This is a genomic window from Staphylococcus sp. URHA0057 (genome assembly GCF_000620265.1).
Classification (GTDB): Bacteria; Bacillota; Bacilli; order Staphylococcales; family Staphylococcaceae; genus Staphylococcus; species Staphylococcus pasteuri.
The window spans coordinates 57,672-115,342 of record NZ_JHVS01000009.1 but is presented as its reverse complement, the minus strand read 5'-3'; the positions used below and the strand labels follow the sequence as shown (position 1 = coordinate 115,342).

At 29.5% G+C, this 57,671-nt stretch carries 66 protein-coding genes and 1 pseudogene (1 of these 67 only partly in view); 49 read left to right on the top strand and 18 right to left on the bottom strand.

Going from position 1 to position 57,671, the window contains the following annotated elements; genetic code table 11:
- Nucleotides 1-139, top strand: partial view of a ribosomal protein S18-alanine N-acetyltransferase gene (gene rimI, locus N524_RS0106950; protein ID WP_029056074.1) — the end only. It extends 326 nt beyond the left edge of the window; only the last 139 of its 465 coding nucleotides appear in the window; the start codon falls outside the window, past its left edge; its stop codon occupies nucleotides 137-139.
- Entirely contained in the window at nucleotides 132-1,169 is a 1,038-nt protein-coding gene (gene tsaD / locus N524_RS0106945; RefSeq protein WP_017638110.1) for a tRNA (adenosine(37)-N6)-threonylcarbamoyltransferase complex transferase subunit TsaD, read from the top strand. Before rimI ends, tsaD begins: the two co-directional genes overlap by 8 nt.
- A gap of 50 nt (nucleotides 1,170-1,219) precedes the next feature.
- Here tsaD and N524_RS0106940 read toward each other — a convergent pair whose 3' ends face one another.
- Both N524_RS0106940 and N524_RS0106935 read right to left on the bottom strand, forming a co-directional pair.
- Complete coding sequence (locus N524_RS0106940; RefSeq protein WP_029056073.1) at nucleotides 1,220-2,842, bottom strand: MutS-related protein; 1,623 nt, start codon at nucleotides 2,840-2,842, stop codon at nucleotides 1,220-1,222.
- Nucleotides 2,843-3,191: 349 nt separating this feature from the next.
- Complete coding sequence (locus tag N524_RS0106935; RefSeq protein WP_029056072.1) at nucleotides 3,192-5,126, bottom strand: ABC-F family ATP-binding cassette domain-containing protein; 1,935 nt, start codon at nucleotides 5,124-5,126, stop codon at nucleotides 3,192-3,194.
- A 264-nt stretch (nucleotides 5,127-5,390) separates the two neighbouring features.
- Here N524_RS0106935 and N524_RS0106930 point away from each other — a divergent pair, with 264 nt between their 5' ends.
- The 8 genes from N524_RS0106930 (at nucleotide 5,391) to N524_RS0106895 (ending at nucleotide 12,954) form a co-directional block, all read left to right on the top strand.
- The gene (locus N524_RS0106930; RefSeq protein WP_017638106.1) at nucleotides 5,391-6,023 is read left to right on the top strand and encodes a redox-sensing transcriptional repressor Rex; all 633 of its coding nucleotides are present in this window, start codon (nucleotides 5,391-5,393) and stop codon (nucleotides 6,021-6,023) included.
- A gap of 27 nt (nucleotides 6,024-6,050) precedes the next feature.
- Nucleotides 6,051-6,353 carry a hypothetical protein gene (locus tag N524_RS0106925; protein ID WP_029056071.1) on the top strand — a complete coding sequence of 101 codons (303 nt, stop codon included), beginning with the start codon at nucleotides 6,051-6,053 and terminating at the stop codon, nucleotides 6,351-6,353.
- A 156-nt stretch (nucleotides 6,354-6,509) separates the two neighbouring features.
- Nucleotides 6,510-7,601, top strand: a complete 1,092-nt coding sequence (locus tag N524_RS0106920; protein WP_029056070.1) for a YeeE/YedE family protein — start codon at nucleotides 6,510-6,512, stop codon at nucleotides 7,599-7,601.
- Between the two features lie 12 nt (nucleotides 7,602-7,613).
- Nucleotides 7,614-7,838 carry a sulfurtransferase TusA family protein gene (locus N524_RS0106915; protein ID WP_002452012.1) on the top strand — a complete coding sequence of 75 codons (225 nt, stop codon included), beginning with the start codon at nucleotides 7,614-7,616 and terminating at the stop codon, nucleotides 7,836-7,838.
- Between the two features lie 177 nt (nucleotides 7,839-8,015).
- Nucleotides 8,016-9,266, top strand: a complete 1,251-nt coding sequence (locus N524_RS0106910) for an ammonium transporter (protein WP_029056069.1) — start codon at nucleotides 8,016-8,018, stop codon at nucleotides 9,264-9,266.
- Nucleotides 9,267-9,443: 177 nt separating this feature from the next.
- Complete coding sequence (locus N524_RS0106905) at nucleotides 9,444-10,394, top strand: LacI family DNA-binding transcriptional regulator (protein ID WP_029056068.1); 951 nt, start codon at nucleotides 9,444-9,446, stop codon at nucleotides 10,392-10,394.
- Nucleotides 10,395-10,513: 119 nt separating this feature from the next.
- Nucleotides 10,514-11,998 (top strand): sucrose-6-phosphate hydrolase, encoded by a 1,485-nt coding sequence (locus N524_RS0106900; protein WP_029056067.1) that lies wholly within the window; start codon nucleotides 10,514-10,516, stop codon nucleotides 11,996-11,998.
- Nucleotides 11,995-12,954, top strand: a complete 960-nt coding sequence (locus N524_RS0106895) for a carbohydrate kinase family protein (RefSeq protein WP_029056066.1) — start codon at nucleotides 11,995-11,997, stop codon at nucleotides 12,952-12,954. Before N524_RS0106900 ends, N524_RS0106895 begins: the two co-directional genes overlap by 4 nt.
- A gap of 71 nt (nucleotides 12,955-13,025) precedes the next feature.
- Here the strand turns inward: N524_RS0106895 and agrA are convergent, their stop codons facing one another.
- The 4 genes from agrA to N524_RS0106875 are packed head-to-tail and all read right to left on the bottom strand — an operon-like array spanning nucleotide 13,026 to nucleotide 15,777.
- On the bottom strand, nucleotides 13,026-13,742 hold the full coding sequence (agrA, locus tag N524_RS0106890; RefSeq protein WP_029056065.1) for a quorum-sensing response regulator AgrA: 717 nt from the start codon (nucleotides 13,740-13,742) through the stop codon (nucleotides 13,026-13,028).
- A 12-nt stretch (nucleotides 13,743-13,754) separates the two neighbouring features.
- Complete coding sequence (gene agrC / locus N524_RS0106885; RefSeq protein ID WP_029056064.1) at nucleotides 13,755-15,044, bottom strand: quorum-sensing sensor histidine kinase AgrC; 1,290 nt, start codon at nucleotides 15,042-15,044, stop codon at nucleotides 13,755-13,757.
- 24 nt (nucleotides 15,045-15,068) lie between these two features.
- Nucleotides 15,069-15,209 carry a cyclic lactone autoinducer peptide AgrD gene (agrD, locus tag N524_RS0106880; RefSeq protein WP_029056063.1) on the bottom strand — a complete coding sequence of 47 codons (141 nt, stop codon included), beginning with the start codon at nucleotides 15,207-15,209 and terminating at the stop codon, nucleotides 15,069-15,071.
- Nucleotides 15,193-15,777, bottom strand: a complete 585-nt coding sequence (locus N524_RS0106875) for an accessory gene regulator AgrB (RefSeq protein WP_029056062.1) — start codon at nucleotides 15,775-15,777, stop codon at nucleotides 15,193-15,195. The genes agrD and N524_RS0106875 overlap by 17 nt, the downstream gene beginning before the upstream one ends.
- Nucleotides 15,778-16,094: 317 nt before the next feature.
- Between N524_RS0106875 and N524_RS13400 the strand changes: the two genes are divergently transcribed.
- Both N524_RS13400 and N524_RS13195 read left to right on the top strand, forming a co-directional pair.
- Nucleotides 16,095-16,172 carry a delta-lysin family phenol-soluble modulin gene (locus N524_RS13400; RefSeq protein WP_123186446.1) on the top strand — a complete coding sequence of 26 codons (78 nt, stop codon included), beginning with the start codon at nucleotides 16,095-16,097 and terminating at the stop codon, nucleotides 16,170-16,172.
- A gap of 64 nt (nucleotides 16,173-16,236) precedes the next feature.
- Nucleotides 16,237-16,314, top strand: a complete 78-nt coding sequence (locus N524_RS13195) for a delta-lysin family phenol-soluble modulin (RefSeq protein ID WP_072291871.1) — start codon at nucleotides 16,237-16,239, stop codon at nucleotides 16,312-16,314.
- 395 nt (nucleotides 16,315-16,709) lie between these two features.
- On the opposite strand, the gene N524_RS0106870 is transcribed toward N524_RS13195, so the two are convergent.
- On the bottom strand, nucleotides 16,710-17,495 hold the full coding sequence (locus N524_RS0106870; protein ID WP_029056061.1) for a carbon-nitrogen family hydrolase: 786 nt from the start codon (nucleotides 17,493-17,495) through the stop codon (nucleotides 16,710-16,712).
- Nucleotides 17,496-17,609: 114 nt separating this feature from the next.
- Nucleotides 17,610-18,236: a nitroreductase family protein gene (locus N524_RS0106865; RefSeq protein ID WP_029056060.1), complete on the bottom strand. Its 627-nt coding sequence runs from the start codon at nucleotides 18,234-18,236 to the stop codon at nucleotides 17,610-17,612.
- 196 nt (nucleotides 18,237-18,432) lie between these two features.
- On the opposite strand from N524_RS0106865, the gene N524_RS0106860 reads away from it, so the two are divergent.
- Entirely contained in the window at nucleotides 18,433-20,184 is a 1,752-nt protein-coding gene (locus tag N524_RS0106860; protein ID WP_029056059.1) for an SdrH family protein, read from the top strand.
- A 74-nt stretch (nucleotides 20,185-20,258) separates the two neighbouring features.
- Here the strand turns inward: N524_RS0106860 and mroQ are convergent, their stop codons facing one another.
- Entirely contained in the window at nucleotides 20,259-21,002 is a 744-nt protein-coding gene (gene mroQ, locus N524_RS0106855; RefSeq protein WP_017638092.1) for an intramembrane glutamic endopeptidase MroQ, read from the bottom strand.
- Between the two features lie 174 nt (nucleotides 21,003-21,176).
- Here mroQ and groES point away from each other — a divergent pair, with 174 nt between their 5' ends.
- Nucleotides 21,177-21,464 carry a co-chaperone GroES gene (gene groES / locus N524_RS0106850; protein ID WP_029056058.1) on the top strand — a complete coding sequence of 96 codons (288 nt, stop codon included), beginning with the start codon at nucleotides 21,177-21,179 and terminating at the stop codon, nucleotides 21,462-21,464.
- Nucleotides 21,465-21,519: 55 nt separating this feature from the next.
- Nucleotides 21,520-23,142, top strand: a complete 1,623-nt coding sequence (gene groL, locus N524_RS0106845; protein ID WP_029056057.1) for a chaperonin GroEL — start codon at nucleotides 21,520-21,522, stop codon at nucleotides 23,140-23,142.
- Nucleotides 23,143-23,210: 68 nt separating this feature from the next.
- Here groL and N524_RS12800 read toward each other — a convergent pair.
- Together N524_RS12800 and N524_RS0106835 are read right to left on the bottom strand one after the other, a co-directional pair.
- A pseudogene (locus N524_RS12800) lies at nucleotides 23,211-24,381 on the bottom strand (tyrosine-type recombinase/integrase).
- Complete coding sequence (locus N524_RS0106835; RefSeq protein WP_029056056.1) at nucleotides 24,368-25,021, bottom strand: helix-turn-helix domain-containing protein; 654 nt, start codon at nucleotides 25,019-25,021, stop codon at nucleotides 24,368-24,370. Before N524_RS0106835 ends, N524_RS12800 begins: the two are co-directional and overlap by 14 nt.
- A 149-nt stretch (nucleotides 25,022-25,170) precedes the next feature.
- Between N524_RS0106835 and N524_RS0106830 the strand changes: the two genes are divergently transcribed.
- The 16 genes from N524_RS0106830 to N524_RS0106755 all read left to right on the top strand — a co-directional run bounded on the left by N524_RS0106830 (nucleotide 25,171) and on the right by N524_RS0106755 (nucleotide 33,739).
- A complete protein-coding gene (locus N524_RS0106830) occupies nucleotides 25,171-25,389 on the top strand; it encodes a helix-turn-helix domain-containing protein (RefSeq protein ID WP_009384235.1) in 219 nt (72 codons plus the stop codon).
- A 3-nt stretch (nucleotides 25,390-25,392) separates the two neighbouring features.
- Nucleotides 25,393-26,016 (top strand): BRO-N domain-containing protein, encoded by a 624-nt coding sequence (locus N524_RS0106825; RefSeq protein ID WP_029056055.1) that lies wholly within the window; start codon nucleotides 25,393-25,395, stop codon nucleotides 26,014-26,016.
- A 13-nt stretch (nucleotides 26,017-26,029) separates the two neighbouring features.
- Nucleotides 26,030-26,347 (top strand): helix-turn-helix domain-containing protein, encoded by a 318-nt coding sequence (locus N524_RS0106820; protein WP_029056054.1) that lies wholly within the window; start codon nucleotides 26,030-26,032, stop codon nucleotides 26,345-26,347.
- Nucleotides 26,344-26,481: a hypothetical protein gene (locus tag N524_RS13565; protein WP_185285743.1), complete on the top strand. Its 138-nt coding sequence runs from the start codon at nucleotides 26,344-26,346 to the stop codon at nucleotides 26,479-26,481. Before N524_RS0106820 ends, N524_RS13565 begins: the two co-directional genes overlap by 4 nt.
- A gap of 2 nt (nucleotides 26,482-26,483) precedes the next feature.
- Nucleotides 26,484-26,690: a type II toxin-antitoxin system antitoxin TscA gene (gene tscA / locus N524_RS0106810; protein ID WP_029056053.1), complete on the top strand. Its 207-nt coding sequence runs from the start codon at nucleotides 26,484-26,486 to the stop codon at nucleotides 26,688-26,690.
- Nucleotide 26,691: 1 nt separating this feature from the next.
- A complete protein-coding gene (locus N524_RS0106805) occupies nucleotides 26,692-27,042 on the top strand; it encodes a hypothetical protein (protein WP_029056052.1) in 351 nt (116 codons plus the stop codon).
- Nucleotides 27,042-27,332 carry a type II toxin-antitoxin system toxin TscT gene (gene tscT / locus N524_RS0106800; RefSeq protein ID WP_029056051.1) on the top strand — a complete coding sequence of 97 codons (291 nt, stop codon included), beginning with the start codon at nucleotides 27,042-27,044 and terminating at the stop codon, nucleotides 27,330-27,332. Before N524_RS0106805 ends, tscT begins: the two co-directional genes overlap by 1 nt.
- Before the next feature lie 61 nt (nucleotides 27,333-27,393).
- Complete coding sequence (locus N524_RS0106795) at nucleotides 27,394-28,998, top strand: hypothetical protein (RefSeq protein WP_029056050.1); 1,605 nt, start codon at nucleotides 27,394-27,396, stop codon at nucleotides 28,996-28,998.
- A gap of 178 nt (nucleotides 28,999-29,176) precedes the next feature.
- Complete coding sequence (locus N524_RS0106790; protein ID WP_029056049.1) at nucleotides 29,177-29,980, top strand: bifunctional DNA primase/polymerase; 804 nt, start codon at nucleotides 29,177-29,179, stop codon at nucleotides 29,978-29,980.
- Nucleotides 29,967-30,164 carry a hypothetical protein gene (locus tag N524_RS12795; protein WP_413487035.1) on the top strand — a complete coding sequence of 66 codons (198 nt, stop codon included), beginning with the start codon at nucleotides 29,967-29,969 and terminating at the stop codon, nucleotides 30,162-30,164. Before N524_RS0106790 ends, N524_RS12795 begins: the two co-directional genes overlap by 14 nt.
- 81 nt (nucleotides 30,165-30,245) lie before the next feature.
- On the top strand, nucleotides 30,246-30,569 hold the full coding sequence (locus tag N524_RS0106780; RefSeq protein ID WP_029056048.1) for a hypothetical protein: 324 nt from the start codon (nucleotides 30,246-30,248) through the stop codon (nucleotides 30,567-30,569).
- Between the two features lie 109 nt (nucleotides 30,570-30,678).
- The gene (locus N524_RS0106775) at nucleotides 30,679-31,290 is read left to right on the top strand and encodes a hypothetical protein (RefSeq protein ID WP_029056047.1); all 612 of its coding nucleotides are present in this window, start codon (nucleotides 30,679-30,681) and stop codon (nucleotides 31,288-31,290) included.
- Nucleotides 31,291-31,301: 11 nt separating this feature from the next.
- Complete coding sequence (locus N524_RS0106770; RefSeq protein WP_029056046.1) at nucleotides 31,302-31,775, top strand: hypothetical protein; 474 nt, start codon at nucleotides 31,302-31,304, stop codon at nucleotides 31,773-31,775.
- A 650-nt stretch (nucleotides 31,776-32,425) separates the two neighbouring features.
- A complete protein-coding gene (locus N524_RS12790; protein WP_051522838.1) occupies nucleotides 32,426-32,845 on the top strand; it encodes a phage terminase small subunit P27 family in 420 nt (139 codons plus the stop codon).
- An 11-nt stretch (nucleotides 32,846-32,856) separates the two neighbouring features.
- On the top strand, nucleotides 32,857-33,387 hold the full coding sequence (locus N524_RS0106760; RefSeq protein WP_029056045.1) for a hypothetical protein: 531 nt from the start codon (nucleotides 32,857-32,859) through the stop codon (nucleotides 33,385-33,387).
- 19 nt (nucleotides 33,388-33,406) lie between these two features.
- On the top strand, nucleotides 33,407-33,739 hold the full coding sequence (locus N524_RS0106755; RefSeq protein WP_029056044.1) for a hypothetical protein: 333 nt from the start codon (nucleotides 33,407-33,409) through the stop codon (nucleotides 33,737-33,739).
- 15 nt (nucleotides 33,740-33,754) lie between these two features.
- Here N524_RS0106755 and N524_RS0106750 read toward each other — a convergent pair whose 3' ends face one another.
- Both N524_RS0106750 and N524_RS0106745 read right to left on the bottom strand, forming a co-directional pair.
- A complete protein-coding gene (locus tag N524_RS0106750) occupies nucleotides 33,755-34,135 on the bottom strand; it encodes a hypothetical protein (RefSeq protein ID WP_029056043.1) in 381 nt (126 codons plus the stop codon).
- Between the two features lie 1,051 nt (nucleotides 34,136-35,186).
- The gene (locus N524_RS0106745; RefSeq protein ID WP_029056042.1) at nucleotides 35,187-35,978 is read right to left on the bottom strand and encodes a hypothetical protein; all 792 of its coding nucleotides are present in this window, start codon (nucleotides 35,976-35,978) and stop codon (nucleotides 35,187-35,189) included.
- Nucleotides 35,979-36,077: 99 nt separating this feature from the next.
- Here N524_RS0106745 and N524_RS0106740 point away from each other — a divergent pair, with 99 nt between their 5' ends.
- The 6 genes from N524_RS0106740 (at nucleotide 36,078) to N524_RS0106720 (ending at nucleotide 43,926) form a co-directional block, all read left to right on the top strand.
- Nucleotides 36,078-36,470, top strand: a complete 393-nt coding sequence (locus tag N524_RS0106740) for a hypothetical protein (protein ID WP_029056041.1) — start codon at nucleotides 36,078-36,080, stop codon at nucleotides 36,468-36,470.
- A gap of 132 nt (nucleotides 36,471-36,602) precedes the next feature.
- Nucleotides 36,603-36,788, top strand: a complete 186-nt coding sequence (locus tag N524_RS0106735; RefSeq protein ID WP_029056040.1) for a hypothetical protein — start codon at nucleotides 36,603-36,605, stop codon at nucleotides 36,786-36,788.
- On the top strand, nucleotides 36,779-37,408 hold the full coding sequence (locus N524_RS13660; protein WP_037555617.1) for a hypothetical protein: 630 nt from the start codon (nucleotides 36,779-36,781) through the stop codon (nucleotides 37,406-37,408). The genes N524_RS0106735 and N524_RS13660 overlap by 10 nt, the downstream gene beginning before the upstream one ends.
- A 171-nt stretch (nucleotides 37,409-37,579) precedes the next feature.
- Nucleotides 37,580-37,858: a DUF3102 domain-containing protein gene (locus N524_RS0106725; RefSeq protein WP_081772611.1), complete on the top strand. Its 279-nt coding sequence runs from the start codon at nucleotides 37,580-37,582 to the stop codon at nucleotides 37,856-37,858.
- 79 nt (nucleotides 37,859-37,937) lie between these two features.
- On the top strand, nucleotides 37,938-38,072 hold the full coding sequence (locus N524_RS13785; RefSeq protein ID WP_081772613.1) for a phage head completion protein: 135 nt from the start codon (nucleotides 37,938-37,940) through the stop codon (nucleotides 38,070-38,072).
- Between the two features lie 1,090 nt (nucleotides 38,073-39,162).
- Complete coding sequence (locus N524_RS0106720) at nucleotides 39,163-43,926, top strand: SasC/FmtB family protein (protein WP_029056037.1); 4,764 nt, start codon at nucleotides 39,163-39,165, stop codon at nucleotides 43,924-43,926.
- Between the two features lie 275 nt (nucleotides 43,927-44,201).
- On the opposite strand, the gene N524_RS0106715 is transcribed toward N524_RS0106720, so the two are convergent.
- A complete protein-coding gene (locus N524_RS0106715) occupies nucleotides 44,202-45,488 on the bottom strand; it encodes an aminotransferase class I/II-fold pyridoxal phosphate-dependent enzyme (RefSeq protein ID WP_029056036.1) in 1,287 nt (428 codons plus the stop codon).
- A gap of 190 nt (nucleotides 45,489-45,678) precedes the next feature.
- Here N524_RS0106715 and N524_RS13655 point away from each other — a divergent pair, with 190 nt between their 5' ends.
- The 7 genes from N524_RS13655 (at nucleotide 45,679) to pmtD (ending at nucleotide 49,887) form a co-directional block, all read left to right on the top strand.
- On the top strand, nucleotides 45,679-45,774 hold the full coding sequence (locus tag N524_RS13655; RefSeq protein WP_017638086.1) for a Trp-rich small protein: 96 nt from the start codon (nucleotides 45,679-45,681) through the stop codon (nucleotides 45,772-45,774).
- Nucleotides 45,775-45,955: 181 nt separating this feature from the next.
- Nucleotides 45,956-46,129: an SE1626 family protein gene (locus N524_RS13395; protein WP_029056035.1), complete on the top strand. Its 174-nt coding sequence runs from the start codon at nucleotides 45,956-45,958 to the stop codon at nucleotides 46,127-46,129.
- A gap of 194 nt (nucleotides 46,130-46,323) precedes the next feature.
- Complete coding sequence (gene pmtR / locus N524_RS0106700) at nucleotides 46,324-46,698, top strand: PSM export ABC transporter transcriptional regulator PmtR (RefSeq protein WP_017638084.1); 375 nt, start codon at nucleotides 46,324-46,326, stop codon at nucleotides 46,696-46,698.
- A 2-nt stretch (nucleotides 46,699-46,700) separates the two neighbouring features.
- Nucleotides 46,701-47,600 (top strand): phenol-soluble modulin export ABC transporter ATP-binding protein PmtA, encoded by a 900-nt coding sequence (gene pmtA, locus N524_RS12780; RefSeq protein WP_051522837.1) that lies wholly within the window; start codon nucleotides 46,701-46,703, stop codon nucleotides 47,598-47,600.
- Nucleotides 47,597-48,268 carry a phenol-soluble modulin export ABC transporter permease subunit PmtB gene (pmtB, locus tag N524_RS0106690; RefSeq protein WP_029056034.1) on the top strand — a complete coding sequence of 224 codons (672 nt, stop codon included), beginning with the start codon at nucleotides 47,597-47,599 and terminating at the stop codon, nucleotides 48,266-48,268. The genes pmtA and pmtB overlap by 4 nt, the downstream gene beginning before the upstream one ends.
- A gap of 12 nt (nucleotides 48,269-48,280) precedes the next feature.
- The gene (pmtC, locus tag N524_RS0106685) at nucleotides 48,281-49,153 is read left to right on the top strand and encodes a phenol-soluble modulin export ABC transporter ATP-binding protein PmtC (protein WP_029056033.1); all 873 of its coding nucleotides are present in this window, start codon (nucleotides 48,281-48,283) and stop codon (nucleotides 49,151-49,153) included.
- A complete protein-coding gene (gene pmtD / locus N524_RS0106680; RefSeq protein ID WP_029056032.1) occupies nucleotides 49,153-49,887 on the top strand; it encodes a phenol-soluble modulin export ABC transporter permease subunit PmtD in 735 nt (244 codons plus the stop codon). Before pmtC ends, pmtD begins: the two co-directional genes overlap by 1 nt.
- A 128-nt stretch (nucleotides 49,888-50,015) precedes the next feature.
- Here the strand turns inward: pmtD and N524_RS0106675 are convergent, their stop codons facing one another.
- Nucleotides 50,016-50,579, bottom strand: coding sequence for a thioredoxin family protein (locus N524_RS0106675; RefSeq protein WP_029056031.1), 564 nt, complete (start codon nucleotides 50,577-50,579; stop codon nucleotides 50,016-50,018).
- A gap of 166 nt (nucleotides 50,580-50,745) precedes the next feature.
- On the opposite strand from N524_RS0106675, the gene N524_RS0106670 reads away from it, so the two are divergent.
- The 3 genes from N524_RS0106670 to N524_RS0106660 all read left to right on the top strand — a co-directional run bounded on the left by N524_RS0106670 (nucleotide 50,746) and on the right by N524_RS0106660 (nucleotide 52,691).
- Complete coding sequence (locus tag N524_RS0106670; protein ID WP_029056030.1) at nucleotides 50,746-51,231, top strand: hypothetical protein; 486 nt, start codon at nucleotides 50,746-50,748, stop codon at nucleotides 51,229-51,231.
- Nucleotides 51,232-51,294: 63 nt separating this feature from the next.
- Nucleotides 51,295-51,852, top strand: coding sequence for an HAAS signaling domain-containing protein (locus N524_RS0106665; RefSeq protein ID WP_029056029.1), 558 nt, complete (start codon nucleotides 51,295-51,297; stop codon nucleotides 51,850-51,852).
- 8 nt (nucleotides 51,853-51,860) lie between these two features.
- Nucleotides 51,861-52,691, top strand: a complete 831-nt coding sequence (locus N524_RS0106660; protein ID WP_231460192.1) for a DUF4097 family beta strand repeat-containing protein — start codon at nucleotides 51,861-51,863, stop codon at nucleotides 52,689-52,691.
- Nucleotides 52,692-52,748: 57 nt separating this feature from the next.
- Here N524_RS0106660 and N524_RS0106655 read toward each other — a convergent pair whose 3' ends face one another.
- Nucleotides 52,749-53,789 (bottom strand): C45 family autoproteolytic acyltransferase/hydolase, encoded by a 1,041-nt coding sequence (locus N524_RS0106655; RefSeq protein ID WP_029056027.1) that lies wholly within the window; start codon nucleotides 53,787-53,789, stop codon nucleotides 52,749-52,751.
- 387 nt (nucleotides 53,790-54,176) lie between these two features.
- Between N524_RS0106655 and N524_RS13390 the strand changes: the two genes are divergently transcribed.
- Nucleotides 54,177-54,347 (top strand): hypothetical protein, encoded by a 171-nt coding sequence (locus N524_RS13390; RefSeq protein ID WP_123186442.1) that lies wholly within the window; start codon nucleotides 54,177-54,179, stop codon nucleotides 54,345-54,347.
- Nucleotides 54,348-54,422: 75 nt separating this feature from the next.
- Here the strand turns inward: N524_RS13390 and N524_RS0106645 are convergent, their stop codons facing one another.
- The gene (locus N524_RS0106645) at nucleotides 54,423-54,827 is read right to left on the bottom strand and encodes a YolD-like family protein (RefSeq protein ID WP_037555615.1); all 405 of its coding nucleotides are present in this window, start codon (nucleotides 54,825-54,827) and stop codon (nucleotides 54,423-54,425) included.
- A 217-nt stretch (nucleotides 54,828-55,044) separates the two neighbouring features.
- Here N524_RS0106645 and pglS point away from each other — a divergent pair, with 217 nt between their 5' ends.
- Nucleotides 55,045-56,073, top strand: coding sequence for a 6-phosphogluconolactonase (gene pglS, locus N524_RS0106640; RefSeq protein WP_029056025.1), 1,029 nt, complete (start codon nucleotides 55,045-55,047; stop codon nucleotides 56,071-56,073).
- A gap of 57 nt (nucleotides 56,074-56,130) precedes the next feature.
- On the opposite strand, the gene N524_RS0106635 is transcribed toward pglS, so the two are convergent.
- Complete coding sequence (locus N524_RS0106635; RefSeq protein WP_029056024.1) at nucleotides 56,131-57,510, bottom strand: aldehyde dehydrogenase; 1,380 nt, start codon at nucleotides 57,508-57,510, stop codon at nucleotides 56,131-56,133.
- Nucleotides 57,511-57,671: the final 161 nt, after the last annotated feature.

The window sequence follows — 57,671 nt, the reverse complement described above, 5'->3', positions numbered from 1 at the left end:
GAGTTTAGAAGTAAGAATAGATAATATAGTAGCGCAACATGTTTATCAAAATCTAGGATTTCAATATGGTGGTAAACGAAAAAATTATTATGGAGAAGGGCAGGATGCATTAGTGATGTGGGTGAATTTAAGTGAATAATAATCAAACTTTGATATTAGCAATAGAGACAAGTTGTGATGAGACAAGTGTAAGTATTATAAAAAATGGAACAGAGATATTATCGAATACGGTTTTAAGTCAAATAGAGAGTCATAAACGTTTCGGTGGAGTTGTGCCTGAAATTGCAAGTAGACATCATGTTGAAGGGATTACAACAACGATTGATGAATCTTTACAAACGGCTAATGTATCTATGAAAGATATCGATGCTATAGCTGTAACTCAAGGACCAGGTCTTATTGGAGCATTACTTATTGGCATTAATGCTGCAAAAGCTTTAGCGTTTGCATATGATATCCCATTAATACCTGTTCACCATATTGCTGGACATATATATGCTAATCATTTAGAAACACCGCTCACATTTCCACTCATAGCCTTAATTGTTTCAGGTGGCCATACAGAATTAGTTTATATGAAAGATCATTTAAATTTTAAAGTAATAGGTGAAACAAGAGATGATGCAGTAGGTGAAGCATATGATAAAGTAGCTCGCACAATTGATTTACCTTATCCTGGTGGACCTCAAGTTGATCAATTAGCAGCTAAAGGCCAAGACACTTATCAATTTCCTAGAGTATGGTTAGAAAAAGATAGCTATGATTTTAGTTTTAGTGGATTGAAAAGTGCAGTCATTAATCAATTGCATAACCAACGTCAAAAGGGACAAGATATAATTCCAGAAAATGTAGCAACAAGTTTTCAAAATAGTGTTGTAGAAGTAATAACTACTAAAGCTATTCATGCATGTAAAGCTTATAATGTTGATCGACTAATTGTTGCTGGTGGCGTAGCCAGTAATCGTGGCTTGAGAGAAAGTATAGCCAGTCAGTGTGAACAAAATAATATTCAATTAACAATACCAGCACCAAAATTATGTACTGATAATGCAGCAATGATTGGTGCTGCAGGTCACTATTTATATTTAGCTGGTAAACGTGGTGATATGGCTATGAATGGCCAAAATAATATTGATATAGAAGATTTTACAATAGAATCTACTTTATAAAACAAAAGTCAGTAGTGAGAGAAAAATAATTCTCAAACTACTGACTTATTTTATTGATTCTCAACTTGTTGTTTAGCACGCTTATATATATCGTTAGGAAATTGAGTCAGTCTCAATAACTCTATTGCATTTCTAGTATTCGCCTTACCTGGTTTAATTTTAAAATCGAAATCAATAGAATCATTCTTAATAGACTCATTAAAGTGATAATTAATGAAACTTGGACTTAATAATGATGATAGTTCAATATCATGTGTTGCCGCTAGAACATAATAGTTCGGTATATTATTTAAATAGGTTAATACCGATTCAGAAGCGGCAATTCTTTCTGTTGTGTTTGTGCCTTTAAATATTTCATCTATAAAACAATATATTTGTTTATCAGTTGAAATATTAAATAAACGTCTAATGGATTTAAGTTCAGCCATAAAATAACTATCTCCAGATAGAACATCATCTGCATTAGCCATCGATGTGAATACTAAGCCAGGTACATATTTAAATTGAGAGGCTGTAGCAGTCTCTATTGATTGGGCTAAAATTAAATTAAGTGCCACTGCTTTCATAAAGGTAGATTTACCAGAAGCATTCGAACCAGTTAATAAAATATTTTGATTAATAGATAAATCATTCGGTACAGCATCTGTAATTAATGGATGCGTTAAATCTTCAAAATCACATAAATAATGTTGTGTATCTTGTGATTGTATTATTTCAGGTTCGCAATATTCATCTAAAGTTTCTTGATATAAAGAAATAGCATAGTGATTATCTAACTGACCAATATAATCATAACAATTTAATACTTCTTCTAAATATTTATAATAACTATTTTGTATAATGTGAAAGATTGTATAATCTAGCATGAAAACAGTTTTAATTAATAAAATAAAGGCAGATGCAAAATCGCCACCTTCTATTTTTACTAATAAGCCACTTAAATAGCGAGCACTTTTAAAATGATTAAAGTTTACATTTAAATCTGGTGTTCCTTCAATTTCAGTTAATTTCTTACTTTGACTTAAAATATTTGCAGTATAAAAAATAGTTTTCAAATCTTGCTCATAAGTCTTTTTTAAACTCACAGATAAAATAATATTAAAAACACAAGTTAATATGAGTACCATAATTCCATTAGATGTATTAATAAACGTATAGACTAAAGCGATAATTGGTAATAATGGTGCAAACATAAATAAGATGTTGCCCTTAATTGGTTTTAATTGATCGGGAAAGTGAGGATACACACTTTTACCAATTTGTGCTAAATGGAAAGCAACTTGATTTCTAAATGAACGATTATGCTTAAAATAACGTTTTAATTCTTTATTATTTGCTTTAAACATACCACGTAAAGTAGCATATAATCTCATTTCACCAATGGCTGTAAAGTTAAAATTCATAGATTGAAATAATGCATCCATATTTAAATCTGACCAAGTTTTATTATCTATAAGCGAATTTTCATCATAATTAGAACGATATGTTTGATATTGATAATCATATCTGGCATTAGGTCGAATAAACTTTTCTAATTTTTGACGATTTGGCCATAATTGATTAATTTTTGTAACGAGTTGTTTTTTATTAAAAATCGCAGAAATAATACTCACTATTGTAGTTAATAAAACAATACCTAACACAAATAATAGAAATAAACGGACATCATCCATAAAAAAGCTCCTTTATGTATTATTAACGTAATTATTTCATATCATTATTTAAGAAACAATGAAGTATGTAATGATTATATTAATTTAATGTCAATAGGGAACATGCGTACTTATCAACAAATAGTGCACAACTTGTGGATAAGTAGTGTTATTTACTGTGGATATTAGCTAATTTTTTCTGAATAACTTAAAAAATGAGTAACATATTACTTGTGGATAACTAGGATAACTCTGTGGATAGCTATGAATAAGGGGACTTTTAATGTTAATAAATATTAAATTAAAAATCAGAAAAAAGACACTAAAATGTAGAAATCTACATTTTAATGTCAGAAAGTAAAAAGGATATTTATAATTTTTCTTGTAATTCTTCCCATTCAATCATAGCTTGTTCTAATTCTTGTTCGGTATTAGATTTTAGTTCAGCTAGTTCATTTGCTTTAACAGGATTACTATATACTTCAGGTTGCATCAATTCATTATCAATAGACTCAATTTTAGTTTCACAACTTTCAATTATCTGCTCTCGTTGCTCAATTTCCCGTTCAATTTTGCGTTGTTCTCGACGACGTTGTTTTTGATCATCGTATGAATTTGTCATTGTTTGGTTATTATTTTGTTGATGAACGGACTGAGATTCTTTATCCTCTTGGGCTTTTAAAGCGGCAGCTTCTTCTGTTTTATCAATATAGTATTGATAGTTACCTAGATACATTTTGCCACCATCATGATCTAAATCAAATACTTTATTAGCTAGTTGATTAATGAAATATCTGTCATGAGAAACAAAGATGATAGTCCCTTCAAAATGCTCTAGCGCTTGTTCTAACATTTCTTTTGAATCTATATCTAAGTGGTTGGTAGGCTCATCTAAAATTAAAACATTATCACGTTGTAACATTAATAAAGCAAGTTGAAGTCTTGCTTTTTCGCCACCTGATAAATCATTTATAATTTTTTTGACATCATCTTGAACGAATAAGAATCTACCTAATACGGCACGAATATCTTTTTCATTCATATTTGGATATTGATCCCAAACATAATCTAAAATAGTTTTATTTGATTTAAACTCAGCTTGTTTTTGATCATAGTAACCCATATTTAAATTAGCACCATATGTGATGTCACCTGCCAATTTGGATTGACGATTGGCAATTGTTTTAATTAAAGTCGTTTTACCAACACCATTAGGTCCAATAATGGCAATATGGTCTCCTTTTGAAACCTCCATTGTGATAGGTTGGGTAATAGGCGTTTGGTCATAACCAATTTCTAATTGTTTAATATGCATAACATCATTACCAGTATTTCTATCAAAACCAAATTGAATATTAGCGCTTCTAGCATCAATCATAGGTTTGTCGATGCGTTGCATTTTTTCTAATGTTTTACGACGACTTTTTGCCATTCCACTTGTAGATGCACGTGTAATATTTTTTTCAACAAACGTTTCAAGTCGTTTGATTTCTTCTTGTTGTTTTTCATATTCTTGCATACGTTTTTCATAATATTTATCTCTTTGTTGTATAAATTGTTCATAGTTACCTATATAACGTTTTACTTCACCTAGGGCTACATCATAAACTTGAGTAATGATTTTATCTAAGAAATATCTGTCATGACTGATTATGACAATTGCACCTTTAAAGTATCTTAAATAATCTTCTAACCATTTTGTTGTTTCTAAATCAAGGTGGTTAGTAGGTTCATCTAGTAATAGCAAATCAGGTTCATTAAGTAACATTTGTGCAAGTGATAATCTTGTTTTTTGACCACCACTAAAATCATTAATAGGCTTATCAAAATCTTCTTCATTAAAATTCAACCCGTGAAGGACTGTTTTAATTTTACTATCATATTGATAGCCTTCAAGTTGTTCAAATTGATTAGATAGAGATTCATATTTTTCCATATGTAATTGATAGTCTGGTGTATCGTAATCTCCAGCATGCTTAGCTAACCAATCAGTTTCTTCTTTAATAAGGGATTCAATATTTTTAATATGTTCAAATGGTTTCGACATCTCTTCATAAACAGTGGCATTTGAGTCTAATGTCATTTGTTGAGTTAAATAGCCGATTTTAAGATTTTTAATTTTTGAAATATGACCACTATCATAATCTTCAGTACCTGCTATAATTTTCATAAGCGTTGACTTACCAGCACCGTTTCGGCCAACTACACCTATGCGTTCACCAGTTTTAACTTCAAAATCAACGTTAGTAAAGATATCTTCACCATCGAACGATTTAGATATGTCATTAAGTTGTAAAAGTATCATTCGACTTCACCTTTCTATATTAGCGATATCATTATAAACTATTAATATAGTTTGATATGTTTAAAAATTTGTTAATCATATTATTCTTTATTTTACAGTATTAAGTCATGTCTTGAAACTAGGATATTTATTTTTAAATTTTATTAATGTATAATTAGCAAGTATTCATTGTAAACAATTATTTGAAATTTTATTATCGCAAACATATTTGCGTTGATTTAATAATAATTGTACCAGTTATAGCGTCGAAGGGAGACTTATAAAATGGCAAGTAACGTTAAAATTCCTCGAGCAACTTTAAAACGTTTACCATTATATTATAGATTTGTAAGTAATTTAAAAAGTAAAGGAATCGATCGTGTTAATTCTAAAACGATTAGTGAAGCATTACAAATAGATTCAGCTACGATTCGTAGGGATTTTTCATATTTTGGAGAATTAGGTAAAAAAGGATACGGTTATAATATTGATAGTTTAATTGAATTCTTCAAAAAGGAAATTAACGGAAGTAATGATATTAAAATTGCTATAGTCGGCGTAGGTAATTTAGGTCGAGCGCTATTAACGTATAACTTTTCTATACATGATGAAATGTCTATTACTGAAGCATTTGATGTAGATAAAAATGTTATAGGCGAACAAGTAGGAAAAGTAGTAATTAAAGATAGCAGAACTATTAAGGAAACACTAAAAAGCTTGGATATTGATGTAGTTATTTTAACTACACCTGAACATGTAGCACAAACTGTAGTAGATGAACTTGTTGAATCTGGTGTTAAAGGAATCATGAATTTCACGCCAGCAAGAGTTAACACCCCTAAAGATGTACAAGTGCATCATATTGATTTAGGTATTGAATTACAATCATTGTTATTCTTTATGAGAAATTATGATTAATAAAAATATGATTTAGGAGGCTGTGAAATGACTAATAAACCAATATTAGAAGTGGGATGTACTTATAAAGCACATCTACCTTCATTAATATACATACCTGGTAAGTTAGTTTTGTCAAAGCAAACGATAGTATTTAAATCATATTATACAAATCATAATCCACTCAATTTAGAAATTAATGTAAAGCAAATGATTCGTTATGAAGTCAGAAAAGGCTTATTAGGTTATAAATTACTTATATATTATAGAAATGAATGGTTTAAATTTAGTCATTTGAAAGCTAATGAATTAAAAGAGCTTGTTCAACAAATAGATGATCTGCAATCATAATAGCTAGTTCACATCTTATCAATAGATAGGGTGTGTTTTTTTATGAGCTTTGAACAAAAAGAATTAATTTAATAATGAAATATTAAATTATAATCTTGAAAAAGAATACTTAATTGGATATAATACCTAGTAAACTTATCGGAAAAGAGTGATAAAATGATTTGGATGATAATTAGTGGTTTAATTGTTGGACTTTTGTTAGGTTTCGTTATGCAAAGAACCCGATTTTGTTTAGCCGGTGGATTTAGAGATATGTATGTACAAAAGAGTAATAAAATGTTTTACGCTTTACTCATTGCAATCTCAGTACAAAGTATTGGTTTACTCATATTAACTAGTTTAGGATTACTTACTGTGCCATCCCATACTTTTCCAGTAATTGGTACAGTAATAGGTTCCTTTGTATTTGGAATTGGAATTGTATTAGCCGGAGGATGTGCTACAGGAACATATTATCGTGCAGGAGAAGGTTTAATTGGTAGCTGGATAGCACTTATTTTATATGCATTAACAAGTGCAATTACTAAAACAGGTATTCTTTCACCAGTATTAAATTTCATTAATAAGCCTACAAATGTAAATGCGAGTATGTCCGAAACATTACACATTCCACATTGGATTTTAATTGTAATATTGGCTATCATTACAATTTATTTTGTTACTAAAACGCTTAGAAAACCTAAAGTTGCAGTACCAAAATTAAAACAAAAATATACAGGCTTAAGACATTATCTATTTGAAAAAAGATATCACCCATTTGCAGCTGCAATCGCAGTAGGATTAATCGCTTTATTAGCATGGCCAATGAGTAGTTCAACAGGTAGAAATCATGGCTTAGGTATTACTACACCATCTTCAAATATCGTAAACTTTCTAATAAGTGGTAATACAAAATTCGTAGATTGGGGAGTATTGCTGGTTATTGGTATATTCTTAGGATCTTATATTGCCGCAAAAGGTTCTAAAGAATTTAAATGGCGTTTACCAGATAAAAAAACAATTAGAAATAGTGCCTTAGGTGGTGCGTTTATGGGCTTTGGTGCGTCTGTCGCTGGTGGATGTTCAATTGGTAATGGTCTAGTTGAAACAGCAACAATGAGTTGGCAAGGTTGGATAGCACTTGGCTCTATGATTATAGGTGTTTGGTTTATGAGTTATTTTATTTTTGTTAAACCTATGAAACAATTACAAAAATCTACAACTAAACAGCCTAAAACGACATTACAACAGCATACACAAACAACTTAAGGAGGAAATAACATGGTATATGAATTAGGTACAGTAGGAATGGTGTGTCCTTTCCCATTAATAGAAGCACAAAAGAAAATGACTGAATTAGATTCAGGTGATGAATTGAAAATTGATTTTGATTGTACTCAAGCAACAGAAGCAATTCCAAATTGGGCTGCTGAAAATGGTTACCCTGTAACTAATTATGAACAGCTAGGCGATGCTTCATGGACGATTACAGTTCAAAAAGCTTAATTAAATAGATTTCAAAAGGAACGAGTATCCAATGAAAGATGCTTGTTCCTTTTTTCTATTTTATATTGGAATTTAATTTTATAGGTCATATTTTCTAACATGCTATGAAAGGAAATATGACCGATTTTTGCTATTTCTTTGAAAGTATTAGTAATATATTTTCAAAGGAGTGATCATATGAATTTAAATGATACAATGTTTTTATTTTTATGTACTTTATTAGTTTGGTTAATGACACCGGGATTAAGTTTATTTTACGGTGGTTTAGTACAATCTAAAAATGTATTAAAAACAGTAATGCAAAGTATGTCAGCTATTATTATTGTTACTTTTGCATGGGCAATAATAGGGTTCAGCTTAAGTTTTAGTAAAGGCAATGATTGGATTGGTGGTTTAGAATACTTGGGACTAAATCATGTTGGATTCGAAATTTCAAATTCAATTGATGCACATATACCTTTATCATTGTTTATGTTATTTCAAATGATGTTTTGTACCATTTCTGTATCTATATTATCAGGTTCAGTAGCTGAAAAAATGAAATTTATTCCATATCTTATATTTGTATTTATATGGGTGATTTTAGTATATAGTCCAGTAGCTCATTGGGTTTGGGGAAAAGGCTGGATTAGTCAATTAGGTGCTTTAGATTTTGCAGGAGGGACTGTTGTACATATTACCTCAGGCGTATCAGGTTTAGTATTAGGAATAATGATTGGCATTGGAAAGAAACAAGAAAAGCCAACACCTCATAATTTACTCATTACATTAATAGGCGGGATTTTAGTCTGGATTGGTTGGTATGGATTTAATGTGGGTAGTGCTTTTACATATGATAAAATTGCTGCTGTTGCATTTGTTAATACAGTTATAGCAGCAAGCGCAGGTGCATTTGGCTGGTTACTAATTGAATATAAATTGAAAAAAACAACAAGTTTATTAGGATTATTATCTGGAAGTCTATCTGGTTTAGTTACAATAACACCAGCAGCAGGCTATGTTAGCTATTTAAGTAGTATGTTTATTGCGATAATAGGTGGCATTATTTGCTATATTGTAATTAATTATATTAAAGTCAAACTCAAATATAATGATGCATTAGATGCCTTTGGAATTCATGGTATAGGGGGTATTTTGGGTGCTATTTGTACAATCATATTTCAATCACATCAAGTGAATGATTCAATACAAAATGGATTTATTTATAGTGGAGACTTTAAAATTTTAGGTATACAAATATTATCCGTAATAACAGTGATTGCCTTTAGTGGCATCATGACGTTTTTAATAGCTAAAATAATCAGAATATTCACACCATTAGCGACGACACCTACTGAAGATCGAACAGGTTTAGATCAATTAGTACATGGAGAAAATGCTTATTTTTATGGAGAATTAAATAAATTTAACAGACATATTAAAAATTAGAAAAGGATTATCTTAATATTAAGTAGAAGTAAAAAACACTTTCTATTTGGTTAGTAAGATATTGATGGGAACTCACTTATCATATTTAAATTAATAGAATAAATAGGTATTTAAAGCGATTACATATGTGATAAAATAGAACTAAGTTTTCCAAAATATGATAGGTGAGTAATTTATATGAAAAATATATCAGATATAGCGAAGTTAGCAGGCGTATCTAAAAGTACTGTTTCAAGATATTTAAATGATGGATCTGTTAGTAAGAAAACACGGTTAAAACTAAGTAAAATCATTAATGAGCACGATTATCAACCAAATCAGTTTGCACAAAGTTTGAGAGCGACACAGACACATTTAATTGGAGCTATTATTCCAAGAATGAATTCATATGCTGTAGATGAAACCATTAAAGGTATCGTTTCGCAATGTAATCAACACCATTATCAATTATTATTGAACTATACTGGGTTACAGATTGAAGCGGAAATAGATGCTATAGAAACATTATCACGCAGTAAAGTAGATGCAATCATATTAATGGCAACTGATATTACGGAGAGTCATTTAGAAGTTATTGATAAAGCTGATGTACCTATCATTATAGTGGGACAAAATTATCCAGGCTTACATAGTATTACTCATGACGATTATCAAGCTGGTTTATCTGTAGGAAATTGGATTGGCCAAAGACAACCTGATCATGTCCACTTCTTTAGTGTCACTGAAAATGATATCGCTGTAGGTGTTCAACGTAAAAATGGGTTGTTAGATGGATTGGCAAAGTATCAAATCAAACCAAGTATTTTTGAAACGTCATTCAAATATGAAAATGCTTTAGTAGATGTACAACAATACTTATCTCAAATAGATAAAGTTGACGTACTTGTTGGTGCTACAGATGCGATTGCATTAGCAATTCATAAATATAGCTTTAATTCTGAAAGAAATTGTAAACCTACTATCATTCATGGATTTGGTGGGGACCCGATGACACAAATTGTTTCACCTTCAATTCGTACGATTCAATTTAATTATTTTGAAGCTGGTAAACGTGCAATGACTGAAGTAAGACAATTAATAAAAAATGAAAAAACTGAAGAATCAGTGGTTATTCCAGTGAAATTATAAATTTTATTTAATTCATATGGAACCGATACCAGTAAAAATGATAAAATATTAATGTCATTTAAAGTAAACGATATCGAATAAAACTAACAATTAATATTAATATATTTAGGGGGATATGAATGAAGGAATGGACTAGAGAAGAGCGTTATCAACGTATGGAAGATATTGATAGCGACAAGTTATTGGAATTAAAACAACAAACACAATTATCTCCATATAGACAAACTTATCATATTCAACCAGAGATGGGATTATTAAATGATCCAAATGGTTTAATATATTTTAATGGAAAATATTATATTTCTCACCAATGGTTTCCGCTAGGTGCAGTTCACGGATTGAAGTATTGGTATAATTATACGAGTGAAGACTTAGTACACTTTCAGCCTGAAGGTGTCATATTAAGCCCAGATACAAAATATGATAGCCATGGTGTATATAGTGGTAGTGCCTTTGAATACCAAGGACATCTTTATTATATGTATACAGGTAATCATCGTGATCATGATTGGCAAAGACAAGCAACACAAATGATAGCTAGACTTAAAGATGACGGAACTGTAGAAAAGTTTCCTAAACCAGTCATTAGCCACCAACCTGAAGGATATACAAGTCATTTTAGAGATCCTAAAGTATTTAGTCATAATGATAAATATTACGCAATTATAGGCGCACAGACAAATGACGAATTTGGTAAATTATTACTATATCAAACTACAGACATAGTGAATTGGCACTATCTCGGCGAAATCAAAACAAAATTAAATCAATTTGGATATATGTGGGAATGCCCAGATTATTTCGAGTTAGATGGACATGATGTCATAATGTTTTGTCCACAAGGCATTGAAAGTGAAGAAGATAAATATCAAAATATTTATCAATCAGGTTATTTAATTGGAGATTTAAACTTTGAAACACTTAACTTTGATCACGAAGCATTTTTAGAATTAGATAAGGGCTTTGATTTTTATGCACCACAAACATTTTTAGATGAAAATGGACAACGTATTTTAATTGGTTGGATGGGATTACCAGATACTACATACCCAACAGACGAAGAAGGTTGGGCACACTGTCTAACACTTCCTAGAGTATTAAATATTGAAAATGGTAAATTAAAACAACGTCCTATTAAAAACTTAGAAAAGTTACGTTACAACAAAGAAACAGCTTTAGGATATGCCAATAAATTCACAACCAAATTACATCCATATGAAGGTAAGCAGTATGAATTGATTATAGATATTTTAGAAAATGATGCTTCAGAAATTTATTTCGAATTAAGAACATCTAAAAATCAATCAACTGTGATTTCATATAATAAGCAAATGAATACTTTAACGCTTGATCGTACCGAAAGTGGTTTGTTACCTGGTAATGTTGAGGGTACGACTCGTAGTACGAAGCTAGATTCATCACTATCACAATTACGTATTTACGTTGATACCTCAAGTATTGAGATTTTCTGTAATGATGGTGAACGTGTATTAACTTCAAGAATATTCCCAGATAATAACGCAACAGGCATTAAAACATCTACAGAATCAGGACAAGTATATTTACAATTTACTAAATATGATTTGAAAGGTGACAATCAATGAGACGTTTATTCGCAATAGGAGAAGCATTAATTGATTTTATGCCAACTGTGACAAATAAAGCATTAAAGGATGTTGAACAATTTTCACGTCAAGTTGGAGGGGCACCATGTAATGTTGCATGTACTGTACAAAAGCTTGGTGGACATGCAGAAATGATAACTCAATTAGGCAATGATGCGTTCGGTGATATTATCCTTGAAACAATTGATGACATTGGTGTAGGTACTCAATATATTGAGAGAACAAATGAGGCTAATACAGCACTTGCATTTGTAAGTTTAAAAGAAGATGGTCAAAGAGATTTCTCATTTTACCGTAAGCCATCTGCAGATATGTTATATGATGCAGATAATATCGATAAAATACAAATTACTAAAGAAGACGTACTACATTTTTGCTCAGTAGATTTAGTGGAAAGCCCAATGAAAAAAGCACATTTAGCATTAGTTGAAAAATTTGAACAGGAACAAGGTACAATTATTTTTGATCCTAATGTAAGGCTTCCATTGTGGGATAATGAAGATGATTGCCGAAATGCAATTTTAGAGTTTATACCGAAAGCACATATTATTAAAGTTTCAGACGAAGAAATTGAATTTATAACTGGCAAACAAAATGAGTCAGAAGCAATTAACTCGTTGTTTAAAGGAAATGTTGAAGCAGTTATTTATACGAAAGGGCCAAATGGTGCATCTATTTATTTAAAAGATGGAACTGAAAAACATCAAAAAGGCGTGAATGTTAAAGCGATTGATACGACTGGAGCAGGTGATGCATTTATTGGAGCAGTCATTAGTAAAATTTTAGAACAACAAGCAATTGATATTCCAAAATTGTTCAAAAATTACGGTGACGAAATTTTAAAATTTAGTAATAATGTCGCTGCACAAGTAACAACGAAATATGGTGCTATTGAAAGTATTCCAACATTAGCTGATTTAGAAAATCAATTATAAAATATATACAAAAAACCATCCGTATAGAGATTACGGATGGTTTTATCATTTAATAAAATAGAAAAGATGTACTAGATTTTTTTAACATTTCGAACAGATGCATAACAATGTTCTTTGTTTTTGAAATAGACAATACGTTCTTTTGAATCAATTGATTCTATGTTTCTTCGATTAACTACAAAACTATTGTGGCATCTAAAGAAGCGGTCATCTAATTGACTTAATTCTTTAAGATTACCATAAAATTCGATTTGTCTATTATCTAAATGGGCGATTAAACGATGTGATTTACTAGATGATTCGAAAAACATAATATCGTCATATTGTACATACACTGAATTACTTCCACGTTTTAACTCGATTGTTTCAACATTACTTTCTTTTGATAATAACTTAAGTCTTGTGTGAGCGGTTTCTAAACAATCAATAATTCGTGTTTTCAGTTCTGCTGGGTCATCTTTAAATATGAAATCCATCGCCGCCACTTTGTATACAAAGGTGAGGTATGTTAGTTCGCTATGACTTGTAACAAATATAATATTGCCAACAGGGTCATGTTTGCGAATTTCACTACCTAATTTAATACCATTAATATCTGCTTCGAGTTGGATATCTAAGAAATAACAACCGATATCATTCATTTCTTTTGATTGCTCAAGCACTTCATAAGGATCATCAGTTGCGAGAGCAAGCTCCATAGGTTTTTCCTCAATCATAATATAATTTTTAATAATTGAACTCATATTCTCCCTTTGTTTTGGATCATCTTCGCAAATGAAAATTTTCATAGTTTCACATCCTTATGATTCTTTCTCTATAATTTCAATTTTTTGAACAAAAAAGCCATTTTCTATGACTGTATCTAGCAGTACATTTTCATTATTATCAGTAATTTCTTTTAAGGTTGATAAACCTAGTCCACGGTTTTTTCCTTTTGTTGAGAAACCTTCTTCAAATAACTCATGTACGCGTGGAATATCATCATCACATTTATTCATAATAATAAGTGTGACAGATTCTTCTTCTTTGAAAAAGGCGATACGTATTAATGAATCATCAAGCGGCTCAGAGGCCTCAATGGCGTTGTCTAAAGTGATGCCAATAATTCGACTTAATTCTATTGTGTTCATATCAATACGTTCTATATTATCTGGAACCTCGATACTAATCGCTATTTCTTTTTCTTGAGCCTGTAGAATTTTTGTTGTAATAAGACCTTTAATTTCACGAACTTTTAATTTTTCTATACCATTAAGTTTTAATGAACGTGTTTGTAGGTTATCTTTCATCGGTACAATTTGTTCATTAAAATATTGACGCAAGCCTGGCATATCATCCTCACGAATAAATTCAGACATCGTAGAAAGAATATTGACATAATCATGTCTAAACTTACGCATTTCATTATTAATGGATTCTATCTTTAAAGTATATTCATAATACGTTTCAATTTCTTGAAGGTTACGTTTGTAACGCATTTCTCGTAGAGTGAACATGGATAGAATGAAAATAATAATACTTAAAAAGATGATTAATCCAACGAATACAATTGCATATAATCTTAAACTATTAGGTGCACTCATGTCAGTTTGTGAAATTATGTAAAAGAACACAAAAGAAAATGATAATACAACAGAAATAATAGTAATATATGTTTTATTTAACGAAAGATAAGATTCTTTAAGTTTTTTTAGCAAAGTTCTAATAAAATAAGCTAATAACAAAGCGATAGAATAAAATAAAATGAAATGAAATATAACTAATATTTGACTTTTGGGAAAAATATTAACCATTGTTAGATAAAAACTTACAGCCAAGAAATTACTTAGATACATAATCAAATTACTTATTAAGGTAATTATTAATGAAAATAATTTGATTTTATAATAATAGAAAACAAACATTGCAATTACTATAAATATAAGACCAAATTTGTTGAAATAATAGTACATAATAACTGAAGGGATTATAACCCCAATAATGGTTATATAATCCCTTAATTTAAATTTTATATTAATAATAATTTTAGCAACCCAAAAAAGTAATGCTACTTGTAATGCAGCTGTTGGTAGAAAATTTAGAGCATCCATACAATGCACACTTTCTAATATATTTTATTCATATAATTTTGTTAGTTCATCTGGTACTTCTGGTTCATCAAAATAACCAGCACAAGGATTCGCTCCAGCAACTAACCCAACAAATTCCATTATTGATGTGAAAAATTTAAAAAATAAATTAACTAAAGTTTCCATAGTAATAATCCTCCTTAGGGAAAAAGATAGGTAGTAATGTAGTTGATTCAACAATTATTCCAAATAAAATTAATTGTGAATATGGTTCTTTAACTATAAACGAAATAATAACTAATATTATATATAAAACAATGGAGAGTATTCGTTTCCTTTTCACTAAGCGTTTAGGTATAGGTTGTTTTTTTGTTGCAGCAGGTGCATAAGTAATTACAATGAAATATCCGATTAATGCTAATATTAACATTGAAAAGTGACCTATCGATAACCTCACAATTAACCATGGCATAATAACAAATATTAATACGTTTTGAATATGGCATAATAATGAAGATTTAGCATGTGACCCGTGAGCGTAAAATCTTAAAATCATATATGCAATATGAGTTACAAGCGTGTACCAAAATACATGGATTATTAAAGCTAATCCATAGGTTACGATAAACTTAGCAATATTACTTACGACAACTTGCATACCTAAACGAACTTTTAGAAATTGTATACGATCCAAGTTATTTCTTTGTTGCAAGTAGTTGGCAAATTGATCAATTTTTGTATCTATTATTTTCACTTGTTCACTACTCTCCTTGAGTATCATTATACAATTTTGTGCAACTCTTTTTGGAGTTTATGCCTAACTGTCAAAAATATATACTTAACTGTATAATGAACTTTCTAAAAAGTATTTTATCATAAAAAGGTTTACAGTTTAGTATAAAATATTACGAGTTAGGAAATTTTTAATTCAATTAATCATAACCATGTTTTAATAGACTTATATCACAGAGATGTGATGGAAATAGAGTTGAAAAAATTGCTTAATCTACTTATTAGAATTATTTACTAAAGTAATTCTAGTTCCATTACTAAAAGGAAGGAGTGATTTCAGTGGCAGGAGATATCATTTCAACAATCGGTGATTTAGTAAAATTAATCATTAACACTGTTAAAAAATTTCAAAAATAATTTTTTAACTTAGTTAAGATGAGTATTTAGGATTTACAATATTCAATAGGAAGGAGTGATTTCAATGACTGCAGATATCATTTCAACAATTGGTGATTTTGTAAAATGGATTTTAGATACAGTAAAAAAATTCGCTAAATAATAGAAATTCATTATAACTTTGTTTTCTTCGTATAAAAGGTAAGTTATTAAGCCTCCCAACTTAGTAACTTATAACATTAGTAGGTGACGAAACATTTACTAATAAAACTGTAGTTTTCCTTGGACTCAGTGTTACGTATTATTCTTAGCTACCTTTAATTAGGTATTTTCTAGCATGTAAGCTATCGTAAACAACATTCAATTTATCATTATAAAATAGATAAATTCACTAAATTTTTCATAATTAATAACATCCCCAAAAATAGATTGAAAAATAACTGTAAAAACATTCCCTTAATAATAAGTTATCTAAAGCCGTGAGTTCCTCCCAAGCTCACGGCTTATTTTTATACATAAAAACACGCCCAACGAGGTATTGTTAAGCGTGTTTAGCTATTATTTATATAAATTGAGTTTTAAATTATCAAACACTGGAATAGCTTGACGTTGTTCTAATACTTCATTAACGTCGATATCTATAGATAAAGTACTTTCATCACTTCCTAAATCTGCAATAACTTCACCATTTGGGTTTATGACAATAGAATGACCAGCATAATCAGTTTGACCATCATTACCACAACTGTTTGTACCTACTACAAACATATCATTTTCAATTGCACGTGCTTTTAATAATGCTAGCCAGTGATTTAATCTTACAGTTGGCCATTGCGCTACATAAAATGCAATTTGGGCGCCACTTCGTGCAGGATATCTTAGTAATTCAGGAAATCTTAAATCATAGCAAATGATTTGAGTAGCTAAAGTTCCATCTGAAAGTTCAAAAGGTTCAGGCACTTGTTTGCCTGGAGACATAAAGTCAGGTTCACTAAGCATAGGCACTAAATGAACTTTGTTATATCGATTAATACACTTGCCATTTGATAGGACCGAAAAGGCGGTATTATAAATATTTTGACCAATTTGATTTGATACAGAACCAGCAATAATATCAACTTGATAAGTTTGAGCGAGATTAGAGATAAACGGTAAACTGTCATTTAAATCTTTGTCTGCAAGTTCATTTAATTTTTCTAATGCATATCCGTTGTTCCACATTTCTGGAAGGACGACAACATCAGTATCATTTTCTAATTCATTTTCAAACCATTGTTTGATTTTGGTTTTATTTTGCTCTGCTTGACCATACTCGATATATATTTGAAATAACTGAACTTTCATATATATCACTCCTCAATTAAGATTAACTATAAGATACTAAATAAATTGCTATATATCAAAAAAGTGAGATAAATCCATAGCAGAATTTATCTCACTTACATATATTATACAAAATTATCTTTTGATAAGGAAACGAGGTTCAACTGGTTTAATATCTTTTTCGCCAGCTTCTTCACGCACATTACCAAATGGCATTTGAGCAACTAATTTCCAAGTTTTAGGAATATTGAATTCGTTCGCAGTAGCTTTATCAACAATTGGATTATAGTGTTGTAATGAAGCACCGATACCTTTAGTTGCTAATGCTGTCCAAATTGCATATTGGTGCATTGCATTAGTTTGGTTAGACCAAATTTCAAAATTATCATAGAAGTTTGGCATTTTTTCTTGTAAACCAGTAATAACATCTTTATCTTCATAATAAAGAATTGTGCCATATGAATGTTTGAAATTATCAATTTTTTGACGTGTTGGTTCAAAGTCACGATCAGGACCCATTGTTTCTTTTAAAATTTCTTTAGTGTTTTCCCAGAATTTTTCATTTTTATCATTTAATAATAAAACGATACGTGTTGATTGTGAATTAAAAGCTGAAGGTACATGTTTAACAGCATGTGCAATTAATTCTTCTAATTCTGAATCGTCTATTGAAATTGTACTTTCTAAATTATAAATGGTACGACGTTGTTCCATAGCATCATTAAATGATACTTCATCATTTTTTTTACTAAATAAACCCATAATCATTCTCCTTTGTTATAGTTAATAACTATTTATAATTTAAGTATAAATATTATACTCATCAAAGTAAACAAATAATTACTAGAAAATTTCAAAAGTATTAATATTATTTTTCAATAAACATATATCAATGCATTCTTAGGATAATTTATATATACTTGAATAGTAAACAATTAGTAGAAGGAGGTGACTATTAATGCATAATAAACCCAAAAGTAAGATAATGTTGTCAAGTTTTGCATTGATTTTAAGTACTTCATTAATTAGTAATTCAGTCCATGCGGCCGAAAACACTAATACAACACAACAAAATGATACATCCCAACAAAATAACTCTAATAAAGATGATAATACTTCTAGTTCTCAGGATAATAAAACTAATTCAGAGACTAATGAATCATCTTCAAATGAAAATCAAGACACAAATTCTGATAATAACACTAATGAAGGAACAAATGATTCGAATGCATCTAATGAAGGTTCAAACACAAATGATAATTCATCACAACCTTCAGACTCAGACCAACAAAATAATAATCCAGGAAATAATAGCGATTCTGGTAAAGACGATAACCAAAATAGTGACGCTGATAATAATGATGATTCATCAAATTCAAATGGAAAAAATGACTCACAAAATGGTAATGACAACAACGATAGCAGTCAAAGTAATTCTGACAATGGAAATGATAATGGATCTAATCAAAACGACAATTCAGATTCAAACAATAATCAATCAAATGATAAAAATGATAAAAATGATAATGATTCATCATATAATAATGGTTCAAATACTGGAAAAGATGATCAAGACGATAATAATGGCTCAAACGATTCAAATAGTGGTAAAGACGACAATCAAGACGATAATAATAGCTCAAATGATTCAAACAGTGGTAAGGATGACAACCAAGACAATAATCAAAATAATGGGTCAAATCAACATGACAAACCGTCTAATGATCACAATGGAGGCACAAATAGTCATCAACCTAGTAAAGATCAAGATAATAATAATCCAAATCATAATGGACAAGGTCAAAATGGTAATCAACCTAACAAACCTAATTCAAATCAGAAACCTACAAACGACAATCATCAACAAAACAACCCAAATGAATCTAACCATTCATCCGGTAAGGTAAATCAAAATCAGTCTAATTCTGATAATAGGGTCCAAAACCAGCCTAAGTACCAAAGACCAAGTAATTCACAAAATTCATCAAATAATCAATATAATGGACGTTATCAAAATAATAACAATTCTATACACTTAATGCCGAAATTTGATGATTCAAACCAATCAAGTGGTCCATTAAAAAAATCTAATTCACAAGGTAATACATCGACATATGATAGTAATAGATTTATGTGGAACAATCCTGAATCAATATTTAATAGTCAAAAAGGATTTGAACATACGTCAAACCAACAGTCATTAATTAGAAGATTTAATTCTTTAGCAAATGGTTCTTATAAATATAATCCTTTTGTTATTAATCAAATTCATCAATTAAATGATTCGGATGGAGCTATATCTGATAGGGATATTTATAATATCTTTAGAAAAGAAACGTTTAGTGGAAATCAATACCTCAATTCTTTACAGCAAAAATCAAATTACTTCAGATTTCAGTATTTTAATCCTTTAGATTCAAAAGCATATTATCAAAACTTAGATGAACAAGTTTTAGCTTTAATTACAGGAGATATTGGCTCAATGCCAGAACTTAAAAAGCCAGAAGATAAAGAAGATAAAAATACAAGCGCTTTTAAAAATCATAGCGACGATAAAGTAAACACATCAAATCAACATAAAGAGAGCTATCAAAAAGATACAAAAATGAATAGAACTATAATTGCACTAAGTAGTAGTATCATAGCTATTTTTATAGGCGTTATCATTGCATTTATATTTAAGCGTAGAAAAGAAGATGAAGAAGTATAATTAAAATAAGTATATTAAATATAGATAGAGCCAATCACTGAAAATAGTGACTGGCTCTATTGTTATATAAATATCTAATTAAAAATCAATTGGATTATAAAACTGGCTTGTTCTTGGACTTTTTTAAGTGATTCTCCACCAAAGACTTGCATAACTACTACCGTTCCATTTTGTAGCATATGAATGATTATTGGAACAGCTATTCTATTAGTATAAGTGTAGGCTAAGGAGAAAATCATGCCCATACCAAAATACATTGGTATAAATTTAAAGTCGTTATGTGCTAATGCAAATAAAAGGGAACTAACAATTGAAGCTATTAAAAAGGCAACAATTCGATTTCCTTTAATCGCGTTATATAATTCACCAAAGAGTACTTTTCTGAATACAAATTCCTCTAAAATTGGACCTACTATTGAAACTAATAAAATAAATATTGGCATTTGTCTTGCGATTGCCATAAGTCTTTCTGTATTTGGACTCGGTTGTTGTTGCCCTGTAATCGCAACATAAATTAAACTAACAACGACCTGATAAAGCATAACGATACAAAAACCAAGTAATGCCCAACTTAAAATATAACGTTTAGGTTCTTTAAAACCAGCTTCAAGTTTAGTAGGATTTTTAATTTTTAAATTGATTAAAATAATTATGATAGCTGCAATAATAAATAATGAAACTTGCGTATATATCATAAATTGAGTTGTTTTCATGCCTTTTTCAAGATGAACTAATCCACTTCCTAAAATGATACCAGGTAAGAATTGAGCTAAGGCATAGATGAATATCGTTAATAAAGATACCCAAAATCTATTCATAATGAACCTCCGATTTTCTGTTTATAGTTTATTTTATCGTAAATAAAGTTAATGTACAAAATTATTTAAGAGTGCTTTGACTTGAAATATTGACCAAATTTGATTATTATTAAAAGTAGTTTAGCACTCTAAAAGTTAAAGTGCTAAAATTTGTGATCACGAGGAGGAACAATCATGCTTAAACCATTAGGAAATCGTGTGATTATTGAAAGAAAAGAACAAGAACAAACAACAAAAAGCGGTATCGTATTAACTGATAGTGCTAAAGAAAAATCAAATGAAGGTATCGTTAAAGCAGTGGGTAAAGGCCGCTTATTAGACGATGGTTCTAGAGTTGCTCCTGAAGTTAAAGAAGGAGATACAATTGTATTTCAACAATATGCAGGAACAGAAGTTAAACGAGGCGAGGAAACATACATCGTATTAAATGAAGATGACATATTAGCAATTATTGAAGAATAAATAAAACATATAAATTAAAACATGAAATTACTTATTATACTGGAGGTCAGACATAATGGCTAAAGACTTAAAATTTTCAGAAGATGCACGTCAATCAATGTTACGCGGTGTAGATAAATTAGCGAATGCTGTAAAAGTAACTATTGGTCCAAAAGGGCGTAACGTTGTATTAGATAAAGAATATACAGCACCATTAATTACAAATGATGGTGTAACAATTGCAAAAGAAATAGAATTAGAAGATCCTTATGAAAATATGGGTGCTAAATTAGTACAAGAAGTCGCTAATAAAACTAATGAAATTGCTGGTGATGGTACAACAACAGCAACAGTTTTAGCACAAGCGATGATTCAAGAAGGTCTCAAAAACGTAACAAGTGGCGCTAATCCTGTTGGTTTAAGACAAGGTATCGATAAAGCAGTACAAGTAGCAGTTGCAGCATTACATGATATTTCTCAAAAAGTTGAAAATAAAAATGAAATTGCTCAAGTAGGTGCTATTTCTGCAGCTGACGAAGAAATTGGTAAATACATTTCAGAAGCAATGGAAAAAGTTGGTAATGACGGTGTTATTACTATTGAAGAATCTAGTGGATTTAATACTGAATTAGAAGTCGTTGAAGGTATGCAATTTGATCGAGGATATCAATCACCATATATGGTAACAGATTCAGATAAAATGATTGCTGAATTAGAAAGACCATATATTTTAGTAACTGACAAGAAAATATCATCATTCCAAGATATTTTACCGTTATTAGAACAAGTTGTTCAATCAAATCGTCCAATTTTAATTGTTGCTGATGAAGTAGAAGGTGACGCATTAACTAATATCGTATTAAACCGTATGCGTGGAACATTTACAGCAGTTGCAGTTAAAGCACCTGGTTTTGGTGATCGTCGTAAGGCAATGTTAGAAGATTTAGCTATATTAACAGGTGCTCAAGTGATTACTGATGATTTAGGATTAGATTTAAAAGATGCTTCAATTGATATGTTAGGTACTGCAAACAAAGTTGAAGTCACTAAAGATAATACAACTGTAGTTGACGGTGACGGCGATGAAAATAACATCGACGCTCGTGTTAGCCAAATTAAAGCTCAAATTGAAGAAACAGATTCTGACTTTGATAAAGAAAAATTACAAGAACGCCTTGCTAAATTAGCTGGTGGTGTTGCAGTAATCAAAGTAGGTGCTGCTAGTGAAACTGAACTTAAAGAGCGTAAATTACGTATTGAAGATGCATTGAACTCAACTAGAGCAGCAGTAGAAGAAGGAATTGTTGCTGGTGGTGGAACTGCCTTAGTTAATATTTACAAAAAAGTAAGTGAAATTGAAGCAGAAGGAGACGTTGAAACAGGTGTGAATATTGTCTTAAAAGCATTACAAGCACCTGTAAGACAAATTGCTGAAAACGCTGGTTTAGAAGGTTCAATCATTGTTGAACGATTAAAAAATGCAGATCCAGGTGTTGGTTTTAATGCAGCAACTAATGAATGGGTAAATATGCTTGAAGAAGGAATAGTGGATCCTACTAAAGTAACTCGTTCTGCATTACAACATGCAGCAAGTGTAGCAGCAATGTTCTTAACAACTGAAGCGGTTGTTGCATCTATCCCTGACAAAGATCAAAATGATTCAGCTGGAATGGGTGGCGGAATGCCAGGTATGATGTAAAAAGACCACTGAACACCGTTATATCAACGTTTGTAATGTTCAATGGTCATAATTTGGTCATATAAATTTTAAAATAATTCTTTTGAGACGTTTTCCATAAGTCGACTGAACTTTTGGGAAGCGTCTTTTTTGTATGAATTTGTAATTTTAGCGTAGATATTCATTGTGGTATTGATATCCTTATGGCGTAATCTTTCTTGTATCTCCTTAATATGTACACCAGCCTCAATGAGTAATGCACAATGTGTGTGTCTGAACGAGTGGGTAGAGATGTTTTTGTTGATATCAGTACGTGACATAATGGACTGAATCCACATAGATAATTTCTTAATCACAAGTGGATATCCGTTATTATCTGTGAACACAAAATTATTATCTACATATAATTCATCTTTCCAATTGTCCTGTACATTAATCTTATAGTCATGCAACATCTTCATCACATTAGCATCTACCGTGATTTTACCGATAGAACTTTCAGTTTTAGGTGTGAGTATTTGATATTTCTTCTTATTGTTATTTGGATTGTAATACGTTTTAGTAATACTGATCGTATTGTTATCAAAGTCTATATCAGACCACTTCAACGCCAACAATTCGCCTGCACGCATGCCTGTATATGCTAGTGTGGTAAATACTTCAAAGCTATTAAGTGGTGCATGGTTATTTTTAGCAACCTCTAGGAATTGAAATAATTCATCTTTTTCAAGAAACTTTTTATGTATCTCAGTGTCCTCTAATTCTTCAACAGTACGCTTCTTTTTAGGTCGCTTAATTCCCTCACTAGGTAAAACTTTAATTAACTTCATATCGTAAGCATATTTAAAAATCATATTCGTAGATGCCACAATACTATCAACATAATTCTTACTGTACTGTGCGCTCATATCGTCCACAATGCGCTGATAATCATGTTTCTTGATAGGTTTGTATTGGATAAGTATTAAAACGCTCTATGGCATGGTATATGGCTTTCTCACGCGCTCTTACGCTACTTACTTTAACATCATTCGCATACTGTTTTAGCCAATCGTCTGCTACTTGTTTAAATGTAGATGTAGACGGTGCAATATACTCACCATTTCTTAATTGACGTTCGACCATTTCGGCATGATGTTTGGCATCTGATTTACGTTTAAAGCCAGATTTAGAGATATATTCATATTTGCCTGTGGTAGGATTCTTACCAGTAGAAATACGATAACGCCATGAGTTACCACGTTTTTCATATGTTGCCATAGTTATCGCCTTTAATAGATTTTAGTATACGATCTATTTGATAATACTCTTGTTTATAAGTTTTTTCTTCTAATTTATTTTTAGAATATAAATCATTAATTTGATTTAAGTAAATCTTATATTTTAATTCGATATAACTTTCGATATATTCCTTTATATGTTCACGGTCATCTGAAGAAAGTAACACCTTATTAAAATATTTTTGATTATTCATATCAACTAAATGAAATTTCAAATCGTTAATGGGAAAGTTATAAAAATCCTTTTTATTATCCCCATTTTGCAATTCCTCTACAAATGTATTTAATTTTGATGTGTCACTTTCAAAATTATTAACGAAAGCGTCCATTAATGAAGTTGATTCATCAATATATGTAGCTAATTCTATTTCTCCGTTCGCAATTTCATTAATCTCATTTATATAATAATTTACTTCAGAAAAATTATCGTTTGTTATTGCTCTAAGGTATTTAGTTATAAAAGATTTTGACGGTATTAATTTTGAGCCGTTTTCAATACCACTAATGTGACTTTGTGAATATTTTATTTTTTTTACTAATTTATTAGCAGATATTTTTCTTTCTTTCCTTGCTTCCTTTAATAGATTTCCAATTTTCTCACTTATTTCTATACTTAACATTTTTATTCACCTCATTTGAAGTATACCATTTAAACAATCTTGAAGAAATAAAAAATTATCTCTTGCATTTTGTGGTTATATATATTATTCTTTAATTAGAGTTAAAGAGATTAAAAATAATCTCCAGAAATTAAAAAGAGGTGAATAAGATGATTGAATTAACTGATGGTAAAAAACTCTACGAATTAATTTTAATGAGTGGTAATAACAAAAGTGATTTTGCTAAAAAAATTGATGTCACACCTGCAACTATCACTTATGTATTTAAAAACAAAAGAGTAACGCCACGTGTTGCTAAGTTGATTGTAGATGAGTTGGATATCAATTTTAATGATGTTTTTAAAGTAAAAGAATTAAAGGAGGCATAACCAATGATCAAACAAATTTTCAATGATAAAGAAATTCGGTTTATCGAAAAAGAAGACAAATATTGGGCAGTAGCAGGAGATGTGGCAAAGGTATTAGGTTTTAGGGATGCATTCAATGCTACAAAATATTTACCTGAACATGTAAAGGATACTCTAAAAGGTAGTACCCTTGGAGGTCAACAAACACTAACTATTATCAATGAAAAAGGTATCTATAGACTCGTCATGCGTTCTAACAAAACTGAAGCTCTAGATTTCCAAGATTGGATTTGTGACGTGCTAGTTGAATTACGTAAGTCTACAGGACTTAAAGATTTTGAAATGTTCCGAATGTTAGACAAAGAAAAACAAAAAGAAGCTATGGATAACTTGAAAAATGGTATTAAAGCTATTTCTAAAAAAGATTATTGCAAAGCTCAATCAATTAGTAATAAAGCAGTATCAAACGTATATGGCTTTCCTAAGATAGTTCAAAAGGGAGATATGACACAGGAAATGCTGGAGTTAAGACAACAAGTATTAAGTGACACAGTAGAATTCATGGTATTTGTTGATAAATATAATCTTCCTTTATCAGTGAAAAAGCATATTTATGACAAATACAACAACAAGCAGCAAATGGCTTAAGGAGGCATAACCTATGTTCAACATTAACATTGATGAAGATGAAGCACGTGAGTTATTAGAACAGGCGATTAATGAACGTGTGGACGAATTGGCACGTGATAAGTATTTTATGACGTTTAAAGAATTATCTGAATATCTGAATTTAAGCAAGCCGACAATCGATGAATTACTTATTAAAAACGGCATGCGCTATTTCAGAGTAGGAAGTACTTATCGTTTTAAGAAATCTGATGTTGATGCATTTATGGAGCAAATTACTGCCCAAATGGATATTCAGAACAACGATTTAAAACGTGTAGATATCAAACGTTTATTGGAGGAGACGCAATGAAAAATCAAATATTTTATGTAACTTTAGTATCACTTATCACATTGTTATTTGTATATGCAATTGGTATTTATCTTGCGTTTGCGATTTTTATTGTAGGTACAGCATACGGATTAAATTTATTGGAGGTTGAGTAAAGATGAATGAAGAACAGTTAAAAGTAATTGAAGGTATTTATAACACATTAGGTTCAGTTGCAAATGACAAATCTACTGAATATGAACATCATTTTAAAGAAGGTCATAATGAATGGACTGAAACAGTAGACCGTGAACAAAATTTACAGGCAATAATTGAATGGACATTACAACAAATTGAAAATAATTTTGAATGGGAGAATGAATAAGATGATAACGGAAATTTTAAAAGCATATGATGATATGGCAATACCAGCTATGAACGTATCTCAGTTAAGAGGTGAAACAGAAAGACTTTCAGAGTTGATAGGTTATTTAACTGAAAAGGCTAAAGCATATAGGGAAGAAGATGATATTAAAGGTGCAGAGGCTATTGAGCAAATTGTATTAGACGATCTCAAATTTGAATTTGAAAGTGTGTATGGACAATTTGAAGAAGAATTTAAGAATTGGGAACAGAAATATAAAAGATTTGAAAATGTATGCACTTATTACGGCGTTCCAGTACCAACGTTAAAAGATAATAATGTAATTCCATTTAGTAAAGGAGTTAAGCAATAATGAACTGGGAAACTAAAAGTTTAATTGAAGATGTAGACATTATTAAACAAAAAATTAGTGATGCATTAACAACATTGGGGTGGTTTGATGATGGCTATTTTACGCATGATAGTGATCACATGTTAACGAAAGATGAAATATTGAAACACGGGTACTCATACCACGAACAACGTCGCTACATCACGCAACACATTGATTTGTTGAATATGTATCTAAAAGAACTAGATACGGTATTGATAGACATAGAAAAAGCGTCATCTTCAACCGACCAAAGTAAAGATAACGCGTAGCAAGAAGTATTTAATTTAATAAATACAAAATAAATAATAACATAAATGAAAGGTTGATAACATGGACGAAGTTAGTTTATACAAAAAGCATTTTGAGTTTCATTCAAATTTAGATTATATAATCACTAACAATTTATCAAGAATTAAGGAGATAAGTAAGCGAATAAATTTCGCTTCTATCTCTAGTGATAAACAAATTTTTGATAACAAAGGTAATGCGTATCATCGCAAGAAAGACGATGTTGCAGGTGATTATATTAATAATCTTACTTTAGATTATACCATAAAACCTAAAGAAATTGGACTGGTATACGGAAGAATTTTCGTTAAAACTAACGATCAAGACGAAAAAGAAGCACATTTTAAACCAGATCCTTTTAATAATTATGCTCGTTTTATTGCAGATTTAATTTCTGATAAAGTCATCTATTCTAAACAATTAGACCAATTCCTTATTGTCAAAAATAATCAATATGAAGTGATTGACGATACTAATTTTAAGTTAAGTTATCCGATTGAACCTAAAAACCAAATTGATGATTTTCTTGAAATCATGCTTGAGTTATACCATGATTATCTTGAATTAGAACATGAATATAAAATTTACCCATATAGTATTGCTGGTAATGATTTCATATATAACTGTAAGAAATTAAAACTCACAAAAGAAAAGCCACAAGATAATGAGTTATACGCTATTAAGTATGACGTAAACTACAACGATTTAGATTTCAAAACGCCAAATGATTTTTATGATTTGGTTACTGATAATGAGAAAAGTAAACATAATTTAAAACTGGTACATGCTTATACAATGTATCGCAAAATGAAACTTATTCAAGCCGAAAAATGGTTCTTATTTAAAGATTTCGGACGTTCAGGTAAAGGTTTATTTATAACTACATTTAATAAACTGTTACACGTTAACAAAGTGAACTTTGATGGACTTGTCTCAGGTGGTTTTGAAGCAGCTAACGAATGGATGAATTTCTATGGTGCAGATATAGCACATGCTAATGAAACAGGTGAAATAACCAAACCTATGATGAGAATACTAAGAAAAATAGCAACTGGTGAAACAATTTCAGGACGTGGCATTGGTCGTAATGCATTCACATTTAAAAATAAGTCTGTATTAATACTAGATACAAATGAAAGTGTGGATACTGGTGAAATTACAGCTAATACTACTAGAACAATAAAAATAGCTTTTAAAGATAGACCGATAGGAGAAACTGATGATGAAAGATACAAGATTTTTGAACCATATTGGAATTTTGTACAACCAAACGATGAAGATTCTGAAGTAGCATCGGTTTCATTCTTAATTACAAGTTTAGAATATCTTAAAGAAATTGGGCGAGATTTTAAGTTTAAAGATGTGACATTGAAACATTATTTCAGTGAAGAAGAATTGACTGAGACACAAGTTGTTATGTTGAAAGTATTATCTAAGCAAGGCTTTATTCATGCCGGTGATGATACATTGCTAAGATTAATAGAGGAGGATTATAAGAATATGAAATATAAAAAAGCTCGTCAAGATATGAAAAAGATAGGTGTCGGTATTAACAAGCAAATAAAAATTGAAGGCGTAAATACAAAAATTCACAAAGTAGAAAATGCCGAATTGTTTAATATGGCATTATCCTTAATTTCTGATTAATAAGGGTTACGGTAACCTTTAGTAACTCTCTTTGTAACCTAAAATATGTTGATATATCAAGCGGTAACCTTTGTAACCATTATTTCTTGTAGGTGTATAGGTAGTTAAATTATAAGTGGCTCTATTAGAAAAAATATAGGTTACGAGGGTTACCAGTTACCTATAAAGGAGGTATTCAATGACAGGTTATCATGTAGCGAAACAATTATTGAAAAAGAATATTGAAGTGATACCACTAAATCAACATAAAAAGCCAACAGTGTCATTTGCAGAAAAAGATGTAACTGATGAATTTATTGAATATCATTCTAATCAATATCATAGGGCTAATGTACTAGGTGTATTAACTCGAGGTATATGGTGTATCGACATTGATATTAACCATGTTGACGGTGAGAATGGATTTGAAAGTATTGAACATACACCATATTATGAGGAAATTGTATCGAATGCACGTAATACATTAGTACAGACCACGCCCAGTGGTGGCAGGCACATTATTTTTAATAAGCGAGAAGGTGTTGCATATGGTCAAAAAATAGGATATTTGGCTGGTGTAGATATTAAGGCACATGACAATAGTTATTTTGTTTTAGCAGGTAGCCAAACATTTAAAGGCAAATATAAACATAACGGAATAAAACCTAAAATGTATCAAGGTGATTTTGAAAAACGTATATTTTCAAAGCACGGTAATTATACACAGCAAACGTTAGAATCATACTCAATAGAAAGAGTGTTACCTAATTATAATTTTGATCATGTGAGAGGTGGCAAAGGTGGAGAGGGTAAACGTGCATATCAACGTATTATAGACGGTCAAAGTGAATACAGAAACGATGATTTATATAAAGCAGTAAGCTATGCAAACCAATGTAACATAGATATTGAGCCGTTGCGTACATTAATTGGTGATAATAAAAGTGGTGATGTAATAAGTGAAAAGGAATGGGAGGCGACTGTTAGAAGTGCAAGCCGTTAAAGAGAATTACAATTTAGATGAACAAGCCGAACAAATTGGTTTAATAGTTGGTGTGTCTAACGAGATTTATTTCCGTTCAATAAGCCATGTATCTGATATTTATATAGAGCATATTAAAGGGCAATGGGTCGCTTGGCGTGAGAGTTATATACCTAAAAAAACCATAGATCAAGTTATAAATTAATTGCTACAGGTAATTTTGAATTTGTACTAGCTAGAACTAAAAGTTACTTAAATTATATTAAAAAGAATAGGAGAAATTAAAATGAATCCAGAATTTAAAAGTGCAGTAGAACTAATTAAAGAATTTAATATAGTGAATGCGAACGGAAGATTAATAGCAATGAAAGATAACGAGATAATAAAAGATTTAAGCCAAATAAAGAGAATGATTTATCTAAGTCATAATCATTTTGAACTCAATTATTTTAATGATGTGATTGAAATTATAAATGTGATTAGTCCTAATGTTGAATATGAAAGTAAGATCAATGAATTTGGTTTTATAAATACCATAGTAAAAACGGAAGATATACAGCAGTCCATCGAATCATTTAACAATGAAATCAATAATAGACAACATACGTAAAAGCCTTGATATAACTGGCTTTGTAAGTTGTTATATGGTATAATTAAATTAATTAATACCAGGTACTAAAATGAGTTTTGAACAATATAAAATGTAGAGGTGTAAAATAATGACAAAAGAAAAGTCTATTGAAATATTTGATAAATACATACAACCCAAAGTTGAAAATAGGAAACAAGTAGAGTTAGAAAAAACAAAAGTAACAGATCAATTAAAAGAGTTTGATTATAAATTATCTTATTACAGAAATGAAAATGACTTCGCTATGATTGCAAGTTTAAAGAAAGAACAAAATAAACTTGAAAATGACATTGTGGAATTAACAGAACAGTCTAACGATGAAGAACATAACATTAATCAAGGCGATGTAGACAGCTTCAAGAAAGCTTTAAATGATGAAGTGAAAGATCTAAGTAGTAATAACAAAACGCTTATTGATAAATTTAATCATAAAATTGATGAGTTGGTAGATGTATATAACGAGTTAGCTGAGAATAAGGTTGAGTTAGAACGTAGAAATACAAGACAAACTTATGTATCTAATGCATTAGCTCGTCCAGATGATTGGCGTTTAAATATTCAAACAAGTGCTGATTTATCTGATGACCCATTCAATACAAATACTGATCCAACTATATTAGCTAATGATATAAGAGATCGTTTATTTATGGTTAATCGTAAAGCAGACCAAGATTACTATAATGGAAATAAAAAGTGGTAGGAGGTAAATAGATGAGTTACACGATAGTTAGCCCATTAGAAGGTGAATATGCTTTAGGATACGATGAACAAAAGCAGTTAGTTATATTTAAACCCTTATATGATAACTCAAAGATTAACTACGCTAATGCTAGTGGTTTATCAAGCTCAAGTGTTACATATAAACAAGGTTCAATAGTTAGAGGTGCATTTAAGAAGTTCAGTAATGATGAAGGTACTGATATAGTTTTAGACAATGATAAGAACTTCTATATTGGTAATACAAAGGACAAGAATATATTAGTTGTGAATGGTAAAGATAGTTTAGGTTTTGGTATATCAGTCAAGCAACCAAGTAACAATAAAGATAATATAAATAAGTTAGTTCAGTTAGCTAAGAGCAAAGAAATTCAATCAATACAATGTTATGTATCTTCAATTGGAATGGATAATAGTACAATCAACCTAATTAATAAAATTGAATTAATATCTATCAACACAAAATAAAGTTGATATAATATAATTGTTGTAGTATAATTAATGTAGATATAAATGTATCTATTGAATACTTTATAAACTATTCAATTATACTTTGCTTGTTCATTATAAGTTGTCATTAAAAGTTTGATCTACTTCTTTCCATCATTGCTGAACTAATATTTAGTAATGATGGTTTTTTATTTATATATAACTCATTAAATTAAAATGCGAGTTACATAGGAGGACTTACACATGTGTTATAGGTTATGTAACCTTAGAGTGAACAAGCAAACTATAAATGAGTTAATTCATAGATTATTGATACTGTGAACAACATATAAAGCGTTAACTAGCATGAAATATACATATAATTATTCAAGTATTAAATTTAAAGCATAGCAATTAATATTGGTAAGAGAACGTTCATACGTTAAATGATTATTTCTATATACATAGATTGGTCGTTGCTTATTTATAGGCGTTTTATACACACGCACAGAGGTATTTTAAAGCCCTATATAAACACATAAATAAATTAAGTGAAATAAAGGTTTGGAATTTAAGGGGAGGGCTTAAACAACCCCCTACGTTTTATTTAAGCGTATAATCGCTCGATAACTTTTTTGTGACCAATTTCCAGAAACTAAAAATCTTAAATGGCTTTGGAGGTGTAAATAATGGGACGGCCAAGAAAATTGAATGCAGTTAAAACAGGGCATCATACTAAAGAGGAATTAGAGCAAGCACAATTGGTTGAAAATGGCTTATTTCAATTTGAACCAATATCCGTTAAACCAGTACCCAAAGATTTACCCACACAAGCACAAAAAGAGTGGTTGAGAATTGTACCATTACTAAAAGAGTTACCTATATCCAACTTAGATTACATGTTAGTAAAAAGGTACTGTGAAATAATATGTATCAATGATAATGCGTACGAGAAGATAAAAGAACAAGGTATGTACCATACAGATACACAGAAGGTAAATGAACATTTTAAGGTCTATATAGATACGTTAAAAGCGTTAAAAAATATAGCTACATCATTAGGTATCACAATGGATACAAGAAACAGATTCCTAGTTACTAATATATAGTGGAGGTAAATATGATCTTAAAAACGCTCAATCATGTTTTATACTATCGTCCATCAAATAAAATTACAGAATATGAACTATTAACTAAGTACAATCCCAAGTTTATTAATCGAAAATGTAATCTTATTCAAAATCAAATTAACGAAATGTATTACTTAAATCAATCGCATATGACTTGTGATGATATAAGAGGTGTCATCACTGTATCTTATCCAATTGATAAACTTGTGGAGTGGATTATTGAAAGTAAAGAAAATCTACAAAAGTATAAAGATAGATCTAAAGTTAATATGAATATTCTTAAACAAATTATTAGTCAATACTCAAAACAAGATCAAACAGCCATTATGACTTATATGAATTCAAACGGTAGATTTAGACCAACCCAATTGATAGATAAACTTCGTGAAGATATATTCACAAGAACAAATGATAAGAGAGGGCAACGTTTTAAGGAGCAAGAGAGACAGAGAATATTAAAAATTATGAAAATGAGAAAGCCCATAACAACTAAAAAGGGAGCAGTAACGTTATCCAGTTAAAATAAGGGTGTGATGACTAGTGATATATGATTTAGCGACAGTTAAAGCGAATATAATAGAATATCGTAAAAATAATGAGCAAAGCGAAATTGAGGTTGTGGATACTTCAATTGATGATTTCTTTTCTTTTGATTCCAATGTAACTATTGAAGAACAGAATTTAAATGTAGGAAATCATGAATATATCAATGATCTAATAGATGAAGTTAATTTAATTGCCACAGATAGAGAATTTTCCATATTTTGGCTAATCATTAGTGGGAGAGAATTAAAAGATATCGCTAAAATGTTTAACGTAACTGCTCAAAGAATTAGGCAAATATTTGATAAGACAATAGAAAAGCTACCGTGATTGGTAGCTTTATGATTAAATATCATTAGCAATAAAAAATATTAGGGCTACTATACTAACTAGTAAAATAAGAGTTCCTAAATAGGGTACGATACTAATACTTAAAATAGAGATAATTAAGATAATGGCAATTATACCTTGAAAAATACTTGTCACAGAGCGGAACTTAAAACAAAGAAAAAGGGTTATAGCTAGTAATACAATAGTGGTGAATATAAGACCTAATATTTGCATTGTTGAACTTAAGTATCCGTCTCTAAGTAGATTGCTAATTTTGACTTTTTTTCCAAACTCAATAACAAAGTTATCTGATGTTTTTTTTAATATAGTAAATGAAATAATAGACAAAACAAGCGTGATGAAATTCCATTTAGCTTTTTTTATATCTTCTAACATAATTATCATTCCTCTCCATTTTTTACATAATTCTTAATAGTTTTTAATATTAAACTAATTAAAGTGTCAAATATAATAAGAAAGGTGAAGGCATTATACATAGACTGCGTAAATGTATTTTTAAATATAATTATTGTAAAGTTAATTACTAAAGCAAACAAGTATATTTCAATTCTATAGGGTGAAAAATGGTCTTCAAAATGTTTTATATTAATTTTCTTATTATTTAAAAACATTCTATAGGATAAGAGGATTACATTTAAAAAATAATATATAGTGAAATATAAAGTTATCTTAATACTATTAGCAACATTATTTACGTTTTGATTAAGACTAAGAATAAAAAACGAAGTAAAGAAGATGATTACTGTAATAAAAACGTTCATGAGAATAATGGAATTAGTGATGCTTTTATTTATTTTCAAATTAAACTTTGATAAAGAATCTTTGTTTATCAAATGTCTAGAAATTACTAAAGGTAAACTAATAAAAAGAATAAAGATAGTTGTCATATAATTAGAAATAAGAATCATCTCTTTTTTAGTATTTAAAATATCATGTTGATACTTTATTTTGTTTTAGTTTGCTTAACTGTCTATTTTCAGATCTTAGGTGTAGCCCTTAAAACTAATTACGAAACATATTTATATAAATAATGATAGATAAATTAAATGAAGATGTGGAAACTATATTTACTGATAAAGTATATATGAATGTGGCGTCACCAATATTTATTGAAAGTATTGGTGGATGGGATGAAGATTAACGAAATGTAATAAGGGGGGCGTGAAACACGATCTCATACATGCAGTAATGAAAAGTTGCCTGACACCTACCGTTGTATTTTACGATGCTAGAGAAGTGGAAAATAGAATCCCTTTAATTACTTACAACAATATAATTAAGCACATGCTCACTTTGAGAATGTGCTTAATTTTTCCAGTTTTGAAATTCATAAAAAGATGTTGTACCAGATTAGGACTGCACGAGTTAAAGAAAGCAGATTTCCCAATTGGTAATATGTTAGTAAATAATTTAAAATTTAATTTTATTATTGAGATGAACTTTTTTCATTCAAAGATAAACTACTTTTAACTATTTTAAAATCGTTCTTTATATTATCTAATAAATTAAATTCATTGTTTAATTTCTCTTTATAGAAGTTACTGGCAATATTTTCATATCCTGGCTGTGTATACATAAAACCCATTTCAGAAAAAACACTATTCACCACAGGCTCTATATTTTTTTCATAATTTCTAATATGTTCTTTCAAAGAGAACAGGCTTTCTAATTTAATATTTATTTTGTCTAATGATGAAGAATTTAAATTTAAATGATGGTTAATTAAAATGGAATTTAACTCTTCAATGAATTCTTCTACTATTGTAATTACATTTTTATCTATAAATAGATTATAAATTTGCAAAATATCTTTTCTTGATTTGTTTTTAGTTAGTAATTTTCTTCTTGAATTACTTTTTTCTTTAAATTTTGCAGGAAAATTAATGAATTCAAAGTTTTTAACGGGAATTTCATATCCTGAAAACTCAGGAATATCGCTATCTTGAGGGAAAATTCGAATTATATTTGTGTTATTTTCAATATTTAGCAAATTTTCTTCAATAATATTTATCCTATTATTATGTTTATATGAAATTAAGTCGATTAATTCAAGAGTTTTATTATTTCTAATTATTTCTTCTTTTTTTTCCCTATTTTTAGAATTATTGGATACTATTAAAGAAACAATTACTGCTGCTGTAGTACCAATTGCTGCTAATAAATCTGCTCCATGTTCATATAAATATCCATTTTGATTAAATATTCCTAAAAACAACATATTATCTCACTCTTTCTAATAATGGTTAGCTTTATAGTATGTCATTTATTTATAAATTAAAAGGGTATAATATAAATAAATAATGTTGGAGATTAAAAAATGACTTATGAAGAAATAAAAACTATGTTTAAACCATTTAGAAATAGTATAGACTATTATAGTATCAACCCTTTAGCTGACTATTATATAGATTATAAAAAAGAAAACGATAAAACTTTGGTATTAAAATTAAAATTGAATGAAATTGTTCCTTTAAAGAAATGTGAAAAAAACTCTTTTTTTGAATTAGCCCTAATGGAAGACGAGTATTATTTTAAATATAACGATCTAATCGATAATGTAGTTAACAACGATAATTCTTTACAAAGACTGCCTCATAAAAAAGGGGACAATGACTTAGGGCGAATAATCTATAATAGCGAAGAAGAAGCTAAAAACGCTGCAAAAATTCAATTCGGAGGAAGTTTAAGTGTTAAAGATATATTGATTTAATTATTACAATTTAGTAAAAGTAATTGAACTTTAAGTTAAATAAACTTACAATGTATATAGATTATAGAGGAACGTATAATCTTAGGAGAAATTAAAAGTTTTATAATTAAAATAAGGGAAGATGTGAGAAGTATGGCTACTATAAGTATTACTACTGATTACAAATTCAGTAAAAAATCAGCTCAGAAACTTCTTGACGCAATGGATCGTAGTGAAAATAAAGGAAAAGTTAATAAAACGCAAGTTAAGGCAACTAAAGTCAAAAATGATGAAGAGATAAACTCTATTTTGGATGGTTTTAATAAACAGTGTCTTTAAAAATTCTATCTTTATCTGAAATCCTCATTGGAAATAAAGATGAAATAAAATCAAAAGAAAAGCAATTACAAGAATTTTTGAATACTTTTGAAACTATCTCTGTGACTGGTAATAAAGCTGCACAAGACGTTAAAAACTTCCTTAAAACAAAAGCAATAAATTTTGATAAACAAGGTCTTTCAAGAACTCATTTAGTAATATCTACATTTCAAGGTAACCCAATTTTAGTAGGTTATTTTACTATAACTAATAAACCTTTGCTTTTTACTAAAAGAATGTTAGGTAAGTGTTCTAATAGTTTAAAAGGTCGGTTAAATCAAAAAGGTGAAAAAATGAGTAATAGTGAAAATTTACTAATACAAGGTTTTTTAATAGCGCAAATTGGAAAAAATTACTCCGAAGAAGCTTTGAAAACAAAAGCTGTTACTGGTAAAGATTTATTAACTTTAGCATATGGAATGATTGACGAAGCACAAAAAATTAGCGCTGGCTCATATGTGTGGGTAGAGTATGAAGATGTAGATAGATTAAGAGAATTTTATAAAGACTTTGGTTTTATAGAGATTCAAGATCATGTAAGTGAAAATGGCTTGCGAATGGCTATTTTAAAAATTAAATGATTTTAAATGAACTTAAATTTTATTTATTAGCACATATTAAGTTAAATGTTTCGATATAAACGTCACTTTTGAGTGGCGTTTTTTTTACGCTGAGAAACGTCCTGTGTTGCAGTGAGAAATGAGTTTTAATAACTATGTATGTTTAAAGTGTATATAACATAGTTAAATTCAATATTAGCAAAAGCTGATTATTCTGTTTTCGAAATCGGTCGAAGATTGAAACACGTTAAAGAGAATGACTTAGCACATGGAGAGTTTGGTAAGTGGCTTGAAAGAGTAGAAATGGACAAATCTCAAGCTAGTAGATTTATAAAAATTGTTGAAGAACACGTAAACAAAATTGCGTCAACGCAAATTCCAATGACAATACTTTACGAAATTTCTACTCTTCCCGAACCAGAACAAGACAAAGGGAATTCAGCATCAAATGATGAACCAATTATAATTTAAAAAAATATTTTCTGGAAATCTAGGCAATTAATAAAAGTTTTACTAACAGTTGGAGTATTTAAATGGGGCGTAATTTTTTATTATTCGCTATCGTAAAGGTAATGAGATATATCACAAAGTTAGATATAAGGGGCAGATCTATAATATCAAATCTGTGGCAAATGATGATGTTTTAAATCAAACGTTAACTATTTTTGCGATAAAAAAAGAGTAATTATGTTTAAGCCATAAAAAAATCGGATAAACATTGGTAGGGTCAATGGAGTCAGTTGGCTCTACCCCTTTGTATAATATTCATGTTAACTCCAACACCACTTTAATTAGTGGTGTTTTTTATGTTTAAAACACTCGAAATTGGTTATAATATCTGTAGAGCTGGTCGCTCTTTTAATATTTAAGATCTTCATTTTATTTTTCCAATCTATTAAAGAATGCCATATCTATTTAAATAGGTATGGTATTTTTTGTTCTGAGAAACGCCTTGTGTTGCATCGAGAAATGAGTTTAAAGATAATCATACATAAAAAAAGCCACCACACCGTAGTGTAGTGACTCCAATATGAATATCAAATTAGAAAATTTAATAAGCCTCTTAAAGCTGAAGAAGTGTCGTTTTAAGTCTGACATAGACTAATATACTGCAAAACAATTTCCTTTATGCTGAGCCTGACGATAAACAAAACTATCATTTCGTATAATGTGATTTCATACATTTGAAACACACATCAAAAACTATGAACAACCGACCAAACGTATATGTTTGCTATTCGCTACCGTTTAACCATCACGAAAAAGATTAAGACGTGTACCATTTCGGTACATCTTTATTATAACATATTTGTGGTCATAATTTGGTCATAATGAAATAAAAAAACTAAAAATAATGGTATAATAGAAATATGTAAATGTTGATTTAATAGGCTTCTCAAAGTTTATTTTAGTTAGTTTTTGGTCATACTTAATGCCAGGTATGATGTAAATTAAATAAAAGATAATAATAAATTTTTAAAATGTCATCAAATAGAAATCTATCAAAAAAACTTTCTAGTAGAAAATCTGCTAGAAAGTTTTTCTTTTTACATAAAATGAAGGTTTCATAATATAAAAATTAAAATTTTATTAATAATTTATTATAAATAGTGAAGTTTTTAGTAAAATAAAATAGTTGTCTTACCACTTACTAGGTGTTATATTATTTATTGTAATTTTTATTTCAAAATATTTTAATTTGCTATTGAATGGTATTAACGAACGTCACGCTACTTGAATATAATCACATTGACAAAAAGGAGAAAAAATTAAAAGTGAATCAACCTAGAAATTACAACCAAGAAGAAGTTAACAAAAAATTTTTTTCAATTAGAAAGTTAAGAGGATATGGTGCTACAAGTATTGCTGTAGCATCTATATATTTATCATTTGGTCATATGAATAGCGCAAGTGCTGCAGAGGAAACTAATCAAACAAATACACTAACGACCAATAATTTTGAAGCACAAAAAAATAGTAACTCCGCTAGCACAAATTCAAAGGCAAGTGGAGAAACTAATAATCAAATTGATGCAAACCAAGTCCAAAAAGAATATGATGAAAACAATCAAATAGATTCTAATCAAACAAATCAATTTAGAAGCAATAATATAAAGTCAGAAGAGTCATCGGTTGGAAACAATGAAAAATTAAAGAAATTAATAAATCAATATAAGAACATTGATTTATCAAATAAAACGAATGATTCTGTTCAACAATTTAAAACTAAGTTAGTAAATGCTGATCAATTCATTGAAAATCAAGCTACTCAAAAAGAAATAGATGATTATTATCAAGAATTTATTAATTCGGCTTCACTATTAAAAAGAGAAAATAACGTAGATTTAAAAGAAACTAAAAAGAATCGTTTAATAAATAATGACGATCAATTAGTGACTAACGGAATACCAGCGAATAATACTGAGCCTAATAAAAATAATAGACATAGTGCAATAAAAAACCAAAATAGAGGTACATCTTTTAGATCGGCTAACCAACCTATTAATAATGATAAAAGTAATGATCCATTAAACAAAAATGAAATAAACACTGAACTGCGAAATGGTAATTTTGAGCAAGTAACTGGAGGAAACTTACCAAGTAATACAGATAAGCTTACAGTAGTTACAGGAGTTGATGGATGGCATAGTTTATCAACTGTTTCAGATCCTGAATATCCAATGACTTTGACAACTGCAGGGAAAAAATATAGTTCCTTCATGAGTGATTCTAACGCACCATATGGCGTAATATTAGCTAGAACTACTGATGGTTATAATAGAAAAGTACTAGATCCAAGAGTAGCTGGTATTTATCAAGATATCGACGTTAATCCAGGTTCAGAATTAGTAGTAGAGTATGTTTCCTCAGCTTTAAATGTCATTAACTCTTGGCCAGGAGTTAAAGCCAAAGTAACTAGTGTAGATGGTTCAAATGTATACTATGATAAGACACTTAATGGTATGGGGAAATATCCTACAGGAAGATTATCGTTCATGATTAATGTACCTGAAGATGTTAATAGATTAAGACTTGCATTTCTACCTGTTGCTGATGTGAAAACATTAACTTCTACTCAAACAGGTGCTCAACAAGGATTTGGAACTAATAAGAGTTATTTATATGGTGGAATAGTTAGTAGAGTAAGGGCTAATAGTGGTGCATATATAACTTCAAATGTTGATGAAATCAAATATGATTTTAGAAGTGATTCTGCAAACTCAAATTATGCTAGAGGTACGATTTCAGTATCACTTGAAAATAAAGGACATTTTCGATCTAAAGAAACAAAATACGTAGTGTTATTACCAGCAGGTTCCAAATTTATTTCTGCAACTGACGCTAGTACAAATTTTGATGAAGCTACTAACACTTTAACTCTCGATGCTGGCAAAATTGATGCAGGTGCTACCAAAAATATAACTTACACAATTGATTTTCCAGCTACACAACCCAATACAATTGATTTAAATGGAAATGTAACGTACAAAACAGACGCCCCTTATAGAGGTAATGATACTCAAAAAATAGGTACTAATATTGTTAATCAACAGCAAGTTGATATTTTGATGTATAAAGAAGAATTGAACGATAAATATAATAATATTAAACAATACTTAAATACTATTAATGAATCTGAATTTACGGCTAATTCTGTAAATAATTTAAAAGCTAAATTAGAAGAAGCTAAATCCATTTTAAATGAAGCATTAAATAATACGCCAATAGCGGAAAGAAAGAGTCAGGCAATTATAAACCAACTAACAACTGAATTAGAACAAGAAAAAATAAATCTTAAACTACTTTCTCCTCAAGAACCGAAAATAACTACTAACAATGAATATGTGTATACAGTTGTTACACCGCCAAATAATGCAGATAAATTAGAAATAAATTATGTTAATCCTGATGGAATGATGTCTAAATTAATTGCCAAAAAAGAAGGAAATAATTGGTTGTTAAATGAGGCGCCTGCTGGATTTACTATTAATCCTATAACAGGTGGAATCGCTATTAATTATATAGGTGTCGCTCCTCATAGTGAGATAACAGCTAGTGCTACGCAAGGAAATAGTGATCCTAGTAATTTAGTTAGGGCTATCATGCCAGTTAAAGAAATTGCACCACCTGAACCAAAAATTATTAAAATTGAAGAAGAAGCTAGTTTGATAATTCAACCACAAGGCGATACTGATAAAATGACTATAAATTATATTGGCCTAGATGGAGAATCAAAAGAAGTAGTTGCCACAAAAATTAGTGATCATTGGGAATTAAACGACAATCCTAAAGGCATAAGCATAAATGATATTAACGGAGAAGTGGTTGTTAATTATGAAGGAGTTCAAGTTGGCAGTGAAGTAACCGCAGAATCAAATTATGGAAATAGTGATTCTAGCTTAATAGCTAGAGATAAAATACCTTTAAAACAAGCAACACCAGCCGCACCAGTAATAACAACAAATGACCAAGAAGCTAGTGTAACAATCACACCACAAGACAATACAGATAAAATAGTAGTGAAATATATAGATCCAAATGGAGATTCGAAAGAAGTAGTAGCTACGAAAGTTGGGGAACAGTGGACAATAGAAAATAATCCACAAGGCTTTGCAATTAATCCAACAACAGGTTTATTGACTATTACTCATGAAGGCGTTCAAAACGGCAGCGAAATCACAGTTCAAGCCACGCAAGGAAATAGCAATCCAAGTGAAGTAACTACACAAATACCATATAAAGAAGCAACACCAACCGCACCAGTAATAACAACAAATGACCAAGAAGCCAGCGTAACAATCACACCACAAGACAACACAGACAAAATGGTCGTGAAGTATATAGATTCCAATGGTGATTCGAAAGAAGTAGTAGCAACAAAAGATGGAGACAAATGGTCGCTAAACGATAATGTAGATGGTATAAACATTGATGGAACAAATGGAGTAATCACTATAACTCATGATGGTGTTCAAAATGGAAGTAATGTCACAGTTCAAGCTACACAAGGAAATAGCAATCCAAGCGAAGTAACAATTCAAGTACCAAATAAAGAAACAACACCAGCCGCACCAGTAATAACAACAAATGACCAAGAAGCTAGTTTAACAATCACACCACAAGATAATACAGACAAAATGGTCGTGAAGTATATAGATTCCAATGGTGATTCGAAAGAAGTAGTAGCTACGAAAGTTGGGGAACAGTGGACAATAGAAAATAATCCACAAGGCTTTGCAATTAATCCAACAACAGGTTTATTGACTATTACTCATGACGGCGTTCAAAACGGCAGCGAAGTTAGAGTTCAAGCCACGCAAGGAAATAGTAATCCAAGCGAAATAATGGCCAAAGTACCAAATAAAGAAACAACACCAGCCGCACCAGTGATAATAACAAATGATCAAGAAGCTAGTGTAACAATCACACCACAAGACAATACAGACAAAATGGTAGTGAAGTATATAGATCCAAATGGTTATTCGAAAGAAGTAGTAGCTACGAAAGTTGGGGAACAGTGGACAATAGAAAATAATCCACAAGGCTTTGCAATTAACCCAACAACAGGTTTATTGACTATTACTCATGATGGTGTTCAAAATGGTAGCGAAGTTAGAGTTCAAGCCACGCAAGGAAATAGTAATCCAAGCGAAGTAGCGGCCAAAGTACCAAATAAAGAAACAACACCAGCCACACCAGTAATAACAACAAATGACCAAGAAGCCAGCATAACAGTTATACCACAAGATAATACAGATAAAATGGTCGTGAAGTATATTGACTCAAATGGTCAACAGAAAGAAATAATCGCAACAAAAACAGGAGACAAACGGTCATTAAATGATAAAGTAAAAGGCATTAACATTGATATTATTAAAGGTGTAATCACAATAACTCATGACGGTGTTCAAAACGGTAGCCATGTCACAATCCAAGCCACACAAGGAAATAGTGATCCAAGCGAAGTTACTGCTAAAGTTTCTTATAAAGAAACTGCACCAAAACCACCGATAATCCAATTAGATAAACAAAAGAAGCATATAACAATCACACCACAAGATAATACAGATAAAGTAAGTATAAATATTGTAAAACCGAATGGAAAAATTATAGATATTACTTCAAATAAAATTGGAAAAACGTGGAAGTTTAATAAAAAAATCCATGGTATCAATATTAATGAGAAAACTGGTGTAATTACCATTAAAGATATTAACAAACTCAACGGTAGTAAAATCCTTGCTAATAGTTCAATTAGAAATAGTGAAAAGAGTAATACTGTCCAAATAACTATTTCTAATAAACAAAAGGCAATTATTACATTTAAACCCTCTTCTAAACAGACTAATAAAGTTACTCTATCAGAATCTAAGTCAGTGAAGGTAGAAGAAAATAGTTTTAAAACGATAAAAGATAAAAAGTCACAATTACCTGAAACAGGTAGTATAAATACTGGGACAACTCGTACTACTAATCTGTTAATATTAATTTTAGGTTTAACAATTTTGAAATTCAGACTCAAAAAGAAAGACTTTTAAATTGACTTAATATAGAATTGAATAGTAATAAAAATTTTTAAAATTACTAAAAATTAGAGGTACATTATGTATTACTTCATTGCAATTTTCACTAGTATTAGTTCAATTAATTGATGGTATTATGGGAATAACTATAAAAGATAAATTAAAAACATTTGGACCATTTTCATTAGCAATTATAAGTTTTATTTTATTGATTTTTATATAACTACAACTTAATTACCAATATTAAAAAGGTTAGACCATTCATTTGGTCTAACCTTTTTATCTTAACTTTAACGTAAATCATCAATAGCTTTTGCAATGGAATCAAATACATGAGGAATATCAGATTTTTCAACACAACTAAAAGCAATACGTATATCTGTTTGATTTAATGCAATAACACCAATTGAATATTGTTCAATCAGATGTTTACGTAATGTTTCAGGGTCAACATCTTTAACTTTAATCGCCATGAAATAACCAGAATTAAAGTCATAAGCTTGCCAGTGTGAAGCATATTTTTCGTCGTAAACTACTGATTTTGTAACTTCATATCGTTCACGTAAGGTCGTAATATTTTGCTCGATTTCTTTATTAAATTGATCGTTATTCTTCAATACATGTTTAACTGCACTTTGTGATGGAAGAGGTCCACTTGAAATATTACTGCGAATTAGACCTTTAGTTTTTGCTTCCAATACATCTTTTGCAATTTCATCTTCAACACCAAATGTGATAAATCCAACACGGAATCCCCAAGCAAAGAATTCTTTTGTAGCACCATCTAATCGTACAGGTAACACATTTTTAGAATTGATATTAGTTAATGCAGTGAATAAGGATTGTGTATATACGTCTTCGTAAAACAAACCATAATAAGCGTCGTCGATAACAGCTACAACTTGAGTTCCTTTACTAGCCAATTGTTCAATAGCTTTAACAATTGTATGTACTTCATCTTTATTAGGTGTATAGCCAGTTGGATTGTTAGGATAATTAAGAATCATTACTACTTTATCTTGATTATAAGATTCTAATGTTTTAACTAACTCATCAGTAGTATAATGTCCATTTTCATCAAAAATTGGGTAAGTTGAAATATTTGCATTATTACGAGTATCAAAAACAAGTTTATAATTTCCCCAATTATGTTCAGGTAATAAAACAGTATCTCCAGAATTTATAAATAAATCTGCTACAAGTGAAAGACCATGTGTAAGTGCGTTAGTGACAATTGGACGTGTCATTACTTGTTTAGTTAAATCTGGATTGTCTTTTAACATTTTTGCTTGCCATAAGTCACGTAATTCTTCGACACCTTGAGGTGGTGCATAAGGAAAAATTTCATCTGGTGTTAAATCATTAAACATTTGATTTAATGAATCTGCATACATTTTACCTTTATCATTAGTTGCCATCCCAATAGTTGCATTATATTGAGTACTTTTAGCTTCAGCAGATTGAGAAAGTATACCTTTTGGATAAAACATTTTTTGACCCAAATCAGAAAGCATATGTAAAATTTCTGGATTTGAATTATTAAGTTGCTCATTTAAATTTTGGGCTAATGGGTTCATATTGAATAACCTCGCTTTTATAAAATAAAGTCATTATCTTTATATTAGCTTGAATTTAACTAAAGATAAAGTATTCTTAGTTATTGAAAAGATTTTCTAATATAAATACGAACATACGTTCTGTTTTTGTGTTAAGATAATCTTAGGTCATCGACATATATGACACTTTGCATTTGGGAGGTGTAGTATAATGACGTGGTGGCAAGATGGAATTATCACTTTATTAACTGGTGGACTACTAGTTGTCTTTAGAATTTGGTTAGAAATCAATTGGAAAGACAAATAGATGACCGTACACAAAAATAACCCCAAGCCTGCTGGTACCAGGTTTGGGGTTGTGTAGTATAATTTGTGGATACAAATTTATAGTAACATTACGTTAAACATATCGCAATCAATATAATATATGAATGGAGTACATCTATAAAACAAAATTTGATATAATTTATACTATTGAGGTGAGTACAGTGAAGCATATGACTAAAATATTTGTAGTATTAGCAGTCTTATTATTCATTATTGGTTATTACTTACAAGCTACAGGTAACGAATCTTCAGGAATAAAACTTCTACTTGCAGCCATTATGTTTATGATTTGTGCATTTATTAGTAGAAATAATGATCGTCGTAATAGGAAATGATATTTTAGGTCAATTGAATAATTTATTTTAGACAGTATGAAAATGTTCATACTGTTTTTTTACTGTGTATATATATTGTCTATGCATTTAAATGTTCTAGTTAAATTCTCTATACAGTCATTTTAATAGTTACCCTTTACAAAAGTGTATATAGTGTGTATATTGTATATATACAGGAGAAAAGGGGGACATCAATGAAAATTATTTTGAAAAACACCAGTGAACATCCCATATATGAACAAATTAAACAACAAATTAAAGAGAATATTTTAAAAGGATACGTATCTTCAGGTGAACATTTACCTTCAATGCGTGAGTTAGCAAAAGATTTGCAAGTGAGTTTAATTACAACTAAACGAGCTTATGAAGATTTAGAGAAAGATGGATTTGTAACTACGATAAGAGGTAAAGGCACATTTGTAAAAGAGCAAGATAATTCAATTCTTAAAGAAAAACAGTTCTTCGTTATTGAGAATTTAGCTAAATCAATGACTAAAGAAGCGAAGACAATTGGAATGTCTTTGGAAGAACTTCAAGAAATTCTTTCTTTAATATATGAGGAGGAATAATTATGAACGCTATAGAATTGAATAAAGTTAATTACTCGGATCATAATTTTCAACTTAAAAACGTATCTTTTGAAGTACCTCGTGGATTTGTGACAGGATTCATTGGTGCTAATGGTGCAGGGAAAACAACAGTCATACGATTAATTATGGATTTAATGCAATGTGATAGCGGTAGTATTTCGATTTTAGGGGATAGTATGATAAATAATCCTATTGATTTAAAGAATAAAATAGGTTTTGTTTATTCTGAGACTTATTTCAATGAAAAGTGGTCTATAAAGAAATTAGAAAGTATCATATCTCCATTTTATAAAAAATGGGATAAAGATTTATTTCAACATTATCTACATAAATTTGAATTACCATATAAACAAAAAATCAATCAATTTTCTACAGGTATGAAAATGAAATTGTCTCTTGCAATTGCTTTTAGTCATCATTCAGAGCTATTTGTATTAGATGAACCAACATCAGGATTAGATCCCATAGTTAGAAATGAAGTTTTAGAAATTATTCAACAAGAACTGATTGATGAAGAAAAAACAGTTTTTATTTCAACACATATTATTTCGGATTTAGAAAAAATTGCAGATTATTTAGTATATATACGAGATGGAGAAATCATATTAAATGATTCTTTAGAAGATTTAATTAATCAGTTTAAAATAGTCAAAGGTTTTAATGAGGACCTTGATAATGAGTTAGAAGACCTATTGATTTATAAAGAAAGTAGAAGAACTGGTTATAAAGCATTAACGCAGTATGCTAGTACATTTAAAGAACTGTTTGGTAGTCAAATTGAAATTCAAAATCCTAGCATTGAAGAATTGATGATTTACTTAGAAAAATATAAAAGTAATCCCACTCATGCCTTTACTAAAGAAAGTGAGGCTATCAAATGAAACAACTTTTGATTAGAAATGTAAAATTAAGATATTTAACATTATCTTTATACACAGCACTCATTTTATTTTATCCAATTTATATATTTTTAATGAAACCTAATCCGTTATTAAAGTCAATGTTTGCAATACCAATAGGATTAGTTTTAATGATTGTATCTTTACTTGATGCAGGTCATCTATTTAGATTTCATAGACGATTAGGTGGCGACAAAGCATTTTTATTTTTTGCTAGTTTACCAGTCTCTAGAAAAAATATGTTAAATGCAAATTATATTACATGTATATTATTTACTTTATTTGGTGCAGTAGTCATAACTTTATATGGTTACGAATCAGACTCAATACAGACAAATTCAATTTACTTTTCTACTACATATGCTTATATTGTAGCGAACTTTTTGTCTATTCCAATCGCATTTAGGAAGAGTACTGAATTTAAAACAGAACGTGTATCTTATATAGCATATATTATTTTAATTATGTTTGTATTACCTTTTCTTTTATCCGTTATACTCATTTTAATTAATTATATATTTTTAAACCATAGTCAAATTCCATACTTTTATTCATATTTTTTAAATTATGGATTTTTAGTTTTAAGTCTCATAGGTTTAATTATTAATTACATCATTCAAATAAATAAAATAAAAAAACGTACTCATTAAAGGAGGTCTACGATGAAATTAGAACAAATTACAAAAAAGTATGGACACAATACGGTAATTGATCATATCGATTTTGATTTCGGCAATAGTCAGATAGTAGGGCTAATTGGTAAAAATGGTGTTGGTAAAACAACCTTAATGAAAGTAATGAATGGAAATATTATTAATTTTGAAGGTAAAGTTAATTTGCCAAATGATGAAAATGTAGGTTATTTAATAGAACATCCTAAATTGTATGATAATAAAACTGGTTTATATAATTTAAAATTATTTGCACAAGTATTAGGTAAAGGTTTTGATAAAAAGTATGCTGATCATATTATAGATGCTTTTGGTATGAGACCTTATATCAAGAAAAAAGTTAAAAAATATTCAATGGGAATGAAACAAAAATTAGCAATTGCGGTGTCTCTAATGAATAAACCTAAATACTTAATTTTAGATGAGCCAACAAATGGTATGGATCCTGACGGTTCTATAGACGTACTTAAAACGATTCAATCACTTGTTAAACAATTAGAGATGAAAATTTTAATTTCTAGTCATAAGTTAGAAGATATTGAATTGATTTGTGATAGAGCAGTATTTTTAAGAGATGGCACATTTGTGCAAGATGTGAATATGAAAGATGGTGGACCTAAAGATAGTACAATTATTACGATTGATAAAGAAGACTTTGGAAAGTCATTAGAAATATTGACAGAAAAATTCCATGTTCAACAATCTAGTAAAGATAATGGTGAGATTATTATTAAAGCACAAAGTAACTATAAAGATGTAATACAATCACTTGCTAAACTCAATATTTATCCTAAATATATTGAAACACGTAAAAGCTCATTACGTGATACTTACTTTAATATCAATCAAAGAGGTGATAAATAATGAGAGCGTTACAATTAGTAAAACACGATTTAATAAGTATTATTAAAAGTCCGCTTACGTATATTGCGTTTATACTTGTGGTAGGTTTAACTGTTTTTCAAGCTACGATGATGGCAAATTATAATCCTGGTCATAAAGTGAATTATACGATGGTATTTATTATGGCCAATTGGTTATTCTTATTCGCTGGTTTATTATTTATCATTGAAACAATCACTAGAGATTATTCACAAGGTACAATTCAATTATACATGAACAAAATGAGCAGTAGAATTGGTTATATTATTGCTAAAACAATTTCTATGATCTTAATTTCATTTTTATTTACATTAATTCAATATTTAGTAATTATTATTATAGAAGCAACTACTAAAGGTAAAAGTATAGATGGAGATAACTTTTTAACAAATATTTGGTTTTACCTTATCTTCTTCCTATTCTTTGGTTTATTTTTATTCTTAATTACATTAGCAGTTGAGAAACCAGCTGTTATATTTACTTTAGGTATATTCCTATTATTAATTGTTCCATTTATCCAACCACTTGTTGGATTAATTCCAAATATTGGTGATGACATTCATAAGTCATTTAAATATATTCCATTCACTTATTTGACTGAGAAAATGACTTCATCAGATATATCATTTTCACATTGGCAATGGTTTATATCTATAGCGTCAATTGTAGTATTATTTATTGCAAATGTATTATATGCCGCAAAACGAGATATATAAATTGTTATCATCCGGGACTATATGGTCCCGGTTTTTTATGTAGAAGAAACATGTTAAAAATTAAATTGGAGACTAATTTAAAAAAGATGAAGCTACTTAAAATTAAATAGCTTCATCTTAAATATGATTTATTTATATAGCATTTGATCGATGATTGAATTATACACAGCACTCCAAAAAGATGAGTCTGTTTTATATCGATTAGAAATAATTAAATGTGTTTCTTTTACTTTATCATCATAATCTGGATGTTCTTTACTTGGTAATGTGTCTTCGCGTAAGTTTGTCACAAACGCTTGAACTTCTTTAGCGCGTGGACCCCAAACTGTTTCTTGTTCGTATTGATCATTTAAAAATACAAAAATAGGTATAGAACGAGATTTTCCATTTGTTAAATATTGATCGATAAGTTGAGTATCATCATCGCGGTGGAATACTTTTACATGTAAATTTAGAGCTTCGGCGATATGCTTAAGTATTGGTAGATTCATCATTGCATCGCCACACCAATCTTCTGTAATTACTAATACATTAGAATAATTAGAGGATTTTAATTTTTCTAATCTCTCATCATCTTCAGGTAACTTAAAAGAATTATAAATAGAAACTAGATTATCTTTATTTTCTTGCATTTGTTCAATATAAGGTCCGATGTCTTGGCTTTTTTTGAAATATGTTTCTAAACGAGTCATCGTAAAAACCTCCTTTAATTATTTTATACATTATACCAATTTCTAAAGTGTAAATAAATTAAAATATTTTAAAAATTCTCTCATTTAATGAAAAGTATGACGTAAGATGGAAGTAAATAAACCTTATGCTATATTTAATATAATAAGTCGAAAGTGGTGACCATCATTGCGTATACAGAATCGTTGGGTAATTACGATACTATTTTTAATTTTAAGTATCTTACTTCTTATTGGTATTTCAATTTATAACAATATAAAAACTGTCGATTTATCAAATACTTCAATAAATGGTATACATTTAAATGATCAATTTCATAAGAAAAATTATAAGGTAAATAAAAATATTAAAGTAGATCGTTATACGTTCTATAATCATAGAGAACATAATGATTTAACGTTAAAAGTTCATAAAAAGAAAAATATCGTAAAAGGAATTGTACTAGTTAAAGATAAAGATGTTCCTACTAACTTTGATGTTAAAATTGGTAGCCATATTGATCAAGCTATTAATTCCTTAGGTAGTAATTATCAAAAAAATAAAATAGGTAAAAATTATCAATCTATTACATACAGAGACCGCGATAACCACATGAAATTAAATATTTTATATAAAGATGATATAGTAAAACGTATCGAGTTTTTTAGTAAGTAGAGAATAGTTGGACATTAGTATTGCAACTAATATAGAAAAATTGGCAGAAAGAGTGACAATACTATGGATAAAATCACATTTTTAAATGAATTAGAAGTATCCCTAGATGAACTTCCCAAGAAAGAAAAAGATAAAAAAATGTTTGACTATGAACATTATTTTTATGAAGAAGAATTGAAAGGAAAGTCTGAAGCAGAAATAGTAAAAGAACTTAAAGAACCTGAGGATATAGCTAAACAAGTTAAAGCTAGTAGTGCGATTGAATATGCGGAAGTTAAACCGACTTTTCATAACATCATTAGAGCTGTTACAGCCTCACTAAGTTTAGGTTTATTATCTATATTTTTAGTTCTAATCCCAGTATTTTTAATTAGTTTGATATTTGTAGTTTTGTTTATAGTTTCAGTATTTTTAATTTGTATGCCTTTAAATTTATTTATATCGTCTATTCAAAAAGGTATACACAATTCAGTCAGTAATATTTTATTTTCAATTTCTTATACAGGCTTAGGATTAGTATTGATGGTCTTAACTTTTAAGGTTTTAGAAGGAATTTATAGACTTATATTAAAATATTTGAAATGGTATATTAAAACAATTAAAGGACGCGTTCAAAGATGAGAAAGCTAATGTTTTCAGGTCTTATCATTTTTATTGTTTTCTTTATAGGTGCATCTATCACATGGTTTGCCTTTGAGAAACCACATTATGAAGAAAAGAAATTCAATGAAAACTATCCTCGATATAACTTTAAAAATATATCTGTAAAATTAGAATACGCCGATGTTAAATTGGTAAAAGGTTCACAATTTAAGATTAAATATAATGGTGATAGTAATGTTACAGTTAAAAAGGATAGAAATAATTTAAAAGTGACGGAGAAAAAGAATGTTAATAGAGGATACTCCATTGATATAAACCCTTTTAGAAAAAATGGCAATCAATTAGTAATTGAAGTTCCAAATAAAAAACTTGATACTTTATCTCTGAATTCTATTAATAGTAAAGAAGCTATAGACAATTTAAAAATAAAAAAGCTATCATTAAATAATAATTTGGGTCAAATTAGTATTAATAATAGTGAATTCGATGATTCTGAATTTAAAGGTGAAAATTTAAATTTTTCTTTGAATAACTCTAAATTTAAAGACACGCATATCAATATAGATTCAGGTGATATTAAAGCTAGACATAGTAGTATTAATAATTCTATTTTCTTAATAAATAAAGGAGATATTAATTTTAGCAACATGCCATCTAAAACAGATATAAAAGCTTCTACTAAAGATGGAAATATCAATTTTAAATATAAAGATAAACCTCAAGATACCTTATTGAAGTTACAGCCAAGTAAAGGCCAATCTTTAATTAAAAATAAAAACTTCCATGAAAGTAAAGTAGGGAAAAGTAACAATGTTTTAGAATTTTATACTGTTGATGGTGATATTACGATTAAATAATAATGAGAAAAGTACAAAAAGAAATTGTTTTAAATTTCTTTTTGTACTTTTTTATTTTTAATGTGTTGCAAACGTTAAGTCGCTATCAATTATTCCTTCAAATGATGTTTGTTGTAATTCCATACCATTTAACCAGTTATTAAAATTAATTGAAGATGGAGCCTTATTTTCACCTAAAGTCATCCATGCAGTTAGGGATTTTGGCTCATACATAGAAGTATGAATAGTACCTGACCAACTTCTAAAAAGTTTACTATATATGTTATATTGTGGATCATTAAAGAGTTTAAATGCCTCGTGTTTATTTAATTGAGCATGAGTTTGTTTAACTGTACGTGCCAACCGTTCTTTAGATTCTTGAGTATAGTTTCGGTTTTCATGTGTTAATATTTCATAATGATTTGTACAGATATTATCGTATCGTACTTGGATATCTCTTGGTGTAACTTCAACTATTGCATGATTTAATTCTTTATCCATTAAAATGTAACTGAAAGAACTACGGTGTGGAAGATTTTTTAATAGTTGAATGGCTCCATCTACATCCTTACAAAGTTCTAATATTAATCTTCCAATCATATAGCAAACAAAACCATTAGCAGGCTTTTTACGGTGCATGAAATTATATGCCATAACTAAACCGGCTTCATTCATTCCATCCATTCTACCAGTGACTCTCGAAGTGGGACCAATTTGTGCTAATCCTCCATCATTAGGTTGAAATAGTAAGTATCTACCATCATATGTTGCGGGATGATAATCATAATTTCTAACAATAAAATCTTGTCCTCTAAATACAGTACAACCACTATCCTTTAAATCTGTGAAACGATAATGAGCAAAATTTAAAATCATTTGTCGTGTAGGTAATTTTAGTACATCTTGCATTCCCATAATTTCTTCCCAAATTTTTGGCGCATATATTTGAAAGATTGAGTGGGTTTCATTAATATCTATATCAAATCGAGGTATTCTTTTTTTCCATTCTTGTTCTCGATTCTTTAATAATTTGGTTTGTTTTAACCAGTTACCTGTTTGAACACCTAAATCATAATGGGATCCTCTATGTGTCATTATATCGGTTTGAACATTTTGCATTATAAATATGCTCCTTAAGAAAAATTTACATATTGTAATAAAATATTAATATTACTTTAATTGTTATTTTAAGTAAATTTCTATACAATAATATTGTAACTAGTTATTGATAACTTTTTTAAATTATCTATTTAGGAGTGATACAATGTATAGAACTTATCAACGTGCCAAATCTGCGATTGTTAAATGGATTAAAAGTTAGGTTCATTAATTATATATCGACGACTGATTTTTAAATCAGTCGTTTTTTTATATGTCTATACTATCATAAATTTGATGAAATGAAGCTTATATTATCAGTACAAAGGGTATGTATTTATTGATTACGATAAATATGCTATCATATGGTATTGTAGATATGCATATCAAATATAGAGGTGAATTTTAATGTGGAACTTTATTAAAGGTTTATTTAAATTTGTATTTAGTTTAGTAGCTATTACTATAGTTGTTGCAGGTGTAGGTGTAGTTGCATTTGCTTATATTTTCAAAAAAGACTTTGAAGATATCGAAAGAAAAACTAAAGAAATCGTTTCAGATATCGAAAATAACAATTAATTTGGCTTCAAATTAATTAAGAGTCACTGATGAGATAATCATCAGTGGCTTTTTTATTTAATCTTAAAATAGTTTTTAAGAAGGAGAAATAGCTATAATATCTAATATAGAGAGCTTATATTTCTCAGAAGAATGTGATTGATAGCCTTCAACTTCAAAAGTAATGGCATCGATACGCTCAATATTAAGTTCGATTGATTTAAAGTAACCAGCGTCATAATATTTAACGATAACAGGTTGGTTTAATTGAAGGGATTGATGTAAACGAAAATTCAATTCAGATAATTGGTCTTCTGAAAGTATGGGGCGTTCAATTTTATTTTGGTCAATAATATATTGATATATTGTTTCAAATTGCTCTGGTAGTGTAGCAAATGGTGCCCATTTAACCATGCCACGTCCCTTAGGAATATCTCTATCTAATTTGTTACGTGGTATATTTCGATAATCCAATTGACTATTATTTAAATCATTAATCATCTTTCAATCACCTCGATATTTATAATTACATTATACGAACATATGTTCTATTTTGCAAGATTTAATTTCCTATTCCATTAAAAATAGTCTCTCAACACATTCGAATCAATTTAAATTAAGCCTCACATATTTTTATGTCGTAATTTGTACTTAAAAGTTTGTCTTTAGACGTCTAAATTTAATAGAATAGAGATAAGTGAAATGGAGGCGTTTTAAAATGACAAAAGGTTATATCGGTTCATATACTAAAAACAATGGACAAGGTATTTATCAATTTGATTTCGATGAACAACAAGGCCAAATGACACAAGTAGAAACAGCAAATCAAATAGAGGCATCTACTTATTTAACAAGAAACGATCAATTTTTATATGCGATAACAAAAGAAGGCGATAATTGTGGTGTTGCAAGTTTTAAAATTGGAAATGATGGTCAATTAACATTAATAAATAAATGCTTAGCTTCGCAAAATGGAACAGGTTGTTATATACAAGTATCGACAAATGGTGCATTTCTATTTGAAGCGGTTTATGGTGCAGGATTAGCAAGAATATATAAATTAAACCCTACTACGGGAAAAATAGAAAAATTGATTCAAGAATTAGAACACGATTTTCCACTTGGACCACATGAAAGACAAGATCATGCACATGTTCATTTTTTAAATGAAACACCAGATGGTAAATATGTAGTTGGAACAGACCTGGGTACAGATCGCATTGTGGCATATACTTATGGAGATAATGGTCTAAAAGAACATGCTATTTCTCAGTTTACCCCAGCTGATGGAACTCGACATATTGCTTTTCATGAAAACGGAAATTATGCATATGTCGTACATGAATTATCAAATATCGTAAGTGTGACAAAATATAATGATGGTCATTTTGAAGAATTGGAACGTCATTTAACGATTCCTGAAGATTATAAAGGTGCCACAAAATTAGCAGCGGTTCATTTATCACATGATCAACAATTTTTATATGTAAGCAATCGTGGCCATGATAGTATTGCGATTTATAAAGTATTAGAAAATGGGGCTAAACTTGAACTTGTCGATATTGTATTAAGTGGCGATGAGTTTCCACGTGATTTCAATATTGCTGAATCAGATCAATATTTAATTTGCGCGCATCAAGAAGGTCAATCTAAAGTAACTGTATTTGAAAGAGATAAAAATAAAGGAACATTAACTTTAATAGATGAGGCAACAAATGCGCCAGAAGGTGTTTGCGTTATCTTTTAACTATAAGATTGAATCCCTCAAGTTGCCATAACTTGAGGGATTCTTTATACATAAATATTAATTTTTGAAAAAGACTTTAATATACTTGAGTTTTCCTTTATAAGGTGGGAAGTATAGACTTGATTCTAGGCGTGTTGATTTAAAAGTATAAGATTTATCATGGGAAAATGTATCAAATGAATATTTTCCATGATATTGACCCATACCAGATAGACCAACACCACCAAATGGTAAATTTGGATTAGCTAAATGCATTAATGTATCATTAATTGCACCACCACCAAATGAAAGCTCATTAAGCACACGATGAGTGGAGTTTTCGTCTTCGCTAAATAAATAAAGACTTAATGGTTTAGATCGTGCTTGAATTATAGAAAATGCTTCATCAAATTGTTCATAACTAATGATAGGTAGTAATGGACCAAATATTTCTTCTTGCATAATTAAATCAGAAGTCTCAACATCATCTATAATAGTCGGTTCAATGTATAAGTCAGATTCATCGCTATGACCACCAAACACAACTTTGTTTTGATGCTGTGTAAGTATATGATTTAGACGATTAAAGTGTTTATTGTTTACGATTCTTCCAAAATCTGGACTATTTTGAATTTGCGAACCATAAAATTCTGTAATTGTTTGTTTCAATGATTTAATAAAATCATTTTTTACTTTTTTATCTACCAAAATGTAATCAGGAGCAACACAAGTTTGGCCTGCATTTGTTAATTTACCAAAAGCAATTCTTTCACTAGCTACTTTTAAGTTAGCTGTTTCATCTATAATGACAGGGGATTTACCACCGAGTTCAAGTGTAACCGGTACAAGATTTTCGCTAGCAGCTTGATAAACAATTTTACCTACTTTTTCACTACCAGTGAAAAACATGTAGTCAAAAGGTAAATGGATTAAATTGTTTGTTTCTTCAATTCCACCTTCAACAACTGCAATATATTCAGGTTTAAAAGTGTTTTCGATAATTTTACGAATAACTGAAGATACATTTGGTGTAAGCTCAGATGGTTTAATAATTGCAGTATTACCTGCAGCAATGGCGCCTATTAAAGGTTCAAAAGTTAATTGAACAGGGTAGTTAAACGGACCAATAATTAGTACAGTCCCATATGGATCTTTTTTAATATAACTTTTAGTAGGGAAAAGATATAACGGTGTATCTACTTGTTTAGTTTTAGACCAATTTTTAAGTTCTTTACGTGCTAATTTAATACTTTTTAATAAAATCCCAATTTCAGTAGCATAAGCTTCGACGTTACTTTTACCTAAATCGGTATGTAAGGCTTCAAGTAAATCATTTTCATAATGCTTAATACTTTTACTTAGCATTTTTAATTGGTGCTTTCTAAATTTAATATCTTTAGTTTGATGTGTACTGAAATACTGTTTACTATTGTTAAATAATTGCTCAATTGAATTCAAACAGATAAACCTCCTTAATATTTAGAATAATCAAGATTTTTTACATCTCCCAAATAGATTCATAACATATCTATACCCTAATTTAACAAAAATAATTTTGCATTTAATGAATGAAAAATAAAAAAACTGAAGCATTGTTAAATGCCTCAGTAAAAATGATT

What these genes read in the sequence shown, in the direction of transcription:
- N524_RS0106920 (WP_029056070.1), top strand. Translation starts at nt 6,510, where the DNA reads ATGATTTGGATGATAATTAGTGGTTTAATTGTTGGACTTTTGTTAGGT.
- N524_RS0106645 (WP_037555615.1), bottom strand. Translation starts at nt 54,827, where the DNA reads ATGATTAATGATTTAAATAATAGTCAATTGGATTATCGAAATATACCA.
- N524_RS0106665 (WP_029056029.1), top strand. Translation starts at nt 51,295, where the DNA reads ATGGATAAAATCACATTTTTAAATGAATTAGAAGTATCCCTAGATGAA.
- N524_RS0106900 (WP_029056067.1), top strand. Translation starts at nt 10,514, where the DNA reads ATGAAGGAATGGACTAGAGAAGAGCGTTATCAACGTATGGAAGATATT.
- N524_RS0106935 (WP_029056072.1), bottom strand. Translation starts at nt 5,126, where the DNA reads ATGATACTTTTACAACTTAATGACATATCTAAATCGTTCGATGGTGAA.
- pglS (WP_029056025.1), top strand. Translation starts at nt 55,045, where the DNA reads ATGACAAAAGGTTATATCGGTTCATATACTAAAAACAATGGACAAGGT.
- N524_RS13565 (WP_185285743.1), top strand. Translation starts at nt 26,344, where the DNA reads ATGAAAAATCAAATATTTTATGTAACTTTAGTATCACTTATCACATTG.
- N524_RS0106925 (WP_029056071.1), top strand. Translation starts at nt 6,051, where the DNA reads ATGACTAATAAACCAATATTAGAAGTGGGATGTACTTATAAAGCACAT.
- groL (WP_029056057.1), top strand. Translation starts at nt 21,520, where the DNA reads ATGGCTAAAGACTTAAAATTTTCAGAAGATGCACGTCAATCAATGTTA.
- N524_RS0106930 (WP_017638106.1), top strand. Translation starts at nt 5,391, where the DNA reads ATGGCAAGTAACGTTAAAATTCCTCGAGCAACTTTAAAACGTTTACCA.
- N524_RS0106655 (WP_029056027.1), bottom strand. Translation starts at nt 53,789, where the DNA reads ATGCAAAATGTTCAAACCGATATAATGACACATAGAGGATCCCATTAT.
- agrD (WP_029056063.1), bottom strand. Translation starts at nt 15,209, where the DNA reads ATGGAAACTTTAGTTAATTTATTTTTTAAATTTTTCACATCAATAATG.
- N524_RS0106805 (WP_029056052.1), top strand. Translation starts at nt 26,692, where the DNA reads ATGATAACGGAAATTTTAAAAGCATATGATGATATGGCAATACCAGCT.
- N524_RS13390 (WP_123186442.1), top strand. Translation starts at nt 54,177, where the DNA reads ATGTGGAACTTTATTAAAGGTTTATTTAAATTTGTATTTAGTTTAGTA.
- N524_RS12790 (WP_051522838.1), top strand. Translation starts at nt 32,426, where the DNA reads ATGGGACGGCCAAGAAAATTGAATGCAGTTAAAACAGGGCATCATACT.
- N524_RS0106825 (WP_029056055.1), top strand. Translation starts at nt 25,393, where the DNA reads ATGATCAAACAAATTTTCAATGATAAAGAAATTCGGTTTATCGAAAAA.
- N524_RS0106830 (WP_009384235.1), top strand. Translation starts at nt 25,171, where the DNA reads ATGATTGAATTAACTGATGGTAAAAAACTCTACGAATTAATTTTAATG.
- N524_RS0106775 (WP_029056047.1), top strand. Translation starts at nt 30,679, where the DNA reads ATGACAAAAGAAAAGTCTATTGAAATATTTGATAAATACATACAACCC.
- N524_RS0106780 (WP_029056048.1), top strand. Translation starts at nt 30,246, where the DNA reads ATGAATCCAGAATTTAAAAGTGCAGTAGAACTAATTAAAGAATTTAAT.
- N524_RS0106745 (WP_029056042.1), bottom strand. Translation starts at nt 35,978, where the DNA reads ATGTTGTTTTTAGGAATATTTAATCAAAATGGATATTTATATGAACAT.
- N524_RS0106910 (WP_029056069.1), top strand. Translation starts at nt 8,016, where the DNA reads ATGAATTTAAATGATACAATGTTTTTATTTTTATGTACTTTATTAGTT.
- N524_RS0106735 (WP_029056040.1), top strand. Translation starts at nt 36,603, where the DNA reads ATGGCTACTATAAGTATTACTACTGATTACAAATTCAGTAAAAAATCA.
- N524_RS0106750 (WP_029056043.1), bottom strand. Translation starts at nt 34,135, where the DNA reads ATGTTAGAAGATATAAAAAAAGCTAAATGGAATTTCATCACGCTTGTT.
- N524_RS13195 (WP_072291871.1), top strand. Translation starts at nt 16,237, where the DNA reads ATGACTGCAGATATCATTTCAACAATTGGTGATTTTGTAAAATGGATT.
- N524_RS0106760 (WP_029056045.1), top strand. Translation starts at nt 32,857, where the DNA reads ATGATCTTAAAAACGCTCAATCATGTTTTATACTATCGTCCATCAAAT.
- N524_RS0106795 (WP_029056050.1), top strand. Translation starts at nt 27,394, where the DNA reads ATGGACGAAGTTAGTTTATACAAAAAGCATTTTGAGTTTCATTCAAAT.
- groES (WP_029056058.1), top strand. Translation starts at nt 21,177, where the DNA reads ATGCTTAAACCATTAGGAAATCGTGTGATTATTGAAAGAAAAGAACAA.
- pmtR (WP_017638084.1), top strand. Translation starts at nt 46,324, where the DNA reads ATGAAAATTATTTTGAAAAACACCAGTGAACATCCCATATATGAACAA.
- N524_RS0106740 (WP_029056041.1), top strand. Translation starts at nt 36,078, where the DNA reads ATGACTTATGAAGAAATAAAAACTATGTTTAAACCATTTAGAAATAGT.
- N524_RS0106675 (WP_029056031.1), bottom strand. Translation starts at nt 50,579, where the DNA reads ATGACTCGTTTAGAAACATATTTCAAAAAAAGCCAAGACATCGGACCT.
- N524_RS0106835 (WP_029056056.1), bottom strand. Translation starts at nt 25,021, where the DNA reads ATGTTAAGTATAGAAATAAGTGAGAAAATTGGAAATCTATTAAAGGAA.
- N524_RS0106870 (WP_029056061.1), bottom strand. Translation starts at nt 17,495, where the DNA reads ATGAAAGTTCAGTTATTTCAAATATATATCGAGTATGGTCAAGCAGAG.
- N524_RS0106660 (WP_231460192.1), top strand. Translation starts at nt 51,861, where the DNA reads ATGTTTTCAGGTCTTATCATTTTTATTGTTTTCTTTATAGGTGCATCT.
- tscT (WP_029056051.1), top strand. Translation starts at nt 27,042, where the DNA reads ATGAACTGGGAAACTAAAAGTTTAATTGAAGATGTAGACATTATTAAA.
- pmtC (WP_029056033.1), top strand. Translation starts at nt 48,281, where the DNA reads ATGAAATTAGAACAAATTACAAAAAAGTATGGACACAATACGGTAATT.
- N524_RS0106905 (WP_029056068.1), top strand. Translation starts at nt 9,444, where the DNA reads ATGAAAAATATATCAGATATAGCGAAGTTAGCAGGCGTATCTAAAAGT.
- N524_RS0106865 (WP_029056060.1), bottom strand. Translation starts at nt 18,236, where the DNA reads ATGGGTTTATTTAGTAAAAAAAATGATGAAGTATCATTTAATGATGCT.
- N524_RS0106820 (WP_029056054.1), top strand. Translation starts at nt 26,030, where the DNA reads ATGTTCAACATTAACATTGATGAAGATGAAGCACGTGAGTTATTAGAA.
- N524_RS13655 (WP_017638086.1), top strand. Translation starts at nt 45,679, where the DNA reads ATGACGTGGTGGCAAGATGGAATTATCACTTTATTAACTGGTGGACTA.
- N524_RS0106940 (WP_029056073.1), bottom strand. Translation starts at nt 2,842, where the DNA reads ATGGATGATGTCCGTTTATTTCTATTATTTGTGTTAGGTATTGTTTTA.
- pmtD (WP_029056032.1), top strand. Translation starts at nt 49,153, where the DNA reads ATGAGAGCGTTACAATTAGTAAAACACGATTTAATAAGTATTATTAAA.
- mroQ (WP_017638092.1), bottom strand. Translation starts at nt 21,002, where the DNA reads ATGAATAGATTTTGGGTATCTTTATTAACGATATTCATCTATGCCTTA.
- pmtA (WP_051522837.1), top strand. Translation starts at nt 46,701, where the DNA reads ATGAACGCTATAGAATTGAATAAAGTTAATTACTCGGATCATAATTTT.
- N524_RS0106790 (WP_029056049.1), top strand. Translation starts at nt 29,177, where the DNA reads ATGACAGGTTATCATGTAGCGAAACAATTATTGAAAAAGAATATTGAA.
- tscA (WP_029056053.1), top strand. Translation starts at nt 26,484, where the DNA reads ATGAATGAAGAACAGTTAAAAGTAATTGAAGGTATTTATAACACATTA.
- agrC (WP_029056064.1), bottom strand. Translation starts at nt 15,044, where the DNA reads ATGGATGCTCTAAATTTTCTACCAACAGCTGCATTACAAGTAGCATTA.
- N524_RS0106895 (WP_029056066.1), top strand. Translation starts at nt 11,995, where the DNA reads ATGAGACGTTTATTCGCAATAGGAGAAGCATTAATTGATTTTATGCCA.
- agrA (WP_029056065.1), bottom strand. Translation starts at nt 13,742, where the DNA reads ATGAAAATTTTCATTTGCGAAGATGATCCAAAACAAAGGGAGAATATG.
- N524_RS0106715 (WP_029056036.1), bottom strand. Translation starts at nt 45,488, where the DNA reads ATGAACCCATTAGCCCAAAATTTAAATGAGCAACTTAATAATTCAAAT.
- pmtB (WP_029056034.1), top strand. Translation starts at nt 47,597, where the DNA reads ATGAAACAACTTTTGATTAGAAATGTAAAATTAAGATATTTAACATTA.
- N524_RS0106915 (WP_002452012.1), top strand. Translation starts at nt 7,614, where the DNA reads ATGGTATATGAATTAGGTACAGTAGGAATGGTGTGTCCTTTCCCATTA.
- N524_RS0106770 (WP_029056046.1), top strand. Translation starts at nt 31,302, where the DNA reads ATGAGTTACACGATAGTTAGCCCATTAGAAGGTGAATATGCTTTAGGA.
- N524_RS0106860 (WP_029056059.1), top strand. Translation starts at nt 18,433, where the DNA reads ATGCATAATAAACCCAAAAGTAAGATAATGTTGTCAAGTTTTGCATTG.